Below are 56765 nucleotides of genomic sequence, written 5' to 3'. Positions count from 1 at the left end.
TGGATATCGCGATAGGGCCGAACGCTCATGGGTTTCTTCGCTCACAACTGGCTAAGGGGCGGCTATTGGGTCAAGCGCCACTACCGGCCCCGCTCTCTCAAGGTTTGCCGGGCTTTCCTGGCGGCGTATTTCGTTCAGAACATGCGCTGCCTGGGGCAAAAGATCAAGCCCCGGCCGCTCGCCTGCCGCGATCTGTCACACAGGAATAATGTGCCAGTTCAGAGGGTTATTGACCAGCCGACTATTGGCCCCCGAGGGAGACCGGGTCGAGTTTGACGCCGCGCTTCACGACACCGACCGACCCCAGGCTGGGGCGGGCCTTCCCATCGAGCTCGATCACGACGCCACCGGCATTGCCGGTATTCATGGTCAACCCGGCCTGGTCCGGCACGGCAAAGGTTTCGCCCGCACGCAGGATGCGCTGCAGGACAACCTCTTCCTTGGCATCGAAAATCTCGACCCAGGAATCCTTGGTGGCGCGCAAGACGATGCGCTTGCCGGGTGTCGCCACCGGTGCCGCGGCGACCTGCGCCGCCGGCAATTCAGCATCGGCCGTCGCTTCGGCCTGCGGATCAGCAGGCACCGTCTGGGCCTGGGTACCGGCCTGGTCGAGCGGCTGCGGTTCCGGTGTTGCGTCCGCGGCTTCCTCTTCCACTGCAGGCTGGTCAGCCGCCGGTGCCGCCGGCACGGCAGCCGGAACCTCGGCCGTGGTCGAACCGGTCGCGGCAGGCGTCGCCGGCTGTTCAACAGCACCGGCAATAGCCGCCGTCGCGGGGGCAAGCGCCGGCGCCGGAACTGGTGCCTGCGAAGCCTGGGCGCTCGCCGGTGTCGACCCACTATTGTCGCCAGCATTGTCAGGCGCCGCTGGTTGCGTCGCGGCACCTGATTGCCCGCTGCTTTCCTCGACCGGCGCCGCGGTTCCTTCCGGAGCATCGCCGCTGGTCTGTTTCTTCATGAATTCAGGCACTTGATCGATCAGATCGATCCCGGTGCCACCGGGCTGCGAGGCGAAATACCAGCCGCCATAAAGGGCGCCAGCCACCAGCAGACAGACCACCAGGACGATACCACCCGGGAAATGCTTGTGTTCGACCTGGTCGACCGGCCAGATCAGCTGGTTCTGGCGCGACCGCCGGGCCAGTTCGTCCCGGTAATCGCCGACGATGCTGTTGCCATCAAGGCCCAGATAATCGGCATAGGCGCGCACAAAGCCCACGGCATAGGCAGTCCCCGGCAGGTCCTGCAGGCGCCCGTCTTCGATCGCATTGATATAGACGGCGCGGATCCGGAGTTGCCGGGCGACGGTGGTTACGTCCCGGCCTAGCTCTTCACGGCGGCGGCGCAACAGGGCGGCAACGCCATCCTCATTGCGATCATCAATAAACTCGTTCGGTTCGACCCCGAACATTCCCACTTTTCGACTGGCCATAAAGCGATCCTGGTTACCGCCATCAACACCGTGGCCGATGCAAAAGGCCACGCCGAGTCAACTAGTTATATATCTTCGTCGATCCTTAATCGCAATCGCCTTTAACGCTTGCGGCGCCATCAGATCGCCCGAAACACACACTGAGGTACGATTGCACCCGCCGGACCCCCAATCGAACCCTTATCTGAAGGCTCAAAGGGCTACCCCGTGATCGCGGGCGAAAGCGCGCAAGGAGCTGCGCATGTCCTGCCCGCGTTGCGAACCCAGGGCCGCCACATAGGCCTCCAACTGCCCCAGATCGAGGCTGCGGACCATGGCGCGGAGTGGACCGATGGCCGGCGGCGCCATGGAAAATGACCTGAGGCCAAGTGCCAGCAGCGCCATCGCATCGATGGGATCACCCGCCATCTCACCACACAGGCCGACCGGCTTGCTGCGTCGTTTGCCAGCCTGGATGATGGCGCCGATCAGCCGCAAGAAGGCCGGCGAGAGCGTGTCGTAACGACCCTGCAATTGCGTGTTGCCGCGATCGGCTGCAAACACGAACTGCGCCAGATCGTTGCTGCCGATGGAGAGGAAGTCGACACGGTCCAGCACCTCTTCCATCTGCCAATAGAGTGCGGGCACTTCGAACATGGCGCCGACGCGGACCGATGTCGGCAGTTCGCTGCCCTTCTCTTCCGCACGTTGCAATTCGAGATCGAGGATTTCCTTCGCATCGTCGAATTCTTCGACCTGCGCCACCATCGGAAACATGACGTGAAGGGCACGACCGGCAGCGGCCAGGATCATCGCGCGCAATTGCTGGCGCAGCATGGCGGGCCGGTCGAGGGAGATGCGCAGCGCCCGCCAGCCCATGGCCGGATTTTCTTCGGCATCGCGGTGCCAATAGGGCAGCACCTTGTCCGAGCCGATGTCGAGCGTGCGGAAGATCACCGGCTTGCCTTCAGCACCATCCATCACACGGCGATAGACGTCATGCTGCCGCGCGACGTCAGGAAAGGTGTGCGCCACCATGAAGGTGACTTCGGTGCGATAGAGGCCGATGCCGCTGGCGCCGGTCGCCGCCAGCTGTGGGACATCGATCAGCAGGCCGGCATTCATCATCAGATTGATATCGACGCCATCCTTGGTAATGGCCGGCAGGTCGCGATTGGCAGCGTAACTGATCTGGCGCGCCTGCAGCGCGTTCATGCTGATGGCAAAGGCCTGCAGGATATCTTCCGATGGGCGCAGGAAAATCTGCTCGTTCTCGCCATCGAGCACCAGCGAATCACCGGCCTGGACCTTGGTCATCAGGCCCGTGCAATGTCCGAGCAGCGGAATGTCGAGCGCGCGCGCCACGATGGCGACATGCGAACTCGCCGTGCCCTCCTCCAGCACCACGCCCTTCAGGCGGCGGCGATCGTAATCAAGGAGTTCCGCTGGCCCCATGTTGCGCGCAACCAGGATAGCATTCTCCGGCAGCTCACGCGCTTCAGGCAATTCCTGGATGCCGAGCAGATGGCGCAGCAAACGATTGTTGAGATCGTCGAGATCAGAGAGGCGCTCGCGCAGATAAGGATCCTGAATGTCGCGCATGCGGGCGCGCATATCGTTCTGGACCTTCTGCACGGCAGCTTCCGCGGTCAAGCCCGTTTCAATGGCCTCGATGATGCGGTTGGCCCAGCCACGGTCTTCCGCCAGCATGCGATAGGTTTCGAGCACTTCGCGATGCTCGCCGGCATTGCCTTCATGCTCGGTCAGCAATTCATCGAGCGCCAGTTTCATCGAACTGAAGGCATCGTCGAGCCGGTCGATCTCGCGCAACGGGTCTTCAGCAACCAATTGCGTCAGCGTGATGTCGGGCTGGTGCAGCACTGCGGTGCCCAGCGCCAGGCCGGGGGCCAGCGCCAGCGCTTCAAGACGCTCCGGCAGAACACCGATGCCCGTGACCGGCGACAATTCCTCGCGCCCGACCAGCTCGCCGCCAGCGACCAGTTCCGCCACCACCATGGCGACAGTCTCAAGTGTCTCGACCTCTTCCTCGGTATAATGCCGCCGGGTCTTGTTCTGAACGACAAGAACGCCCAGCACACGCCCGGAGCGAAGCACCGGAACGCCCATGAAGGATTGATAGAGCTCTTCACCAGTTTCCGGGCGATAGGCGAATTGCGGATGGTGCTGCGCGTCGGCCAGGGCCAGCGGCCGCGCGTGGCTGGCAATGTCACCCACCAGGCCTTCGCCGACCCGCAGGCGCGTCAAATGCACGGCTTCTGCTTTGAGCCCTTCGGTCGCGAACAGTTCCAGGACTTCACCGGCGCGGAGCACATAGGCCGAGCAGACTTCGGCCACCATGGCGCCGGCGATGGTGCGCACGACCTCGTCCAGCCGGCGCTGCGCCGGCAGGTTGCGCGCCATCGTCGTCCGGATGCGTTTCAGCAACAGCCGAGCGCCCGTCAGATCACCACCGGGGCCACCCTGCTGGCTCATCGGGTCATCCCTGCTGCGTAAGAGGTCTGTCGGCCGGCGCCTGAGCCTGCGCCGACGGGTGACGCCGGTCGCCCAAGGCCGCCAGGGCACCATCGATGAAGTCGCGGATGATCTCGGCAGTGGGCTCTTCTTTCGTCACCATGCCGACCGACTGGCCGGCCATGACCGACCCGGTCTCGACATCGCCGTCGATCACCGCGCGCCGCAGCGCACCGGCCCAGAAATGCTCAATCTCCAGCTGCGCCGCCTTCTGGTCGAGCTCGCCGGCATTGAACCGGTCGATGACCTGACGCTGCATCTCCATGAACTTGCGCGTACCGTCATTGGCGAGCGCGCGCACTGGAATAACCGGAAACCTGGGATCGATCTGAGTCGAAGGAATCGCATCGCGCGCATTGCCGCGCAGGAAGGCGCGCTTGAAATTGGGGTGCGCGATGGATTCCGTGGCGCAGACGAACCGCGTGCCAAGCTGCACGCCCGATGCGCCCATCTCGAGATAGCCCAGCATCGCCTGGCCGCGGCCGATGCCGCCCGCCACGAAGACCGGGACATCGGTGATGACCGGCAGAATTTCCTGCGCCAGCACGCTGGTCGAGACCGGACCGATATGGCCGCCCGCTTCCATGCCTTCAATGACGATGGCATCGCAGCCGGATTTGACCAGCTTCTTGGCGATCGCCACGGCCGGGGCAAAGCACACCGCCTTGGCGCCGCCTTCCTTGATGCGCTTCAAGGCGCCGCCCGGCGGCAGGCCGCCGGCCAGCACGATGTGCGACATTTTGAGATCGAGACAGACATCGATCAGCTGATCGAGCTGCGGATGAAGCGTGATGAGGTTGACGCCGAAAGGCGCATCGGTCATCCCGCGCGTTGCCTTCAGCTCCGCTTCCAGGATGTGCGGTGGCATCGAGCCCGACGCAATGACGCCGAACCCACCGGCATTGGAGATGGCGGAGACCAGATGGCGTTCCGAGACCCAGGTCATCGCGCCACCCATGATGGCATAGCGCGTGCCGAGGAACTCGCGGCCACGCTGCCACAGCTCATCGAGGTGAGCAGACGCGTGGGCACGGTCCATGTGGAAACTCCTGCGTTAGGTAACGTTACTCGGCCGTCGTTTAATCAGCATCGAGACCATAGGCCGTGTGCAAGGCGCGCACAGCCAGTTCAGTATATTCTTCAGCCACCAGGACGCTGATCTTGATCTCGGAGGTCGAGATCACCTGGATATTGATGCCCTTCTCGGCCAAGGCCTTGAACATGCGCTGGGCGATACCGGCATGAGAGCGCATGCCGACGCCGATCACCGAGACCTTCACGACATTCTTGTCGGAGATCAGTTCCTTGTAGCTCAGCGTGTTACGGCTGCCTTCCAGCACCTGCTTGGCGCGGTCGAAATCGCCCTTCGAGACGGTGAAGGTCATGTCGGTGGTCTGGCCGTCCTCGGAAATGTTCTGGACGATCATGTCGACATTGATGTTGGCATCGGTCAGCGGGCCGAAAATGCCGGCCGCGATACCCGGTTTGTCGGCCACGCGGATGAGCGTGATCTTCGCCTCGTCCCGGCTATAGGCGATACCGCTTACCAATTCTTTTTCCATGATCTCTTCCTCATCCACCACCATCGTGCCGGGCTTGTCCTCGAAACTGGAGAGAACCTGGAGCCGCACGCGATGCTTCATCGCCATCTCAACCGATCGGGTCTGCAGGACCTTGGCGCCCAATGACGCCATCTCCAGCATTTCCTCATAGGTAATCTTATCGAGCTTTTGCGCCTTGGCGACGATTCGCGGGTCGGTCGTATAGACGCCGTCGACATCCGTGAAAATATCGCAACGGTCGGCATTGATCGCCGCCGCCAGCGCCACAGCCGACGTGTCCGACCCGCCACGGCCCAGTGTCGTCACCCGGTTGTCGGAACCGACACCCTGGAAGCCCGCGAACACCGGCACCTGGCCCTGGGCAAAGCGCTTCTCCAGATCTTCATTGGCGATCGAGACGATGCGCGCCTTGCCATGGGCATCATCCGTCGCGATCGGCACCTGCCAGCCGAGCCAGGAGCGCGCATTGACGCCAAGCTCCTGCAGCGCAATCGCGGTGAGGCCGCTGGTCACCTGCTCGCCCGATGCCACAACGACGTCGTATTCCCGCGCATCATGCAGCGGCGCCAGTTCCTTGCACCAATCGACCAGCTGGTTGGTGACCCCGGACATGGCGGAAACCACCACGGCCACGTCATTGCCAGCGTCGACTTCGCGTTTTACGCGCAAAGCAACGGCTTTAATACGCTCGATATTGGCGACCGAGGTGCCGCCGAATTTCATCACGATCCGGGCCTTCTTGGACCCAATCTGCCGGACTGCTGCGTTCATCGGGAATTGCCCCTAAACCTTCGAATAACCGGTAAAATACGACATCACCCGCTAAACCTGGGCCTGTGAAATAGAGGCGGGTGAAATCTTGTTTTACCGGGCGCGCGTATCCATACTTAACCGGGACGGCAGACGCAAGCGTTCCGGCCCGATTCTCGGCCTGTTTTTCAATCGTTTGAAGGGTTTTTCTCATGGTCCCCGGACCGGCTAGCAGCGGCGCGCTCAAAACCACCATCGACCGGTCGGAGATCGAGAAGTTCGCCGCCATGGCGGAAGCATGGTGGGATCCTGCGGGCAAATTCCGGCCGCTGCACCGGCTCAATCCGGTGCGGGTGAGTTTCATTCGCGACCGAGTTTCGGCCCATTTCGGCCGCAACACCGACGATCCGGCCCCCCTCGCCGGCCTCACCCTGATCGACATCGGCAGTGGCGGCGGCCTGCTGACCGAGCCCATGGCGCGACTCGGCGCCGAGGCTACAGGGGTGGATGCGACACCGCGAAACGTCGAGGTCGCCCGCCTCCATGCCGAGCAAGGCGACGTGAAGGCCACCTATCTCAACTGCGCCGCCGAGGATCTGGTGGCCCAGGGACAGCAGTTTGACGTCGTGCTGGCCATGGAAATCATCGAGCATGTGGCCGATGTCGACGCCTTCCTGGAAGCCTGCGGCCGCCTCCTCAAGCCAGGCGGGATCATGTTCATCGCCACCATGTCGCGCACGATCAAGAGCTATGCCGTGGCCATTATTGGCGCCGAATATGTCATGCGCTGGCTGCCCAAGGGCACCCATGAATGGAACCGCTTTATCCGCCCCTCGGAAATGGCCCGCGGCCTGCGCCGTCATGGCTTAGGGATCGCCGAACTGACCGGCGTCTCCTACAGCCCCTTCAAAGACACCTTCCATCTCAGCCGCGATCTCGACGTCAATTACATGGCCGTCGTCAAACCCCAGTAGCTGTCTCGCCCACGGCGCTCTCAAACCTGCGTGACCGGCCATGACGCCGCATTGCGCCCCACAAGGCGCAGCGTTATTTCTGACGGAGCCTCGCCCCCCGAGTCGGGTGGCGCCACAGGATCTCGTTAATATTCGACGGGAACCAAGGCGGGCACCCCGGGTTAAGGCCGGGCTTCATTGAGATTGTTCGCCCGGTAGCGGCGAGAACGGGAGATATAAGATGAGCTTCTTGCGGAAATTGACGGCTTTGACCGCGTTCGCCGTAAGTTTGATGGTCAGTCAAATCGTTCCCAGCCAAGCGCTGACGCCACAACAGGAGCTGATCGACAAGGCCCGCATCTCCTTCGAAAAGCTGATCGGCTCCTATGAATTCGGCGAGCTGCCGGGATACCTCAAGCGCGCCAAGGCGGTCATGATCTTCCCGGACCTCTTCAAGGCCGGCTTCGTCATCGGCGGCGAAGGCGGCAACGGCGTCCTCATGGTGCGCGATCCAGGCAAGGGTTGGAGCCAACCGGCTTTCTATACATTGGCAGCCGGCTCGGTCGGCCTGCAGGTCGGCGGCCAGACGTCCGAGACCATCTTCACCATCATGAGCGACAAGGCCCTGCAATCGGTCCTCAATGACCAGATGAAGTTTGGCGGCGACATGTCGGTGGCGGCAGGCCCGGTCGGCAAGGGTGTGGGTGCCAACACGACGACCAATCTTGAGGCCGACGTCTACACCTTCTCCAAGACTGCGGGCCTCTTCGGTGGCGTGAGTTTCAACGGCGCCGGCATCCTGCGCAAGAACGATTGGAACGCCGCCTATTACGGTCCGGGCGTCCTGCCGCAGCAGATCGTCATCGACCGCAAGGTCTCCAATCCGAACACCAAGGATCTGGTGAACGCCCTGTCACCTTATTGATCCTTGGCTCATGCGATAATGACAAGCGGCCGGGACAACATCCCGGCCGTTTTCATATGCGAACCGCGCCGTCAGCTGCGCTGCGCGCCGGGCGCATCGAGGCAGCGCTGAACGAAGACAAGATCGAGCCAGCGCCCGAATTTGTGACCGACCTCGCGAAAATGGCCGGCAGGTGTGAAACCCAGTTTCTCATGAAAGCGCCGTGATCCCGCGTTCTCGGCATCAATGCCACCGACCATGACATGCTTGCCCTGCGCCAACGCCAGCGGGAACAATGCCTCCACCAACTGACGGCCGATACCATGGCCGCGCCGGTCCCCACGTACATGAACGGAATGTTCGACCGTGTAGCGATAGCCCGGCCAAGAACCGCGCCAATCGCCGAAAGAGGCGAAGCCGATGACCTCGTTATTGTCGATCGCGACGAGGACCGGATAGCCCAGGGCCTTTCGGCCGTCGAACCAGGTGCGCCGCTCATCCAGACCTACAGGCTCCAAGGCATAGACCGCCGTCGAATGTGCGATCACATCATTGTAGATCGCCAGAATATCAGCGAGGTCGGTCTCGGTTGCCGCGCGTATGAGCATGTCTCTCTCCTTGCCATCAACCCCATCATCCTATAAAGTAGACAAATGTCAACTATAGTAGACGATGGCATCGAACAACTGGCGGATTGCATCCGCAGTGAACGCGAAGCGCGCGGCTGGTCGCTGGCGCAAATGGCCGAGCGCTCAGGCGTTTCGAAAGCGATGTTGAGCAAGATCGAGCGCGCGGAGGCCAGCCCCACCGCCTCCCTGCTCGGACGCATTTCAGGGGCGCTGGGCCTCACTTTGTCGACCCTTCTCCAGCGCGCTGAGGGCAACAAAAGCGGTCTGGTGAAAGTAGCCGATCAGCCTGTGTGGCAAGATCCGGCGACGCATTACACGCGCCGGCAGGTGTTCGCCTCGGCGGATCTCCCGCTTGAGCTCACCGATGTCGAATTGCCGCCAGGTGCGTCCGTGACCTTTCCCGCGTCATCATTTGCCTTCGTGCGACAGGTGATCTGGATGCTGGACGGCCATCTCAGTTTCACCGAAGGCAGCAAGGTCCATGACCTCAGCACCGGCGACTGCCTGCATCTCGGCCCGCCCAGCGACTGCACTTTCGAAAATACCGGCCGCAAACCATGCCGCTATCTCGTCGCCTTGTTGCGGCGTTGATGAACTACGGCACCGGCCCCCACCCCAACCCTCCCCCTGAAGGGAGAGGGGGTTGGAGCGCAGTATTCATTGCGAACTTGGTCAGAAAGCCCTCTCCCTTCAGGGGGAAGGTTGGGTGGGGGCGCAACACGCTCGACCCATCAATCAAATAGCTAATAACGTCCCGATGCGACGCGTGCAAAGGCATCAAGCTTCAGCCAAATCCAGCCAATGGGCCACTGCCCTATTGAGTCTGCAGAGCTGCGGTCAGAAAACTCGCCAAGAATCGCAGTGCCACGGTCAGTGCTGAAACGGCGGTGGCAAGTGCCGCGCGCGAGTTCAGGATTTGTGTGCGGTTGATCGAGACGATAATGCGGTTGATGTCGTGGGCATCCAGCACCTCGTTGTGCTTCACCCGGCGTAATTTGTGGCGGCTGGCAAGATACCAAAGCCACGCGGCGTAAAGCGCCGTGCCGATCGCCAGGACATCCAGGACCGCGATCAATGCGCCTCGGCCCAGTTGAGGGCAGTCCCCGCATCGGCGATCAAAGGCACGGAGATCTGGCGGGCCGGCAGATGCGCCTGCTCCATGATCTGGCGCGCAACGCGGGACGATTCTTCGGCCTCGGCCACCGGCACTTCGAACAGCAATTCGTCATGCACCTGGAGGAGCATGCGGCCCTTGAGGCCGGCAGCCGCGAAGGCTCCCGGCATGCGGATCATCGCGCGCTTGATAATGTCGGCTGCGGTCCCTTGGAGCGGCGCATTGATGGCGGCACGTTCCATGAAACTCTTCCTGGCCGGGTTCTTGTCGTTGATGCCCGGCACATGGCAGCGCCGGCCGAACAGGGTTTCGACATAGCCCTTCTCATGGGCGAATTTCTTCATCCGGTCCATATAGTCGCGGATGCCGGGATAGCGTTTGAAATAGGCCTCGATATAGGCCTTGGCCTCGCTTTGCGGAATGCTGAGCTGCTGCGCCAGGCCGAAAGCCGAAATACCGTAGATGATGCCGAAATTGATCGCCTTCGCCTGCCGGCGCACCATCGGGTCCATGCCTTCGATGGGGACGCCGAAGACCTGGCTTGCAGTCATCGCATGAATGTCGGCGCCTTCGCGGAAAGCCTGTTTCAACGGTTCGATGTTGGCCATCTCGGCAGCCAAGCGCAGTTCGATCTGGCTATAGTCGACCGAAAGCAGGATGTGTCCCGCTTCCGCCACGAAAGCGCGGCGGATCTTGCGACCTTCTTCGGTGCGAATGGGAATGTTCTGCAGATTGGGATCGGTTGAGGCGAGGCGTCCGGTGGAGGTCGCCGCCAGTGCGAACGAGGTATGGACACGGCCGGTTTCCGGATTGATGGCAAGCGGCAACGCATCGGTATAAGTGCTTTTGAGCTTGGAAAGCTGGCGCCAGTCGAGCACCTTCTGCGGCAGCGGATGACCGGAGGTCAGGGCCAGTTCATCCAGCACATCGGCGCCGGTCGAATAGGCGCCGGTCTTGCCCTTCTTGCCGCCCGGCAGCTTCAGTTGGTCGAACAGGATCTCGCCCAATTGCTTGGGTGAGCCGACATTGAATTCGGTCCCGGCGATGGTATGGATCTCGCGCTCGATCTCGCCCATGCGCTTGGCGAAATCCTGGCTGAGGCGGCTGAGTTCGGCCGCGTCGATCTTGACGCCGGCGCGTTCCATCTCGGCCACGATCGGAATGAGCGGCCGTTCGATGGTTTCATAGATCGTGTTGAGGCGTTCCGCCACCAGGCGCGGCTTCAGCAATTGATGGAGGCGCCAGGTGACGTCGRCATCTTCCGCCGCATAGGCCAATGCCTTGTCGAGCGGCACATGATCGAAGGTGACTTGCGCCTTGCCGCTGCCAGCGACGTCGTTGAATTTGATCGTGCTGTGGCCGAGATGAAGTTCGGAAAGCTCGTCCATGCCATGGCCGTGGGCACCGCCTTCCAGCACATAGGAAATCAGCATGGAATCGTCGATCGGCGCCACCTTGATCCCGTAGCGCGCCATCACCGCCATGTCATATTTGATGTTGTGCCCGATCTTGAGCACTGACGGATCTTCCAGCAGCGGCTTCAGCAGCGCAATGGCACGATCGATGGGAATCTGGCGCGGCGCTTCGGCACCGCCACCCAGCAGATCACCGGTCGTGCCCACATGACCCACAGGCACATAGCAGGCAAGGCCGGCTTCGGTGGCCAAGGACATGCCGACCAGCTTTGCTTCATTGACGTTGAGCGAGGTGGTTTCGATGTCGAAGGCAAGCTCGCCCGTCTTTGTGGCGCGCGCGATCCAAGCCTGAAGAGCGGCTTCGTCCTGCACCAGTTCATAGCCGCTGCCGATCTTGGCAGCTGGCGCTGGCGCCGGATTTGCCGACCCGAGCGCTGTGGCGTCCGCAGCAGAAGCAGGCGTGGGCAAACCCGCCGCGCGCGCCGATTTGATACCAGCTTCCGTCAGACGCGAATGCACCTTGGAAGCCAGCGCGCGGAATTCATTCACCTGCAGGAAGGCCATCGCCGTCGGCCCATCGATTGCGCGCTTGCCGAACTCAGAGAGCGGCACCTCGACCGGCACATCGCGTTTCAAGGTCACCAAATCGCGGCTGATGCGCGCAAGATCGGCATTGTTGACCAGGTTTTCGCGACGCTTGGGCTGCTTGATCTCGCCGGCCTTGGCCAGCAGCGTGTCGAGATCGCCATAGGTCGTGATCAGTTCCGCCGCCGTCTTGATGCCGATGCCGGGCACGCCAGGGACATTGTCCGAGGAATCGCCGGCCAGGGCCTGGATATCGATCACCTTTTCCGGCCCCACGCCGAATTTTTCCACCACTTCCTGATGGCCGATCCGGCGGTTCTTCATCGGATCAAAGAGCGAGATGCGGTCGCTCACCAGCTGCATCAGATCCTTGTCCGACGAAACGATGGTGACGTTCGAACCCATCGCCGCCGCCTGCGTGGCATAGGTGGCCAGCAAATCGTCGGCTTCAAAGCCCTTCATCTCGATCGCTGGCACATTGAAGGCGCGTGTCGCTTCGCGGATGAGGGCGAATTGTGGAATGAGCTCCGGCGGTGCTTCCGGCCGGTGCGCCTTATAGTCGGGATAGATGTCGTTGCGGAACGTGCGGCGCCCGGCATCGAAGATGACGGCGATATATTCGGCGTCCGAATCCTCGATGAGCTTCAGGAGCATATTGGTGAAGCCGAGCACGGCATTGACAGGCGTGCCATCGCTGCGGCTGAGCGGCGGCAATCCGTGGAATGCCCGGAAGATATAGCCCGACCCGTCGATGAGATAGACGTGGTCCGGTTTCTTGGAATCAGCCTTCGCGGAATCTGGGGACATCAGGGTGCCAGTCGCTCAATGGGACCGCTCAATGTGCGCCGGCGGACGCGCCTTCCTTGAGAACGAAATGCTTGCCGCAATAGGGGCAATCGACATGGCCATCCTTTCCCAGGTTGAGAAACACCCTGGGATGACCGGACGGGTCGCCACCACCATCACAGGCAATGCGGGTTTTGGTGACGATTTCGGTTTCGATCGGTTCCATTTGGCTACTCGGCTCGACGTTGACGCTTCACATGTCTCAATGATAGGCAGGCGGGATAGGCGAAGCAACCGCCGATCCCTCATATTTGGTCGCAAATCCCATCATGGCCCCCAACAATAGTGTTTCTTTGCCGGAGCTTGCCGTCTCGATCAAGGGATTGGTGAAGATTTATGCCGGCAGCAATGGTCAAAAGACCCCGAAACTGGCCCTCGACCATGTCGATCTGGCGATTCCACGGGGCAGGATTTTCGGCCTGCTGGGGCCTAATGGCGCCGGAAAATCGACCCTCATCAATATTCTGGCGCAGCTGGTCCGCAAGACGGAAGGCCACGTAAAGGTCTGGGATATCGACCTCGATGCTGACCCGCGCCATGCCGCCGCGGCCATCGGCGTGGTGCCGCAGGAGCTCAACATCGACCCGTTCTTCACCCCGCGCGATCTCCTGGATTTGCAGGCCGGCATGTATGGCGTGCCCAAGGCCGAGCGCCGCACCATGGAATTGCTGGAGGCGCTCTCGCTCGGTGACAAGGCAAATTCCTATGCACGGACGCTGTCAGGTGGCATGCGCCGGCGCCTGATGGTGGCCAAGGCCATGGTCCATAATCCGCCCGTCCTGGTGCTCGACGAGCCCACGGCCGGCGTCGATGTCGAACTCCGCCAGCAGCTCTGGGCCTATGTGCGGGAGCTGAACAAGGCCGGCGTCACCGTCCTGCTCACCACCCATTATCTTGAGGAAGCCGAGGAGCTTTGTGACCAGATCGCCATCATCAACCATGGCAAGGTGATCGCCTGCGAGCCGACCTCAACCCTGGTCAGCCGCCTCGACCGCAAGGAAGTGGTTATCACGGTTGGCGCGGATTTGACCGAGGCACCTGCAGCGCTTGCCAATTTCGATCCCGTCCTCGCTGGGCCGCGGCGCCTGAAGCTCCATTACCGGCCGAGCCAGACCAAAGTCGGTGCCGTGCTGGATGCCATCCGCGCGACACATCTTGAAATCGTCGATCTCTCGACGGTCGAAACCGATCTCGAAGATATTTTCCTCGAGCTGACGCGCCGTCAGCCACAATCGGCTTGATCCGGCCATGAACATGGGCCGCCTCGTCGCCTTGTTGGCGGTTGGCTTGCTGGCAGCGGCCTGCACCCCGCAATGGCAGGAGATCGGGCCACCCACCGATAGACCGGCCTTCACGGCAAAGGCGTTCCATACTGCCGACGGCGTCGACCTGCCGATGAAAACATGGCTGCCCTGGGATCGGCCGATCGAGGCCTCGATCATCGGGCTCCACGGGTTCAACGATTACAACCGCGCCTTCGACCCACCCGGCAAGGGCATGGCCCGGCGCGGCTTTGCCCTCTACGCCTTCGACCAGCGTGGTTTTGGCGGATCTCCGCAGCACGGTATCTGGGCAGGATCCGACCAGATGATCAGCGACCTTGCAGCAGCAGCGCGGCTCGCCAAGGCGGCGCACCCGGACAAGCCCGTCTATCTGCTGGGCGAAAGCATGGGAGCCGCCGTTATTCTTGCTGCAGTCGCAGAGCAGGTGGACATGCCGGTTGACGGCATCATCCTTGCGGCACCCGCGATCTGGGGCTGGCAAACGCAGAGTTCACTCAACCGCAAGATCTTCGATTTTGCCATGGCCATCATGCCGCGAGTGGCCGTGCAGCCGAACGGCGTCTATCGCGAACCTTCGGATAATTATCAGATGCTGCGCCAGATGGGGCGCGATCCCAAGGTGATCAAGGCGACCCGCGTTGACACGGCCTATGGCTTGGTCGAGCTGATGACCCGCGCCTTTGACGCCGGCGCCAAGCTCGGCCCCACGCCGCGCTGGCTGATCATGTTCGGCAACCGGGAAGACATCCTGACATCGGACTCGGTTGGCCGCTTCCTCGCCACGCTGCCGAAACTGCCGCCCGCCGAGGGCCGTGTGGCCCTCTATCCGCATGGTTATCACATGATGCTGCGCGATCTCGATGCACAGACGATCTATGACGATATGGCCGCCTGGATTCGCGATCCGGCGGCGCCCCTGCCAAGCGGCGCCGATAAGCAGCCGGAGTGAATTCGGCGCTCGGCCAGCCCGATTCTCAGCTAGCCCTGTGCTCAGCTAGGGAGACGGTGGCGCTGGCTGGCGATGACCGCGGGGTCGATTCCGATCTCGGCCGCGAACTCCAGCAGCAACGGCTCAAACCCCAACAGATAGTCGAGGACGGCACCCAATCCATGGGGATCGTGGGCGATGCGGCGCAAGGCGCTGCCGTCCAACCCGGTGAGGCCCATAAACCGCGACAGCCGATCATCGTCGGCGGTGAGAAAGGCCAGCGCTTGCAGCGCCAGGGCTTCCGGATCGGGCGGTGGCGCTTTGGGTGATTTCAGGAGCATCGCTGCGGACTCCGGGCAGGTTGGAATGGGTTCCGGCCCTATTGTAGCGCGGCCGGGGCGGCGGTCACTAAGGCTTGCGAAGCTTGGAGTCCCGGCCTTGCCAAGCTTGGGGCCCCCGGTTATGTTCCGGCCGATTGCGCAAGGCATGCACCCGTAGCTCAGCTGGATAGAGCGTTGCCCTCCGAAGGCAAAGGTCGTACGTTCGAATCGTATCGGGTGCGCCAATCTTTTCAAATACTTAGCATGCATTCAGACGCAGAAATTGCGCGCATTGGCGAGGGGCTGCTCGATCGCAGCCTGCCCAAGGCGCACTGGACGCATGCGGCCCATTGCATCGCCTGCCTCTATCTGCTGCGGCAGCGGCCGGACATCGATGTGTCGCTGGAATTGCCCAGAATCATCTGGCGCTATAACAAGGCGACCGGCACGCCCAACAGCGATGACGATGGTTATCACGAGACCATTACCCGCTTTTACATCGCCCTTATCCGCGCCTATTTGGGCCGCGTCGAGGCCGGTCGCGCCCTTAGCGAGATCGTCGCTGATTTCCTGGCCAGCCCACTGGCGCGGCGTAACCTGCCGCTCGATTATTGGAGCAAAACGCGCTTGATGTCGCTTGAAGCGCGGCGGGTCTGGGTTGCCCCGGACCTCGCCCCGCTCGACGTCAACGCGCTGCTGGACTGACGCTTATTAGGGCCGGCTCGGTCCCTTGCGATGCTTCTTCTTCGCCTTGCCAGCCGGATCAAATTTGGGCCCATCGAATTTGGGCTTATCAAACTTCGGCTTATCGAATTTTGGCCGGTCCGATTTGAAACCCTCTGATTTTGCTTCGGCAAATTTCGGGTTGTTCGAGCGCTTGCCCTCGAAGCCGCGGCCTTCCTTCTTGAAGGGCGCCTTGTCGTCGCGCGGCCGGGCGAAACCTTCGGTGCGCTTGGCGGCGAAGGGACGCCGCTCGCCATCGCGGGGACGATCTCCCTGGCCGGCAAACTTGCGTGGCATCCGCTCCGCGGGCGCACCTTCCTTGGTCAGCCTGTCGGCATTCGAGCGGCCGCCATCCTTGTTGAACGGTGTGGTTGGCTTGATGCTGATTTCCTGATCGCCCGATTTCTCGACGGCGCTCATGAACCGGCCGGCGGCATCGGCGGCGATCTCGAACTTGGTTTCCTTGTCGAAGATCTTGATGAAGCCGATTTCCTTCTTGGTCACATGACCGCGCCGGCAGATGAGCGGAATGAGCCATTTCGGGTCGGCATTGTTTTCGCGGCCGACATTCATGTGGAACCAGGAGACCGGACCATCGCTGTGGCTGTCGCGCGGACCCTCGTCGCGGCGCTTGCGCTCGAAGCGGCCCTCGCTGCGTTCGCCGCGGTCATCGCTGCGATAGTCGCGGCGGTTCTCGGTAAAATCCGCCTGGCCGCTGTCGAACATGTCTTCAGGCGCCGGCAAGCGCGAGCGATAGAGGCGGATGAGCGCCGCTGCGATCTCTTCCGCCGTGCGGCCGGCGAGCAGGGCCTGCGCCAGCACCAGATCCTCCGGCGTCATCTCTTCCTTCAGCAACGGATCTTCCAGCATCCGCTCCTGGTCGCGGGCGCGAATTTCTTCGGCCTTGGGCGCGTCCTGCCAGGTCACCTTGATGTTGGCCGTGGCGAGCAGCTGTTCCAGGCGCCGGCGGCGCTGGAACGGCACCATAAGGGCGCAGATGCCCTTGCGCCCAGCACGGCCGGTGCGGCCGGACCGATGGAGCAATGTCGCCTTCTCGCGCGGCAGATCGGCATGGATGACCAGGCTGAGATCGGGAAGATCGAGGCCGCGTGCGGCAACGTCAGTGGCGACGCAGACGCGGGCGCGGCCATCGCGCAAGGCCTGCAGCGCATGGGTGCGCTCTGTCTGGCTGAGCTCGCCGGACAGCGCCACGGCGGCAAAGCCACGCTCCTGGAGGCTGGCATGCAGATGACGGACGGCTTCGCGGGTGTGGCAGAAAACGAGGGCAGCGCGCGCTTCATAGAAGCGCAGCACATTGACGATGGCATGATCGACATCGGTGGGTGCTACGCGAATGGCCCGGTAGTCGATATCGCCATGGGCCTGGTTGCGGACCTGGGTGTCGATGCGCAGGGCATCCTGCTGATAGTCGCGCGCAAGGGCAGCGATTTCCTTGGCGATGGTGGCCGAGAATAACAGCGTGCGGCGGGCCTTCGGCGTGGCATCGAGGATGAATTCGAGATCTTCGCGGAAACCGAGATCGAGCATCTCGTCGGCCTCATCCAGCACCACAGCCTTCAGGGCCGAAATGTCGAGGCGGCCACGCTCAAGATGATCGCGCAGACGGCCAGGCGTGCCGACGACGATATGGCAGCCGCCGGACAACAGGCGCTGCTCGGCACGGGCATCCATGCCACCGACGCAGGAAATCACCTTGGCGCCGGTCTCGCCATAGAGCCAGCTGAGTTCGGTATGAACCTGGATCGCCAGTTCGCGCGTCGGCGCGATGATGAGGGCCAGGGGTTCCGCGGCACGCTCGAAGCGTTCGGAATCACCCAACAGCGTGCTGGCCATGGCAAGGCCGAAGGCGACAGTCTTGCCGGAACCGGTCTGGGCGGAGACCAGCAGGTCGCGTTCGGCAGCTTCGGGGGCCAGGACCGCTGACTGCACGGAAGTCGGTTCAAGATAGGCGCGCGCCTGCAAAGCACGTTCGAGCGCCGCATTGGTCGATGGAAAAGGCATGATTGTCCGATCTGGAAAGAGGTGTAGGGGCACCTTTTTCCGGCCCACCCGACGATCCTGGCCCCTATCGGCCTCTGGATCGATTTACTGGATTTCTGGCCCGTCGGCGGCGCGCCTGTGGGTATATGCCGCGCTAAATACCCCAAAGGGCGGCAAAGCGCCAATTATCTTCGTGCGGCTTAACCCCGCATGGCCGAACCCAGGAAAGTGCGGGATCGGGTCCTATTCTTGTCGGCAGGGCCCGATTCTGGGCAAAGTGCGGCAGCCAGATCGCCAAAATCAGGACAGCCATGCCGCGTGAGCCCCGTTTCGACCCGCTTTTCCAGCCCCTTCGGATCGGGCCGGTGACCGCACCGAACCGCTTCTACCAGGTCCCCCATTGCACCGGCATGGGCTTTGCGATGCCGGAAACCCTGGCCGCCATGCGGGCGATCAAGGCCGAGGGCGGCTGGGGGGTGGTCTGCACCGAATATTGCTCGATCGACCCATCCGCCGACGATCTGCCCTCGCCCTACGCGACGCTGTGGGACCAGGGCGATGTCCGGAACATGTCCAAGATGGCGGCAGGCGTTCATGCCCATGGTGCACTGGCCGGGGTTGAGCTGTGGCATGGCGGTTTCCGTGCCGCCAATCTGCTCTCCCGCGCCACCCCCATAGGCCCCATAAGCCAGATGGCTGGCAAAGCACCGGTGCAGAGCCGGCGCATGGACAAGGCCGACATCCGCGATTATCGCCGCGCCCATAAAGCGGCAGCCTTACGCGCCAGGGAAGCCGGCTTCGACATCGTCTATGTCTATGCATCGCACGGCTATCTCATCGCGCAGTTTCTTCACAGCCAGATGAACCAACGCGACGATGAATATGGTGGCTCGCTGGAGAATCGCGCGCGCATCCTCCGCGAACTGCTGGAAGAAACCAAGGAGGCGATTGGCGATCGTTGCGCCGTCGCCACCCGCATCGAGCTTGATGATGAGGCGCATCCCGGTGCCGATCCCACCGGCGAGAAGCGTGCCTTGTTCGAAATGATCCGCGACTTGCCGGACCTTTTTGATGTCACCATCAGCGATTATGGCCAGGAGATGGGCGTTTCGCGCTTTCACGCCCAAGGCTCGCTGGAGCCGTTCCTGAAGGATGTCCGGCAATTGGTTGGGAAGCCCGTGGTGAGTGTCGGCCGCTATACCTCGCCGGAAGCGATGCTGCAGCTGGTAAAATTCGGCACGGTGGATTTGATCGGCGCGGCCCGACCCTCCATTGCCGATCCCTTCCTGCCACGAAAGATCAGCGAAGGGCGGGAAGACGATATCCGCGAATGCATCGGCTGCAACATCTGTTACGCCAGCGACATCCAGGGGGTGCCGTTGCGCTGTACCCAGAACCCCACCATGGGCGAGGAATGGCGACGTGGCTGGCATCCGGAGATCATCACCAGGACGGCACAGTCGCAGAAGGTGCTGGTGGTCGGTGCCGGTCCGGCTGGCCTCGAGGCAGCACTGACGCTTGGCCGCCAAGGCCATGAGGTAATGCTGGCCGAAGCCAGCCGGGACTTGGGTGGCCGAGTGCTCGCAGAATCGAGACTGCCCGGCCTGCGCGAGTGGATCCGCGTGCGTGACTATCGCGCCCATCAGATCAGCAAGCTCGACAACATCGCCGTCTATCTGGAAAGCCGCATGACCGCCGAGGACGTCCGCGCGACCGGCGTCGACCACGCGCTCATCGCCACGGGCAGCCACTGGCGCAAGACGGGCATCGGCCGCTATCACGCCGCATCCGTGGCGAGCTTCGCCGATGCCCGGACGGTGAGCCCTGACGAGATCATGGCTGGCAGGCGACCCGAAGGGCCCATCGTCATCTTCGACGACGAAGGCTACATGATGGCCAGCGCCCTGGCCGAATTGCTGGCAGGGCAAGGTCATGACGTCACCTATGTCACGACTGCCGGACTCGTCTCAGCTTGGTCGTACTACACCCATGAACAGCATCTGGTGCAGGCGCGGCTCATCGAGGCCGGTGTCAAGATCATCGTCAGCCAGGCAGTGACGGCATTGCAAACCGACAGTGCATTGCTGACCTGCGTCTTTACGGGAAGGACGAAAGAGATCGCCTGCGGCGGCTTCATTCCTGTGACATCGCGCGAACCTAGCGACCAGCTGTGGCGTGATCTCTCAGGCGACGCTGGCTCCACTTCCATACAGCGCATCGGTGATTGCAAGGCACCGGGCTTTATCGCGACTGCCGTCCATGACGGCCACCGGGCAGCGCATGATCTGCTTGGGCCGCAGCCGTTCTTGCGCGACCGCGCACTGGTGGCATCGTGACCGAAATCTATGTCGATGCGGATGCCTGCCCGGTCAAGGCCGAGATCGAGCGCGTGGCCCTGCGTCACGAGATCGTCATGCACCTCGTCAGCAACAGCGGCTTCCGCTCGAGCCACAACCCGCTCATCCGCAACGTCCTGGTGAGCGACAAGTTCGACGCCGCCGATGACTGGATCGTCGAACGCGCCAAGCTGGGCGACATCGTCATCACCACCGACATCCAATTGGCCGATCGTTGCCTGAAAGCGGGCGCCCAGGTCATTGGCCCAACCGGCAAGCCTTTCACCTTGAACAGCATCGGGACAGCGCTGGCCATGCGTGAACTGAGCAGCCAGCTCCGGGACATGGGCGAGATTCGCGGTACCGGCCCCAGCTTCAATGCGCAGGACCGCTCACGCTTCCTGAATGCGTTGGAACTGGCGGTTCAGAAAGCCAAGAAAATCTAGCGGCGGACATTGCACCGGCCACGGTCGGCGCCAACTCATGAGATGTTCTCGGCTATCGGGCCGATGACTTGTTCTGAGCAGCCGCGGCACGTATCAGCTTCTTGAAAGCATCCTCATCTATTTTATCCCCCTCATGGAGATCGATGGCGCGCCTGGTGTTGCCTTCAAGGCTGGAGTTGAACAGCCCCGAAGGGTCCTTGAGTGAAGCGCCCTTGGCGAATGTCAGCTTCACGGCGCTCTTATACGTCTCACCGGTGCAGATAATGCCGTCGTGAGACCAGACCGGAACGCTCCACTTCCACTCCTCAGTCACCTCGGGATCAGCCTGCTTGATGAGAGCACGGACATGGGAGAGCGTTTTGCCTTTCCAGCCGTCCAGTTCCTTGATCCTCGCGTCGATCAACTGAGAAGGGGATTCGCCCTTGGTTGCTGTGCTTTTTTTCATGCTGATGCACCTCATCCGACCGTTTTTTCTCGCGAGGTTACCGATCACCCATCAATCGCGTCGTCACTACACCACATGACAAGGTCGCGCACCTTCCTCGACATGTTTCAATTTTTGCTATCCGCAGATGTCGATGCGACGCAGCTTTGTAAACAGGACCTAGTGTGACTCGCCAGCCATCAACTCGCCAGCCATCAACTCGCCAGTCATTAACTCGACGGGCGCGCCGTGCGGCGTGTGCTCATAGGCACGTATCCATTGCGCCTTGCGGGTGGTCAATTGGTCATTGGTCACCATCGCCATCTCCTTGGCCAACGCCTCAACAGCCGCCAGCACGGATTGATAATAGGTCGCCGCCGTATCGGGAGCGCCGGCTGCCAGCGCGATGCGAATCTCCGCACCCAGGGCGTCAGACCATTGCCCCGCCGTAAACCGGCCTTGGGCAACCATGGCCGCGGCAACGGCAACTATCTCAGCCTGCCACGGCTCGGCAAAGAGTGGTTCGCCATCGCGGGCCCGCAGCGGGCCTGGCTGCGCGATCAGGGACTGCGCAATCTGGCCCAGCAGGTCAACGCCGCTCAAGATAGCTCTCCCACAGATCGATGAAGACGCGGTCGCGTTTGCCCTTGCCCTCCGGCCACAGATCGGCGGCGGCGAAGACAATGCTGTAAAGCGGCTCTGCCTGCTCGCGGCCCAAAGCACCAGCGTCCGGCAACAGATGATTGCCGTGATAGGCCTGCACAATGCCGGGCTTGCCCATGGCGTAACCCGGCAGGCGCGTATGCGCGTTGCCACCGATGGTCTTGGTCAGCACTTTGTCGCCGACCGCAAAGGCCGCTGGCTTGGCGGCAGGCCGGCGGAAATCCTTGGTATGACGGGAAATCTTTGCGACATCGGCAGCACCCATCGGCTTGCCGAAGGCAGGATTCGGCCCCTCGGCCTTGCCGCGCGCAATCTCGGCGACACTGGCGACGCCGGAATCGACCATCATGGCGGCATAGACTTGCATCCACTGATCGAAATAGGGCCGCGTCAGGTAATCTTCCGCTGGAATCAGCTCGCGGATATGGCGCCACCAATCGAGCGTCCAGCCGGGATGACCTTCCAACGCTTCATTGATGCCCCAGGCGCGACCTTCCCACGCAGCCTTGAAGGGTGCCTCGTCTTCCTGCACGTCGATGGGCTTCGTCGTCGACTTGCCGCCTACGTCATGCGTGCGCATCGTACCTATCTCCCCCGCGCGATGGCGGGCAACACGTCGGTACCGATCATTGAATTGCGCGTCACCAGTTGCGCCAAGGCCGCTGCGTCCAGCCCCTCCGTGCCGGCAGGCCGTTGCGGCAGAACCAGATAGCGAAGCTCGGCCGTGCTGTCCCAGATGCGGATTTCGACATCGTCACCGATGCCGACACCGAATTCTCGGAGGACACCGCGCGGATCGCGCACGGCACGCGCGCGGTATTCCTGCAGGCGATACCAGCCCGGCGAAATGCCAAGCAACGTGAAGGGATAGCAGGAACACAAGGTGCAGACGACGAGGTTGTGCACCTCCGGCGTGTTCTCGACCGCGATCAGATGGCCGGTGGCATGGCCCTGATATCCAAGCTCGCTGATCGCAGCGGTCCCATCGGCGAGCAATCGCGCCTTGAAGGCTGGATCCGTCCAGGCCTTGGCCACCACATGGGCACCGCGCTTGGGGCCGATCTCTTCGGCATAGAGATCGATCCAGGCATCGATGGCGGCACTGTCGATCATGCCCTTTTCCACCAGCAGGCTTTCCAGCGTCTTCACACGCAGGGCTGGGTCGCTAGGCAGGTCGCTGTGCAGATGTTCGTGGATCTCGACGATCTTCTTGGAATCGTAGCTGGTCATGATGCGAAGGATACCTGGCTGAGATCAAAAAAGGTCAGCCAGTGTGGCCGCGCAGCTTCAAGAGATCAATCAGGAAACGATCACGTTCCGCTTCCAGGTCGGCAATTGACCGACCGGCGGCTTCCTGCTCGACGCCTGCGATAAGGGCGCGCTTGATGTCAGGCGTCAGACGCACGCGGCCCAATGTTTCCCAGCTCTTCTCCTGGCTGGGGCCGAGATGGTCGAGATAGTGACGGATGCCGCCCTGCCCGCCACCCAGATGATAGGTGAGATGCGTGCCCTGCACCGCCCAGCGCATGGCGGGGCCGTGGATGAGCGCCAAATCGATATCCGCAACGTCGGCCACACCCTCCGCCACCAGATGGACTGCTTCCTGCCACAGGGCAGCACCCAGGCGGTTGGCGATATGCCCCGGCATCTCGCGCTTCAGGCGAATCGTCTGTTTGCCAAGCGCACGAAACAGGGTCTCGGCGCGGTCGATGACGGCATTGTCCGTGCCGAACAGCTCGATCAACGGCATCAGATGTGGCGGATTGAAAGGATGGGCGACGATGATGCGCGCCTTGTGAACGCAGGCAGTGTTCATGTCGCTGAGCAGCAGCGACGACGTGCTGGTAGCGATGATGGCATCCGGCCGGCTCAGGCGATCAATCTCGGCCAGCAGCTCGATCTTCAAGTCCAACCGTTCCGGTGCGGATTCCAGCACAATATCCGCCGCGGCAACGGCATCGCCAACGCTCTCCACCACCGACAGAATGCCCCCGGCATCCGGGCGCAAAGCCAGCAATTGTGTGCGCAGGCGCGCAACGGAATCAGGCAATTCAGCGCGCCGGGTGGATGATGGATCATAGGCTCTGACGGCAAAGCCATGGCTGCTGGCAAGGGCTGCCCAACTGGCACCAATGAGGCCGCAGCCAATCACGGCGATTGTGCCGCTCTGTCGAGGCTCTGTCATATGATCTGCTGGCTTATGGGGTTGGCGATCTGATGCGCCAAGATGGCTTAATTGATTGGCTGCTGTCCATAGCGCCGCTGGATCGCGTCAAAAGCGCCATCCTTGCGCATGGCAGCGATCGCCTCGTTGATTTTTCCCATCATTTCCTCCGTGCCTGGCACTTTCTTGCTGAGGCAGACGAAATAGGGCGAATTGCGCAGTTCAGTATAACCAACATCTTGCCCGTTGCCGTGGCGCAGGATGAAATCGATCGGCGCCTTGAAGGAAAACAGATGATTGAAGCGATGATTGCGCAGCATGTCCAAAGCCTGTTGATCGCCGCTCACCGGCAGATGTGCGATCTTGGCATCAGCTAGCTCGGCCTCGAGATTGTATCCCTTGACCACCCCTATCGTGCCCATGCCAGGTTTGCCGAGATCGGCAAGGCTGGTGATGGTTTCGGGCGTTTCACCCGGCGGATGAAAAACACCGATGGAGGTTTCTCCGATCGGGTCCGAAAAATAAAACAGTTCGACACGGTCAGCACGATAGGAACAGCTGCAGATGCCATCGATGGTGCCATCGGAGGCTTCGGCGTAGCCGCGCTTCCATGGCATGAAGCTTGGTTCGAGATTGAGGCCGGATCGCTTGGCGATTTCGGCGATCGCCTCGACATCCGTGCCGCGCAAACCATCGCTGCCGGGATGTTCGATTTTCAACGGGGGGAAGTCGTTGCAGGCAAGCACAATGGCGCGGTCTTCCGCGGCGCTATCACTGCAGAACCCGGTCAAGGCTGCTACCGCGATTGCGGCGCAGACCAGCGCTGGCACCGTCTTTCGCATCCGACCAACTCCGCCTGCCGGGCAAGCCCGAAAGGTGCGTTCGAGAAACCGTCAATCTACGCCAGGAGTGGTTAAGGAAGCGGTAAGCCGCACACAGCTCCTACTTGTTCTTTGGCACGCAGGGCAAATCAGCTCGCAAACGACTGTCAGCCCAGGGTTTTGTGCAGGAACTCAATCGACCGTCCCCACGCCAGATCGGCCGCCTTTTTGTCATAGCGGGCAGCATTGGTGTCGTTGTTGAAGGCGTGATTGACACCGTCATAGACGAACAGCTGATAGGTCTTGCCTTCCGCCTTCAACGCTGCCTCATAGGCCGGAATGCCGGCATTGATGCGGTCATCCAGCCCGGCATATTGCAGCAGCAGCGGGGCCTTGATCTTGGTGACATCCGTGGCCGCCGGCTGCATGCCGTAATAGGCAACGGCAGCGTCCAGAGTGGAATCCGTCACGGCCAGTCGATTGACCATGCCACCACCCCAGCAGAAGCCGATAATGCCGACCTTGCCATTGCTGTCCGGGCGCGCTCTTAAGGCTGCGATGATGTCGCGGCCGGCAGCCTCGATGGCCGCATTGTCGAGAGTCCCGATGAGTTCGCGCGCCTTGTCCTCGTCGCTGGGCGTTCCACCCAGGGGGCTGAGGAAATCGACACCGGCCGCGAGGAACCCTTCGGCAGCGATCCGACGCGTCACGTCCTTGATATGTGGATTGAGGCCGCGGTTTTCATGAATGACCAGCACGGAAGGCCATTTTTCGCCCGAGCTGGGTCTCGCCAAATAGATGCTGTAATCCTTGCCGCCAGAAGGAACTGTGATCGTTTCCGTCTTGATGCGCGGATCGCCTTCAGGCAGCAACTCGGCCCTGGCGTAATTGTTCTCCAGCGTCGGCAACAGGGCTAGGGCCGCAGCACTGCTGCCAGCCAGAATCGTCAGTTTTTCGAGGCATTTGCGGCGATCCATTTCGCCATGGGTGTAGCGATCGAAAAGGTCGATGGCGCGCTGATTCATAATCCGGCCTCCCTGCCTGCGATTGCGGATGAATGGCGTACCCGAATCGATATAGGCGGCGGGGCCACGATATCCAGCCTGGATTGCCCGCTTTTCAAGCTCGACGCCCCACGGATGCCACGGCTGGCAATGGCCAGCCGGGTGCACCGCAGGATGAGGTTACTTCGTCAGAATGAGGCGATGATTGCGGGTGATCCGCAGGCGGTAGGCGGCGCCGTCAAAATCGATGATCGCCTCCCGCGCGCCTTTGAGGATCGACTGGATGGTCACCGTTTGAACGTTCCGGCTCTGGTGGCCAGCATCGCGCGGTGCCGTGGTAGCCGTGGCATGAGCCTGCCCGCCCAGGCGATCCCGGCCATAAAGCCGCTCGCGCATTTGAATGGGCCTGCCTGCCGGGCCGGTGGACGAGGTATCGGTCGGTCCGGTTTGCTCTGTGCGCGGCGCTGCCATAACGGCAGAACCGCGAAAATCGAGGGCTTCTCTGTCCATGTCCACTCCTGCGACCTGTTTTCCTGGGGTTGGAACGAATGGCCGCATCGCTGTGCCAGCGGCACCTCAGTTGCGACTCATTCTCAACAACCAAAGAAATAGCAAACTCGATCGCCTGGGACAAGTGATAATTATTCTCATTTGCAGCTGACTCCATCAAGCCAGCGTGATGCGACAAGTATGACATTGACAATCATTCGCAAACTCCAGAAGATCGGCATGTCGAGTGGATGCCTTGGCCTGAGAGTGTCGCCAAAGATGTATGTCTGCGTGTGCAATGGCTATCGCGAGAGCGAAATCGAGCAAACGGCCCGCGCCAGCGGGTTGAGCTGCCCGGTTGCCGTCTATCAGGCCTTGGGCAGCGGCCCCTGCTGCGGGACCTGCCTGCCGATGGCGCAGGACGTCATCAACGATGCACTGAAGGGCCCGGCCCGCCTGAACCTAAAGGCCGATCTGGACCTGCTGCCGATGGCGGCGGAATAGGCCTTAGGAGCCCTCGCCCGGCTCGTATTGCGACTGGATATAGTTCTGCAGGCCCATTTTCTCGAGGATCTCGAGATTGGTCTCCAGGAAGTCGATATGCTCTTCCTCTGATTCCAGAATGTCCTTGAGCAGTTCGCGGGTCACATAATCGCCCGCCTGCTCGCACAGCACGATTCCGGCCTTGAGGTCGGGATGGGCCATCATTTCGAGCTTCAGATCGCAGCTCAGAATTTCCTTCACATTCTCGCCGATCAGCAGCTTGCCGAGATCCTGGAGATTGGGCAGGCCTTCCAGGAACAGGATGCGCTCGATCAGCTTGTCGGCATGTTTCATCTCGTCGATGGATTCGTGATAGGTGACCTCGCCGAGCTTCTTCATGCCCCAGTTCTTCAACATGCGGGCATGGAGGAAATACTGATTGATGGCGGTCAGTTCGTTCTTCAGCACCTTGTTGAGGATCTGGATGACTTTTTTGTCGCCCTTCATCGTCAGCTCTCCCGCTCTTGGATTCGTCAGTTTGCTGTCGGGCAAGATACATTCATCTAACCCATTATAAAAGAACGATTATCCTGAGATTGCGACGCATAGTCAGTTGCGTTTGGGGAATAAATGCCGCCTGCTGAACAAGAAAAAAGGCCGGGTTTGCACCCGGCCTTTTCCAATAATCCAGCAACAACGCCTTATTTCGGCGGGGTCGCGGGCCAGCTCTTGATCAAGGTGTCGTAGTCGATGGTCTCGCCCTGCGGCTTCTCATTGGCGAGTTTCGGATACGGTGCACCCGGCGCGTCGAACCATTCCTGCGCCGTCTTCTTCTTGTTCATCTTCGGTCCGCATTCCTTCTGGACGCCGGACTTCTCGAGACGCTCGAGGACCTTGTCCTGAGCGGCAGCGAGCGAATCCATGGCTTCCTGGGCGGTCTTGGCACCCGAGGACGCGTCGCCGATATTCTGCCACCAAAGCTGAGCCAGCTTCGGATAGTCAGGAATATTGGTGCCGGTCGGGGTCCACTGCACGCGGGCCGGCGAGCGGTAGAACTCGATCAGACCACCGAGCTGCGGCGCCCGTTCCGTGAAGCTCTTGTCCCAGATATCGCTTTCGCGAATGAAGGTGAGACCAACATGGCTCTTCTTCAAGCTGACCGTCTTCGAGGTGACGAACTGGGCATAGAGCCAGGCGGCCTTACGACGATCGACTGGGGTCGACTTCAAGAGCGTCCAGGAACCAGCGTCCTGGTAACCCAGCTTCATGCCTTCCTGCCAATAGGCACCGTGCGGTGACGGGGCCATACGCCATTTCGGCGTACCATCGGCATTCATAACCGGCAGACCCGGCTTCACCATGTCGGCGGTGAAGGCGGTGTACCAGAACATCTGCTGGGCAATGGCACCCTGGGCCGGCACCGGGCCGGATTCGGAGAAGGTCATGCCGGCCGCATTGGCAGGCGCGTACTTCTTCAGCCATTCAACATATTTTTCAATCGAATAGACAGCGGCCGGACCGTTGGTGTCGCCACCACGTTCGACCGTCGAACCGGCCGGGCTGCAGCCTTCGACGCGCACACCCCATTCATCGACCGGCAGGCCGTTCGGGATGCCCTTGTCGCCGGACCCAGCCATCGAAAGCCAGGCGTCGGTGAAACGCCAGCCGAGCGACGGATCTTTCTTGCCGTAGTCCATGTGGCCATAGACCTTAACGCCATCGATTTCCTTCACATCATTGGTGAAGAAATCGGCGATGTCTTCATAGGCCGACCAGTTAACCGGCACGCCCAGCTCGTAGCCGTATTTGGCTTTGAACTTGGCCTTGAGGTCCGGGTTGGTGAACCAGTCGTAGCGGAACCAATAGAGGTTCGCGAACTGCTGGTCAGGCAGCTGATAGAGCTTGCCGTCCGGCGCCGTCGTGAAGGATGTACCGATGAAGTCCTTCAGATCGAGATAGGGATCGGTGACGTCCTTGCCCTCACCCGTCATCCAATCGCTGAGCGGCACGGCCTGCTTGTAGCGGAAGTGCGTACCGATGAGATCGGAATCGTTGACCCAGGCGTCGTAGATGTTCTTGCCAGACTGCATCTGCGTCTGGATCTTTTCGACCACGTCACCTTCCTGGATGAGATCATGCTTCAGCTTGATCCCAGTGATTTCAGTGAAGGCCTTGGCCAAAGTCTCCGACTCATAGGCATGAGTCGTGATGGTTTCGGAGACAACGTTGATCTCCATGCCCTTGAAGGGTTCGGCGGCCTTAATGAACCACTCCATCTCCTTCAACTGATCTTCTTTGGACAGGGTCGAAGGCTGGAACTCGGAATCGATCCACTTCTTGGCTGCTGCTTCATCAGCCAGGGCGGGGACCGGACCGAGGACCAGCAGCAGGACCGCTGCCGACACCCCTGAACGGATTTTCATGCCAGTTCCTCCATGCGTGCGATTGACTTTACGATCGTCCCGAGATGCACGCCCACTCGGATCGATCTTCTCGTAGCCCGTCACACCCAGCGGAAAATCGCGCCGGACAGAACGAGCGAAATCAACGTGGCAAACCAGACGCTGGATACCTCTATGCCCTCTTCACCGACCGGCAAGGTGGTGACCGGGTCGGCACCCATGAGGTAGATCCAGATAAGATGGATGAACGCTGCACAGAGCAGCGAAATGAACAGCCGGTCGCCGCGCGTGGTGGGAATGCGCAAGACACCCACCCGTTCGGTCTCCGGCCGGAACACGGCGAGCAAGGTCATGACGGTGAGCACGCTGGCCAGCAGCGCAAAGAACAGACCCGTCTGCCAGGTCCAAGCCATCCAGGCGATTTCCATAATTTCGCCCTCCCTTAAACGCGGCCCAGGGCAAAGCCCTTGGCGATATAGTTGCGCACGAACCAGATGACCAAGGCGCCCGGGATCAAGGTCAGGACACCGGCCGCCGCGAGCAGGCCCCAATCGACGCCGGAGGCCGACACCGTGCGGGTCATGATCGACGAGATCGCCTGATTGTTGGTCAGCGTGCGGGCCAGCAACAGCTCGACCCACGAGAACATGAAGCAGAAGAAGGCAGCAACACCGATGCCCGAGGCGATCAGCGGCACGAAGATGCGGGCGAAGAAGCGCGGGAAGGAGTAGCCGTCGAGATAGGCCGTCTCGTCGATCTCGCGCGGCACACCGGACATGAAGCCTTCCAGAATCCAGACCGCCAGCGGCACGTTGAAGATGCAATGCGCCAGCGCCACGGCCCAGGCAGAGTCGAACAAGCCCACCGCGGAGTAGAGGTTGAAGAACGGCAGCGCGAACACGGCAGGTGGCGCCATGCGATTGGTCAGCAGCCAGAAGAACAGGTGCTTGTCACCCATGAAACGGTAGCGGGAGAAGGCATAGGCCGCCGGCAGCGCCACCAGAATCGAGATGATCGTGTTGAGCGCCACATAGGTCAGCGAGAAGACGAACCCATCGAACCAGGCCGGGTTGGTGAAGATCTCGTGATAGTTCTGCAAGGTCGGCGAGGTCGGGAACAAGGTCATCGTGTTCGTGATCTCGGTCGTCGTCTTGAAGCTCATATTGATGAGCCAATAGATCGGCAGCATCAGGAAGACGAGATAGAGGGTGAGGGTGATATGGCGGCTTTTCATGGCTCAGGCCCCCTTTCCTGCGGCATCGGCACTGTCGGCTGCGTCCACATTGGTCATGACCGTGTAGAACAGCCAGCAGGCGGCAAGAATGATGAGGTTGTAAACGATCGACATGGCGGCAGCGGAGCCGAGGTCGAACTGGCCCAGCGCCAGCTTGACGAGGTCGATGGAGAGGATCGTGGTCGAATTGCCCGGGCCACCGCCGGTGACAACGAAGGGCTCGGTATAGATCATGAAGCTGTCCATGAAGCGCAGCAGGACACCGATCAGCAGCACGCGGCGCAGTTTCGGGAGCTCGATCGTCATGAACACGGCGAGGCGCGACGCACCGTCGATCTTGGCGGCCTGGTAATAGGCATCCGGGATCGAGCGCAGACCGGCATAGGAAAGAAGCGCGATGAGCGAGGTCCAATGCCAGACGTCCATCACAACGATGGTGATCCAGGCGGCAAGCGGTCCGGCTGTGTAATTATATTCGATGCCGAGATGGTTCACGATCCAGCCGAGGAGACCGATATCTTCGCGGGCGAAGATCTGCCAGATCGTGCCGACCACGTTCCATGGCACCAGCAGCGGCAGTGCCATGACCACCAGACAGAACGCGACACCCCAGCCCTTCTTGGGCATGCACAGGCCCACGAGGACACCGAGCGGCACTTCGATGATCAGAATGATCGCCGAGAAGAGGGCATTGCGGCCGAGGGAGTCGAARAAGCGGCCACCCAGATCCGTGCTGGGATCGAGCAGTTCCTGAAACCAGCCGATGCCGTTCCAGAAGAACTCGTTATTGCCGAACGTGTCCTGGACCGAATAGTTGACCACGGTCATCAACGGCACGATGGCATTGAACGCGACGATCAGGACCACCGGCAGGGCCAGGAACCAGGCGCGATTGTCGATTGGCTTATCCATGATCCTTAACCTTCCACCAGATGGCCGTCGGCATAGACATGGAGACGGCTCATATCAATGCTGAGCCGCGCCATGTCGCCATCGAGGCGCGCATCTTCCGGCATAAGGACAGCGAGCGGCTGTCCGTCGAGTTCCACCCGCGCGATCTGGAAGCGGCCGGTATCTTCGACGCGCTTCACCTTCACCGGCAGTCCGTCCGAATTGCCGCTGGCAAGCGTCAGGAATTCCGGGCGGATACCCAATTCGATCCTCTTGGCACCGGCGGGCGGGGTGACACCCCGGCCCAAGGCCACGCGATGCTGGCCGACCATGGCGACATCGCCGGTGACGTTGGCGGCAATTACATTCATGCCCGGCGAGCCGATGAAATAGCCAACGAAGGTATGGGCCGGCCGCTCGAACAGCTCCTGCGGCGTACCGATCTGCACAACTTCACCTTCGAACATGACGATCACCTTGTCGGCGATGGTGAGCGCCTCGGTCTGGTCGTGGGTCACATAGACCATGGTGACGTTGGACTGCTCATGCACCCGCTTCAGCTGGGCGCGCAGCATCCATTTCATATGCGGATCGATGACGGTGAGTGGTTCGTCGAACAGGATGGCACCGACATCGGCGCGCACCAGGCCACGGCCCAGCGAAATCTTCTGCTTCATGTCGGCGGTGAGGCCGCGTGCCTTGCGGTTAAGGTCGCGCTCGAGATCGAGCATCGTCGCCACTTCGCGCACCCGCGCATCGATCGCCTTGGGATCGACCCGGCGATTCTTGAGCGGAAAGGCGAGGTTCTCATAGACGGTCATGGTGTCGTAGATGACCGGGAACTGGAACACCTGGGCGATATTGAGTTTCTCGGTCGGCAGAGCTGTCACATCCTTGCCGTCGAAAAAGATCTGGCCTTGGCTCGGCTTCACCAGGCCGGAGACGATGTTGAGGAGTGTCGTCTTGCCGCAACCCGACGGGCCCAGCAGCGCATAGGCACCGCCCTGCTCCCAGGTCATGTTCATGGGTTTCAGCGCATAGTCCGACGGCGCGCTCGGATTTGGCTTGTAGGAGTGGGCGAGGTTCTTCAGTTCAATTTTGGCCATGTCCGTCCCCTATCGCCCAGCCGAGTTTGACGCGGCTATGTTCGACGCGGCCAACAGTTCAGGTGCCCTGACCAGCTTTCCATCGCCTGCGAAGACGAAGAAGCGCGCTGGGTCGAGGAAGATGGTGAGATCGGCACCAGGATTGAGTTCGTAGACGCCGGGCTCCAGCGCGATCCAGCGGCTGCCCGCGGCATCGACATGGATGAAGCTTTCCGACCCGGTGATTTCGCTGACCGCGATCTTGGCCGAAACCGGCACCAGCCCGGCACGGCGATCCGTGAGCAGGACGTGATTCGGCCGGAAGCCGATGACATAGGTGCCGGAGCCGAGGCCCTGCAGCATGCCGATCTGCGGGATGGTCTGGCCATTGGGCAGTCGTGCGACACTGCCGTCCACCACCAGCTCGACGAAATTCATCGGCGGATCCGAGAAGACTTCCGCCGTTACCCGGTCTTTCGGCTGGCGATAAACATCGACCGTGCGGCCATATTGCGTGACCCGGCCTTCATGCAAGGTCGCGGTATTGCCGCCCAGCAGCAAGGCTTCCGAGGGTTCCGTCGTCGCATAGACAAAGACCGCGCCGGATTCGCTGAAGATGCGTGGCAGTTCCGCGCGCAGTTCTTCGCGCAATTTGTAATCGAGATTGGCGAGCGGTTCGTCGAGCAGAACCAGATCGGCTCCCTTCACCAGAGCGCGGGCGATCGCAGTGCGCTGCTGCTGGCCCCCTGAGAGTTCAAGGGGGGTCCGCTTCAAATAAGGTTCGAGACGCAGGAGCGACGCGGCGCGGGCCACCTTGGCCTCGATCTCGGCCTTGGGGATGCCCTGCACGCGCAGCGGCGATGCGATGTTCTCATAGACGCTGAGCGCCGGATAATTGATGAACTGCTGATAGACCATGGCGACATTGCGCTTGCGCACCGGCACCCGGGTCATGTCGCGGCCGTCATAGGTGACGCGGCCGCTGCTGGGTGCGTCGAGCCCCGCCAAGAGACGCATCAGCGTCGTCTTGCCCGACAAGGTCGCCCCCAGCAGCACGTTGATCGTCCCCCGCTCCAACCGCAACGAGGTTGGATGGATATGGACGGTACCACGCACCGTCAGGCCGACTTGTTCCAGTTCCACAGCCACAGAGTCACCTACCCGTTAGTGCCGACGGGACCGCTGCAGCGGTCCGGCCGGAAATATATGTCTGCAAGGCGTCGATTTCAGTCGCCGCCATGTGCAAACCAAGTTTGGAGCGGCGCCAGACAATGTCCTCGGCAGTGCTCACCCATTCCTGGTCCATGAGATAATTTACCTCGGCCTCGGTCAAGCTCGGACCAAAGCGACGGCCGAGATCGGCAGCACTGCCGGCCGATCCCAGGATGCGCATCGCACGCGTACCATAGGCCCGCACCAGGCGGCGCGCCTCGCGCAGTTCCAGGAACGGAAAGCGCTTGGCGAGGGTACCGACCTGGCTTGCAAATTCATTCACGGGGAAATCGCCACCCGGCAGCGTACCTTGCGCGGTCCAGGGCGCCTTCATATTCGGGAAGGTCGGTTGCAATTTCTCCAGCGCCGCCTCGGCCAGACGGCGATAGGTCGTGATCTTGCCACCGAATACCGAGAGCAACGGCGCCTCGCCGGCCTTCTGGTCGAGCCTCAGCACATAGTCGCGGGTCGCATCCTGCGCCTTGCTGGCACCATCGTCGTAAAGCGGGCGGATGCCGGCATAGGTCCAGCGGATATTGGCGCGCGTGACCGGCGCCTGGAAATATTCGCTGGCAGCCGACAATAGGTAATCGGTTTCAGCGTCCGAGATCGCCACCTTGCCGGGTTCGCCCTGATAATCGGCATCGGTCGTGCCGATGAGGGTGAAGTCTTGCTCGTAAGGAATGGCAAAGCAGATGCGGCCATCGGCGTTCTGGAAGATATAAGCGCGGTCATGGTCGAACAGCTTCTCGACCACGATATGGCTGCCCTTGACGGTGCGGATCTTGTCGGGCGCATTCATGCCGACGGCACCTCCTAAGAAGCTCGAGACCCAGGGACCGGTCGCGTTGACCAGCGCCCGTGCCTTGGCTTCCGTGACGACGCCGCCCGGCCCTTCCAGGCGCAGATGCCACAGATCGCCTTCGCGCCTGGCCGAGGTGCAACGTGTGCGCACATGAATTTGCGCGCCGCGTTCAGCGGCATCCCGGGCGTTGAGCACGACCAGGCGTGCGTCTTCGACCCAGCAATCCGAATATTCGAAGGCATGGGTGAAACCGGGCTTCAGCGGCGCACCGGCCGCGTCGTGGCGGAGATCGATGCTGCGGGTGCCGGGCAGGATCTTGCGGCCGCCCAGATTGTCGTAAAGAAAGAGACCAATACGCACGAACCAGCGCGGCCGCAGCCCCTTGTGATGCGGCAGGATGAATCGCAGCGGCCAGATGATGTGCGGTGCCGCCCGCAGCAGCACTTCGCGCTCGATCAAGGCCTCGCGCACCAGGCGGAATTCGTAATGCTCGAGATAGCGGAGGCCACCATGAATGAGCTTCGTGGAGGCCGAAGATGTGCCGCTGGCCAGGTCGTTCTGCTCGGTGAGCAGGACCTTCAGGCCACGGCCGACGGCATCCCGGGCGATACCGCACCCGTTGACGCCACCACCGATCACGGCGATGTCGAATGTTTGGCCCTCATTGGGCATGATCTGGCGCACCCTCCGCATCCGATCGCGGTCGACCCCTCTGCTCGTCCTTTTGGGCGCGAGATTCGGGCTTTGGCTGGCCTGCGGAACCTCAAGTCCCACCGGCCGCGTCGTGACCAACCATCGGGTTTCGTTACTTTCGTTGTTGATCGTTAAACGAAACAAAACGAAAGACAAGAGAAAATTTTCGCGTGGATGTGGTTCGGATTCAGCATCAAACGCTATCCAAACGCATGAAATGAACCTATGGATTTGCGCTTTTCGCAGTTGCGAAAGAAACCTAACCCGTTAGCTGGGCTCGGATTCTTCCACTGGTTCGTCCACCAGGGGGGCACCGGGGGCGATGGCGATGGTGGTGCCGCTATGTCGGCAGATCTCGCCGATCGTCTCGGGCGGCGTGCGATCGGTGACGAAAATATTGATCTCCGACAGATGCCCGATGCGCACCGGGGCGGTGCGCGTGAACTTCATCGAATCGGCGACCAGGATGACATTGCGGGCGTTGGCGATGATGGCCTGCGCCACGCGCACTTCGCGGTAGTCGAAATCAAGGAGCGACCCGTCATCGTCAATCGCCGACACGCCGATGACGGCGTAATCGACCTTGAACTGCGACATGAAATCGACCGCCTGCTCGCCGACGATACCGCCATCCGCGCGCCGCAGCATGCCGCCTGCCACGATCACGTCGATGCGCTGCGAGGGCAGCAGAATGCCGGCCACATGAATATTGTTGGTGATGACCAGCAGCCCTTCATGAGCGCGCAGTGCCCGCGCCACTTCCTCCGTCGTCGTGCCGATATTGATGAACAAGGACGAACCGTTGGAGATGAGGCTTGCCGCATGTTCACCGATGCGCCGCTTCTCGTCGTCGGCCAGGTGCCGGCGCGCTTCATAAGCCACGTTCTCGACGCCCGAGGCCAGAATGGCACCGCCATGCGTGCGCGTGAGCAGCCGCTGGCCGCAGAGGTCGTTGAGATCCTTGCGAATGGTCTGCGGCGTCACATCGAATTTGGCGGCCAATTCTTCGACATTGACCCGGCCGTTGAGGCGGGCCATGCCGAGGATATCATTCTGGCGCGGTGTGGGCGTGAACATGGCTCGGTCCGGTTGGCGGTTTCACTGCTGGCCAGAGATTAGGCACGTCACAGCGTCTCTGCCAATCCGGTTTTGTTGCCCGTCGGCTTAGCGCTTGCGGCGAAGATTGCGAAGATCGCTCATGCTGCTGATGCGAAGCAGCAGGACGAGGGCTGCAAAGACGACACCACCTGCAGCGATGATGGCGCAGAGGGCGATCGCCTGTTGCAAGGTGGCGGCGGCAGGACCTGGCCACAGCCAGATGCTGGCGGCCCACACTGTTGCACCAAGGCCGAGACAGGCGGCAAAGAGGCGCGGCAATGTCCGGCGCAGGCGCGCATCGAAGGTCAGGAAGCCGCGGCGCACAAGGATGATGGCCAGCAACAGGGAATTCACCCAAGCCGACGCCATGGCGCCGATCGCCACGCCGACATAGCCATAGGTCGGGGTCAAGGCGAAGCTGATGGTGATGTTGACACCCACCGCGATCGCCGCCTGCTTGAACGGTGTCGCGGTATCCTCGCGTGCAAGAAAGGCCGCGGTCAGCGCCTTGTTCGCAACATAGGCCGGCAGGCCCGCCGACATGATGATGAGCGCCAGGGCGACCGAGCTAGCATCCTCATGGCTGAAGGCGCCGCGCTGATAGACGGTGGTGACGATCGGCAGTGCAGCGACCATGAGACCCACCGTGGCCGGCAGCGACAGCAGCAGCCCAAGCTCGAGGGCGCGGTTCTGCATGTGGAGTGCCGCGGCCGGCTCGTCGCTGCGCAGCGAGCGCGTCAGCGCCGGCAGCAGCACCACGCCGATGGCCGAACCGATCAGCGCCAGGGGCAGCTGATAGAGCCGGTCGGCATAATAGATGTAAGAGACCGAGCCCGGATGGAGCGAGGCCAGGATCGTCGAGACGGCAAGATTGATTTGATTGACGCTCGACCCGATGAGACCCGGCACCATCAATTTGCAAAGGCGCATGACCTCCGGCGTGAAGCGCGGCCAGGGCAAGCGCAGCTTCAGGCCGGCGCGGTGGCAGGCGATGGTCAGCCACAGGAACTGGGCAAGGCCAGCGAGCGTCACCGACCAGGACAAGGCTTCGCCGACAAAAAAATCATCGCCGTGAATGAACCACATGGTGGCGACCAGGATCGCGTTGAGGATCACCGGCGTCACGGCATTCTGGCCGAATTTATGGAGACCGTTGAGCATGCCGCCTTGCAGCGCGCAGAGCGACATGAAGACGATGTAGGGAAAGGTGATGCCCGTGAAGAGGACCGTCGCCTTGAACTTTTCCGGGAACGCATCAAAGCCGGGCGCGAAGATATGAATGAGCCATGGCATGGCGAGTTCTGCCCCGATCGTCGTTGCGAGCAGCACGACAAGCAGGACGGACAGCACCTGTTCGGCAAAGAGGCGCGCACCGTTGAGGCCCTCATCAGCGACATGGCGGGTAAAGACCGGCACGAAGGCCGCGCTGAAGGCGCCTTCGGCAAACATCTGGCGTAGAAGATTGGGCAGCCGCATGGCGACGATGAAGGCTTCCGCCATCGGGCCGGCGCCGAGAATGCCGGCGATCATCACTTCGCGGACGAACCCTAGGATCCGGCTGAGCAGGGTCATACCGCCGACGGTAGCTATGGCACGCAGGGAGAACATGGATGTCCGTAAATTGGCTTGGAATATGAGGTCTTTAGCATAACGACGCGGGAGCACACCCGTTTTCCATGCTGTCGTCCATCCTGCGAGGCAATCATGGCCGACATAAGAAAAACTTGCGGCGCCTTTAAGTTAGCCTCGTTTGTCTACTACATCGATAGAGATTTAGTCTTTCACTCAAGCCAGCACCGGCGTAAGGTTCAAAAGCGAGATCGTGCTGGCGAGGTGGAAACCCGCGCCGAGAAGCGCCCACAGGAGGCTAAGATGTTGATTTCAAGACGTTCTCTTTCGGTTGCCGTGGTTCTGGCAGCCCTCGCCGGCAGCGCCCTACCGCAACCGGCCCAGGCCGAAACCAAGCTCCTCAACGTGTCCTATGACCCGACGCGCGAGCTCTATAAGGAATTCAATGCCGCCTTCGCCGCCCATTGGAAGAAGGAAACCGGCGAGGATCTCAGCATCGAGGCCTCCCATGGCGGCTCCGGCAAGCAGGCCCGCTCGGTGATCGACGGGCTTGAGGCCGATGTCGTCACGCTCGCCTTGGCCTATGACATCGATGAAATCGCCGCCAAGGGCAAACTGCTCGATGCCGGTTGGCAGAAGAAGCTGCCGCATAATTCCTCGCCCTATACCTCGACCATCGTGTTCCTGGTGCGCAAGGGCAACCCCAAGGGCATCCAGGATTGGGGTGACCTGGTGAAGGACGGCGTCGAAGTGATCACGCCAAATCCGAAGACCTCGGGCGGTGCCCGCTGGAACTATCTTGCAGCCTGGGGCTGGGCGCTGAAGCAGCCGGGTGGCAGTGCCGAAACCGCGCAGGCCTTCGTGAAGGATCTCTATAAGCATGTGCCGGTGCTGGATAGCGGCGCCCGTGGCTCGACCACGACCTTCGTGCAGCGCGGCATCGGCGATGTGCTGCTCGCCTGGGAAAACGAGGCCTTCCTCGCAGTGAAGGAATTGGGCCCGGATCAGTTCGACATCGTGGTGCCTAGTGTCAGCATCCTCGCCGAACCGCCGGTCGCGGTCGTTGACAAGGTCGTCGATGCCCATGGCACGCGCAAAGTGGCCGAAGCCTATCTCAACTATCTCTACACGCCGGAAGGCCAGGAGATTGCCGCGAAGAATTTCTACCGCCCGACCGACCCCAAGGTGGCGGCCGAGCATGAGAAGGACTTCCCCAAGGTCAATCTCATCACCATCGACGACACGTTCGGTGGCTGGGCCAAGGCACAGCCGGAGCATTTCGGCGATGGCGGGACGTTCGACCAGATCTACCAGCCAAGCAATTGATCGATCCGATCAATAGAAATGCGAAACGGGGTCCCAAAAGGGCCCCGTTTCTGTTTCTAACTGCGTTTTATTTCTAGACGGCATCTGCGCGGCCCCAGCCGTCGCGGGTGACCTTGCCGGCGATTATCGGCGCAGCGCCGACGCTCTGGGCAATTCGTCAGCGGCGTCAAACAGCTTCATGGCCAGATTGGCGCAGGCAAGACGCAGGTCCGGCACCGCAATGATTTCCCAGAAGGTGCCTTTCGTGATCGGCCCGACGGCATGGATATCGCGTGCAGGACAACCAAAGGCATCGATCACGGCGCCGTCGGTCGTGACATCGATGCCGAGGCCCAGCGGATCCGGATGCACCTGTCCGCTGGTCAGTAGCTGCTGAATCAGCGGCTGGTCGATCATGGTTGCATCAGAGCGCGGGCCGGAACAATCGATGATGCGATCGACCTTGACCCTTTGCCGGCCCGTCTCGCCACGCAAATTGATCTCGACTTCCGTGACGTTGTCGGTGCGCGCCGTCGAGCCCATACGACCCTTGATAATCTCCAACTGTCCGCGCGCGATCGCCGCCTGTAGTCGGTTTGAGACCTGCGGCGCGCTGCGATGGCGATGAACATCCCACCAGGGCCGCAGATGCCGCAGAAAGCGCGAGCGTTCGTGCCGCGGCATTTCCTGCCACAGGCGCTGCGTATGCGGACGCAAGCCGTCAATCGCCGCCCGCCAACCCACGCCGACATTTTCGGCAGCAGCACAGGCTGCGCGCACCTGGCGCAGCAAACTGACCAGGCGCTGCCCACTGGGAGGCGGATCATATTTCCACGGTGTCGGCACGACGGCGTGGACACGCGGCAGCAAGCCGCGGCGCGACAAGGCGTAGATCTTTCCCCGATGGCCCCGGTCCAGCAGCGAGAGGACCGTATCGATGAAGGTGAGGCCGGTCCCGAGAATGAGGACGGCCGCATCGCTGGGCAGGCCAGCAAGACAGGCAGGGTTCCACGGATCGCCGAAATAGCCGGCCGCCGATTGTGCCGGCGGGAAATTGCCGACCGCCAGGACAGCATGGTCGATGTCGTAGCGCCGCCCGACGGCGAGTTCCAGGGTCAGGCCCTGCGGTCCGCGATGCAGGGCCACCGCCTCGTCGGTCACCAGGAAGAGATTATGTCCTTGGCCTTCTCGCCAGAGTTTGTCGCCCAGCAATTGCTGAATGTAATTGCCGAAGACACGGCGCGGCACGAAGGTCGACGCGCTCGGCTCGCCCGCGATTTCCACCTTCTCCTCCGGCGGCAAAGCCTGAAGCCAGCGCACGAAATGATCGGGCTCATCCGGGAAGGCGCTCATATTGCCGGCGCGCACATTCAACAGGTGATGAGGATTGCCGGTCGCATAGGCAAGGCCGCGACCAAAATTCTGATTCCGCTCGATGAGATAGATGCGGTCCTCCGCCTGGCAGCGCCGCAGCAGATGGAGCGCCAGCAACGAGCCACTGAAACCAGCGCCGACGATGGCAATGCGCCGCCCGCGCCGCTCATTGAAAGCTGCCATGATCCGGATCCGATTTGTTAGAAGGGACGATCGCCGAGAATGGTTGCGCGGTGCATCACACGCCGGTGCGGCAGGTAGTCGGCAACAGCATAATGCTGTGTCGCCCGGTTATCCCACATAGCGACACTGTTCAGCTTCCAACGGTAGCGCACCTGGAAATCCGGCTTGGCGATATGGGCGAACAGCAAATCGAGTACCGAGCGACTTTCCGTTGCAGACAATTCGTTGATGCGCGCCGTGAAACCTTCATTGACGAAAAGGCCCTTGGCGCCGGTGACCGGATGCGTGCGAATGACCGGGTGCTTCACCGGCTTGTTCTTGGCCCGCGCCGCCAGCCATTTCTTCTCTTCCGAGGGCGTCGTCGCATAACGCTCGCGCGGAAAGGATTTTTCGAAATCATGGGTTGCGGTGAGGCGTTCCAGGAAGGCGCGATAGGCCGGCGACAAGCCAGCAAAGGCCGCCTCGTTATTGACCCAGAGCGTGTCCCCGCCACTCGGTGGCAAATGCTTGGCATAAAGGACGGCACCCAAAGGCGGCGTCTCGATGAAGGTGACGTCAGTGTGCCAAGTATCATTGTCTGGCAGATTGTCGACATGAGTGTCGAGGATCAGGATCTCCGGCACGTCTTCGACCTGAGGATAGATCGGGTGCACATGGAGCTTGCCGAAGCTGGCCGCAAAGTTGCGCTGTTGCTGTGGCGTAATGATCTGGTTTTCGAAGAACAGGACCTTGTGGTCGAGCAAAGCCTGACCGAGGCGCGCCCGGCTCGCCGCATCCAGCGGTCGCGCGAGATCGATCCCCTCGACCAATCCGCCGATAACGGGACCAAGCGGTTCGACTTTGATGCGGTCGGCAACGACACGATTGCTCATCTCAACCTTCCTGCCTTGGCTTCCAAAAGAACGGTCGGTGGGGCAGTCTTTTCTTGGCCCACCCGGGATCTCATTGTGGGACAAAGCATAATCTCTACTAGATTAGTAGACAAATAAGCCTTTCTTGTCACCACGCAAGTTTTTCTTAACCAAGAATCGCCACCAGCCAAAAAGCACAAAGGAATCCAAATGGTTATCAAGAAAGACGCGCCATCCCTGGCGATTGTCGCCCACGACAAGATGAAGGATGACATGCGGGATTGGGCCGTGCGGCACGAGCGCCTGCTGGGGCGCTATCAACTCTTCGCCACAGGCACGACCGGCGGCATCGTGGCAGCCGCCTGCCACTCGCTGAAAATTAAGCGGCTGAAGAGCGGTCCATTGGGCGGCGACCAGCAGATCGGCGCTCTCATCGCCGAGCGGAAAGTGCAGGCGCTGATCTTCTTCATCGACCCGATGACGGCCCTGCCCCACGATGTCGATGTGAAGGCGCTCATTCGCCTGAGCATCCTTTACGACATCCCCTTCGCCTGCAACGCCGCAACCGCGAATCTGCTGATCGAGGGCATGGCGAGGAAATAGGCGGCCCCGGCAGAACCGGGACCGCTCATCACTTAGCTATAGGCGATCTCGGTCATCATGCCGGTCGCCATGTGCAGCAGGTTGTGGCAGTGGAACGGCCACCGCCCGCGATTGTCGGCATCAAAGGCAATGCTGACCGACCCACCAATCGGCACCAGGACGGTATCGCGCATGGCACCGTTGACCGCGCGGCCCTGCAGTTCCACCACCTGAAAATGATGGCCATGGAGATGCATCGGATGCGCCATCGGGCTGTTGTTCACCATCTCAACAATCACGCGCTGACCTTCGGTGACCTCAAGCGGTTTGTGCTGCCCGAACACCTGATCGTTGATCGACCAGACATAGGGCATCATCGATCCGGTGAGTGCCGCCCGCAGTTTCACCGCCGCAGGCTTGGACGCCAGCGGCGTCAGGGCCTTGAGTTGCATTTCGAAATCGAGGTTGAGCACAGCACTTGCCGCCTCCCCCTGCGACGCGATCTTGGCAATCGCGGCATCCGGGCTCGCAAGGATGATGCCGGTGCGCTCAGCGGCACCTTCGCGCAGCGCCAGGATCGGGAAGGCACCGCCTTCCTTGGGCAGATCCAAGAGGATATCGAGGCGCTGTCCCATGGTCATCGGAAAGCGCTGCCCCATCATCGGTTGGATGGAATTGCCATCGACCGCAAGCACCGTCCCGGTCAGCGCACCGAGATCAATGTGGAAGGCCGTCGTCGTCGCACCATTGATGAGGCGGAGAAGCACCCGCCCTCGCCGCTCGGTCCGCACGACCAGCGGATCCGAGAGGGTGCGGTCGTTGGCGAGATAGGCATCGTAATTGACGTCATTGATGTCCATCGCCGTGCTGCCATGGTCCATCGTGCCCATATCCATATCGCCCATATCCATTCCACTCATATCCATATTGGACATGTCATGGCCGGCATGGGCCATGCCAGTGCCACCGGTGAGGTCGGCCAGAATCTCCGCCGGATCGCGGAAGGTGAAATCGTGCAGCAGCACGACCACTTCCTGGACGTCCGCACTCATGTCTGCCACGCTGTGCACGATCAGGGGGGCCGCCATCAGGCGCTGTTCCTGCAGTCCGTGATGCGAATGCATCCAATGGGTGCCAGTCCGTGGCGAAAAATCGTAAGCAGCAGACGCACCGGCCTTGATCATCGGCCGGTCCTTGTCGGCAACGCCGTCCTGAGCGAAAGGCGGCGTCATGCCATGCCAGTGGATGATGGCGTCTTCCCCGGCATCGTTCTGGAGGTTGAGCTGAAAACGCTGTCCAGGATCGAGCGTCAGACCCGGCACACCATTTGGCTGCTGGATACCGAAGACAGTGGCGGCCTTGCCATTCACCTCGAGCGTACGCTGGATGATGGCCAGGTTGATGGGGGTCGCCGCGTTGGCAAAGTGCGGGACGGCGGCGAAGGTTACGAGAGAGGCGCTGCCGGCCATGAACCGACGGCGCGAGATATGCTGAAACATGTGTCGTTCCCATTCTGCGAGAGCTGAAAAGGACGCGGTTCGAGCTGTTGCCCGGCGCGTCGTTACGCGTTCACGTCAGATGAAGGATCGAGGCGGTCGCAGGGTCGGAGCGCTGGCAAGACCCGGCTGGATGGCAAGTTTCCGAGCCGACGGCAGGGACTTGGTCAATGTCGCCAGAGGCAGGCCGTTGCTCGGCAGCAGGCCCAGCGCCAGCATCGGGCAATAGCCGCCGGCGCAGCAATCCATCTTGCCATGGCCATGATTGGGCGCCTTCGGCGCGTGATGATCGCAATCCTTGGCTGGATCGCTCGCCAGATCACCCTTGGCAATGGCTTGGTCCAGCGCTTGCACCACGGGCATCGCCATGAAGCCAGCCAAAGCGAGGCCGCTCAGAAAGCAGAGAGCCATGCAGGTAAGAAGAAGCTTGCGCAAATCCCGGAACCTTACAATCGCAGCACCCGAACAATTGCCGCCTTGGCCAGATGAGATGGACAGCCCACAGGATATAGAACGCCGGTCGGCCGGGGCAAGCCTGTGCCCCGGCCAAAGCGGCATTAACCCTCGATCGTGGCCGGATGGACCTGGCCATGGTGGGAAGCTTCCGCCGTCGCGATATCGCTGGCCCTCACCTTGCGATGGTCGGAAGCGAGGAAGGTGTAGATCACCGGTAGCACGAACAGGGTGAACAAGGTGCCGATGGTCATGCCAGCGACGATGACGACCGCGATCGAGAAGCGGCTGGCAGCACCGGCGCCGCTTGCGAACATCAGCGGGATGAGGCCAGCCACCATGGCGGCAGTTGTCATGAGGATCGGCCGCAGACGCAGACCGGCAGCGATCTCCACCGCCTCCAGCTTGCTCTTGCCGTGTTTCTCCTGCTGCTCCTTCGCCACTTCGCAGATCAGGATACCGTGCTTCGTGATGAGACCGATGAGCGTTACCAGACCCACCTGGGCGTAGATGTTCATGGTGGTGACACCCAGCGCCAGGGGAATGAGGGCACCGCACATCGACAAGGGTACGCTGATCAGGATCACCAGCGGATCGCGCAGGCTTTCGAACTGTGCCGCCAGGACCAGGAAGATGATCGCCAGCGCAAAGGCAAACGTGCCATAGAGGGCACTGCCTTCTTCGATATACTGGCGCGACTGGCCGGCATATTCGACGCTGAACCCTTCCGGCAACGTTTCGTCGGCCGTCTTCTCGAGGAAGTTAAGCGCCGTTCCAAGGGAGACACCCGGCATCGGGACACCATTGATGGTGGCGGCGTTCTGCTGGTTGAACTGGTTAAGGGCGATCGGCTGCACCTCAGGCGTCATCGTCACCAGACTGGCCAGCGGGATGATGCCGCCGCTGGTCGTGCGCACGTAGAACTCACCGAGTTTCTCGGGGTCGAGCCGATCAACGCGCGCCACCTGCGGAATGACCTGGTAGCTCTTGTTATAGAGATTGAGCAGGTTGACATAGTTGCCGCCGGTCATGACCGCCAGCGTCTCAGCGATCGATGCCATGGTGACACCATAGGCCGCGGCCTTGTCGCGATCGACCTCGACCAGCGTCTGCGGTTTCTTGAACTTGAGATCGACGTCGGTATAGATGAAGAGGCCGCTCTGGCCGACCTTTTCCATGAAGCGGCTCATGACATCGTCAAGCGAGCGATAATCGGACGTCGTGTTGACCACAAACTGCACTGGGGTTCCATCGCTGCCCGGCAAGGACGGAACACCGAACACCGACGCTTTGATGCCCGGGATCGACCCCATAAGGCCCGTCAGTTCCGGGACAATTTCCTGCTGCTTCCTGGTGCGATCGGCCCACGGCTTCAGCACGGCGACACCAAAGCCATTGCTGGGGCCGTCGGTACCGTTGATCGTGAAGAAGCCGGTGATTTCCGGAATCTGGCCGACCACGCCTTTCATCTGCTCGGCGAAGCGGTTCATGTAATCAATATTGGCGCTCGTCGGACCCTGATAGGCCATGAGTGCCGCACCCTGATCTTCTTCCGGCGCCAATTCAGTCGATGTCGCTGCGAACAGGAAGTAGAGCGAGGTGACCACGATGAGCGCAAACACCACGGTCGCGGCGCGGTCATGCAGCGAACCGGTCAGCAGGCGCAAATAGACCCGCTGAACCCGATCGAACACCCGGTCAATGAGATGGGCCAGGCCCTTCTTATTGTCGTCATGCTTCAGGATCTTCGAGCACATCATCGGGCTGAGTGTCAGCGCGATGATGCCAGAGACAATAACCGCACCTGCCAGGGTCAAGGCGAATTCCTTGAACAGGGCGCCCGTAACGCCGCTCTGGAAGGCGATCGGCGCATAGACCGCAGCCAACGTGATGGTCATGGAGACGACCGGGCCAGCGATTTCGCGGGTACCGACCAGAGCTGCCTGGAACGGACTGAGCCCTTCTTCGATGTGCCGGTGAATGTTCTCTACCACCACGATGGCGTCATCGACCACCAGGCCGATCGCCAGCACCATGGCGAGCAAGGTCAGCAGGTTGATCGAGAAACCGAGCATCAGCAGGAACAGGCAGACGCCGATCATTGAAAGAGGCATGGTTACCAGCGGAATGAAGACCGACCGCAATGAGCCCATGAACAAGAAGATCACCACCATGACGATGACCGCCGCCTCGGCGATGGTCTTCACGACTTCTTCGATCGAGGCGCTGATGAAGATGGTCGAATCATAGGCGATCTGCAGCTTGACGCTTGGCGGCAGCTCCTTTTCCAGCTTCGGCAACATGTCGCGCACGTCGGAGATCACCGTCAGCACGTTGGCATCCGGCGTGGTCTTGATGCCGATGAAGACAGCCTTGTCGCCGTTCACATAGACGGAAGAATCCGTATCCTGTGGGCCAAGAGCGATACGGGCAATATCGGAAAGGCGCACCAACTGAGCACCTTCATGGCGCACCACGAGGTCGCGGAACTCCTGCTCGCTGCGAAGATCGGTGCGTGCCGTCGTGCCGACCACGTCGAACAGGCCCTTGGTGCTGCCGGCAGCAGCCTGATAATTGTTGGCAGCCAGCGCCGTATTCACTTCGCCAGCCGAGATGTTGTAGAACGCCATGCGGCTGGGATCGAGCCAGATGCGCATCGCAAATTTCTGACCGCCCAGCAATTCCGGATCGGCAACGCCCGGCACGGTCGAAAGCTTCGGCTGAATGACTCGCGTCACATAATCGGTGAGCTGGCCGGGATTCATCTCCGTGCTGGAGAAGGCTAGATACATCGCGGCGAATGTGTCGCCGGTCGATTTCACGATCACCGGGTCATTGATATCACGCGGGAGAACGGAGCGCGTCTGATTGACCTTCGCGGTGACAGCGGTCATCGCAGCGTCGGGATCTTCATTAAGGCGCACATGGACCGACACCACGCTGGAGCCGGCGGAGCTGCTGGAGGTCAGGTAATCGATGCCATCAGCGGTTGCCACCGCCTTCTGCACCGGATCGGTTACGAAGCCCTGCATCAGATCGGCATCGGCGCCGGGATAGGTGGTCGTCACGGTGATGACCGTGTTGAACAGTTCCGGATATTGCCGGACCTGCAGGGATGAGAGCGCCTTAGCCCCCAGCAGCAGAATGAGCAGGCTGATGACCGTGGCCAGAACTGGCCGCTTGATGAATATGTCGAACATCGCTGGCGTTACTCCGTCGGAATCTCGGCCGGTGTGGCCAGCGGGTTGACATCAGAAATCGCTACCTTGGAACCGTTGTCGAGCTTCAGCTGGCCGGACGTCACGATCTTGTCGCCGGCAGCGATCCCTTCCTCGATGATGATGAAGCCGTTGCGCCGCTCGCCGGTCTTGACGATCTTGCGCTCGACCAGATTCGTTTCCTGGCCCTTGTCATCCTTGGTCGTCTTGATGATGTAGATATTGTCACCATAGAGGCTGTAGCTGATGGCGGTCTGCGGCACGACGATCACTTGCTTGCGTGCCGGCAGCAGCACGTTGAGCTTGGCGAACATGCCGGGGCGCAACTGGCCATGGCTGTTGTCGAAGCGACCCTGGACCTCGACCATGCCGGTTTCCTGGTTGACCAGTGGCGCGATGGTCGAGATTTCGCCCTTGAACGTCGCCAGCGGATAGGCGTCCGTCGTCATATCGATTTCCTGGCCGACCTTCAGGCTCGACAATTCGCGCTGCGACACGCTGAAATTGATGAGCATAACGGAGAGATCCTGGATGTTGACAATTGCCTTGCCGACATCGAGATAGCCGCCGACATTGACTTTGCGGATGCCGAGCACACCGTCGAAGGGTGCGCTGATGACCTTCTTCTCGATCTGCGCCACCAGCGCCGAGACTTCAGCCGACGCCACTTCATATTCCGACTGGCGCTGCTCCAGTGTGGCCTTTGAGATGTTGTCGCTGGTGCGGAGCGATTCACCACGCGCCAGATTGGCCTTGGCAAGTTTCAGCGACGCCTGGGCGCTCTGCAGATTGCTCCGCWCCACATCGGCATCAAGGCGCAGCAGGGTCTGGCCCTGCTTCACGGTTTCGCCGGATTCGAACAGGATCTGCTGAATGAGACCCGTGACCGAGGAATTGATATCGACACCGCGGTTGGCTTCCAGCACGCCGATGGCCGGGACCTGAACCGCCCAATCCTGCTGTTCAGCCGCCGCCGCCGTGACATTGACCGCAGGCTGTGACGCAAACATGTTGGCCAGATATTCGGCGATCGCCTTGTTCTTGAAATTGATCGCCCCGAACACACCACCAAACACGATCGTGCTGCCGATGAGCATGAACAGCATTTTCCAGCGGAAAACGCCGCGAACCATCGATCTTGCAACTGTACCGGCGGACATGTGGGTCTCCTGAATCTCTGAAATCTTGTCTTAAAAAATCGATCTGCGAGGCGCCCGGTCCTTATGCGGTCCGGGCAATCTTTGGATCGGTGGCATCGGTCATCGTTGGTCCGTCGCCCAGCAGGGAAAGGGCCTTCTCGCGGATGGCCAGGCGTCGTGTTTCGTCCATCACCGGCGACCCGACCAGGCGGTGCAGCCACAGCCCATCCATGGCGAGCGCCACGAGGAGAGCCATGCTGGGATCTTCGGAATCCGCGGTGAGGCGGCGGAACGCCGTGTCGATGGTGCCTTCGAGGGGTTCCAGCAGGCTGGGATTGGTGGCAATCGCTGCCAGCAGCGCGCAGCCGGCCGGGTCCATGGTCGGCGCCGCCGGATCGAACGAGGTCGCGACCAAGGCGCGCGCCCAGCGATTGGGTCCGGGCGCCAACTGGTCGTAATGCGCCTGCTGCAACGTCTCGCATTGGCCGGCGAGACGCGCGACCATGCCCTGGATCAGCGCTTCCTTGCTCTTGAAATGATAGAGGACGCCGCCCTTGCTGATGCCAGCAATGCGCGCTGCTTCGTCCAAGGTGAGGGCCGCCACGCCTTGGGCGCGGACGACACTCAGCGCGGCATCGATAATCTGTTCGCGGGTGCTCATAGAAAATACGGCCCGATCTGGACAAAGACTATATTGCAGCGCGGGAAACTATACCGTCCAGACGGTACAGTAAAGTCACATTTAAGAGAATATTAACCCAGATCCGGCCCGGATCAGATATCGGCCGGGGCTGTTTCCTGCCGATTTTCGCCCAAAACGCCAGTGGCTGGCCGAACAGGGGCACCCGTGGCAGCCGGGATGATAATGCGGGCGACCGTCCCCTCTTCCGGCCGGCTGGTGAGCGTCACCGCGACGTGCAGGCGGTCGCACAGCATTTTGGTGATCGGCAGCCCCAATCCGACACCAGAGTTGGCGGCGACATAGGGGTTCCGCAGGGAACGGGAGAAGGGCACGAAGGCGTTGCGCAGTTCCTCCTCGCTCATGCCGATTCCGCTGTCGGCGATGGTGATGTGCGTCGTGCCGTCCTTTTCGCGCATGGCGGCGACGGCAACCCGGCCCTGGGGCTTGGTATATTTCACCGCGTTGGTCAGTAGATTGGTCAGTATCTGCCGCAAGGGCGTCTCGTCGACGCGGACTTCCAACTCGCGCGGAATATCGCTCATCCAGGTGATGCGTTTCTCGGCCCATTGCCGTTCCAACATGCGCTTGATGCCGTCGGCGATATCGGCCAGGCGCAGGGGCGGTGACACGATCCCCTCGGTGCTGCCTTCGAGCCGCGCAAATTCAAGTACCTGCTCGATGAGATGTTGCAAATGGCGGCCAAGGCCAATGATGTCGGCCACATAGCTGCGTTCCCGCTCATTGAGTTTCGCCGCCGCGGTCATTTCCAGCAATTCGGAAAAACCGATGATGCCATTGAGCGGCGTCCTCAATTCGTGGCTCATATGCGCCAGGAATTCGGATTTGATTTGACCGGCCCGGATGGCCTCGTCGAGGGCCAGTTGCGTCGCATGCATCTGCGACTGCAGATTATGCGCCATGTCGAGCAGAGCCTCCTCGGTCTGGCGAATTTCCTTGAAACCACCTTCAGGCAGTGTGAGACCGGCGAATTCGCCACTCCGCACTTTCTGTGCATTGCGCTCAAGCCGCTTGAGACCGGCGACAATCGGCTGAGAGAGCGCCATGCCGGAGAGCACGGTCACCAGGGCAATGCAGATCACCAGCCACACCACCGAATCGCGCACACCAGCAAACCAGCCCAACGGGCCCGTGCGCGGCACAGCCACGCCGACCAGCCAGGACAGACCGTGGAAATCGATCGGCGCGATTTCGGTGAGATAGCCGGCACCCTGCCAATCGAGCGCACGGTAGCCGATCGGGTGCGAACCGGCTGGCGACATGGCCGCCTGCCACACGGCCTGCAGGAGCGATGCACCGATATCGGCCATTTCCGGCAAGGTATGAGTGTGGTTGCGCGCAAGAGCACGGGCGACGGCCCCACCCGTCAGTTCCGAAGCGGCGATGACTTTGCCGGCATCGGTCAGCAGAAAGGCGCGGCCGCCGATTTCATGCTCCAGATTGCCAAAGAATTGCGACAGGTCAGCCAGCGTGATGTCGGCGCCGACCACGCAATCGCCAACGTCGCATTTGGCCGGCCGTGCCACGCTGATACCGGGCTGACGTGTGGTCCAGAAGATATAGGGTTCGGTCCAGCCGCTGTTGAGACCACGCGTGGCCGCCGCGTACCAGGGACGCAGGCGCGGATCAAAGCCATCGACCATACCCTCTTCGACCGAGATATCCTCGTAATAGGCATTGCGCCAGGTGACCCTGACATCGCGCGTCCGACGCTGCGTGTCGATCGACTTGAACATGAACTGATCGCCGGCCACGGTGTTGATGCGCATCGCATAATCGAACCCACCATCCTCGTAGCCGACATACATGCCGGAGAGATTGGGATGTGCCATCAATTGCTGCCACAGATAGCGCTGCAAAGTGGGGCGGTCATGCGCAGCCAAGGTACGGTCGGTGATCATGCGCGACGTTGCATCAGCAGCGCGCTCCGCTTCCTCCAGGAAACTGGTGGTGCGTGAAATGATATGTCCATTGGCGCTTTGCATCAGCGCCCGCGCTGCGGCATCGGTACCGCGTTGGGCAATGACGATGCCGCCGCCAATGACGGCCAGCGCCGCAAAACCCACCAGCAAAGGCAAGGCAATCAGCAGAGCCGTACGAACGGACCAGAAAGGACGCATATTGAGGACAATGCTCCTCAAATTCGAACAACACGAGACAGACTCTCGTGCTGGCGACCTTACATGACTGAGGCTGGATCGCAAGTAGGCGTTAAGCGCATCCGCCTATCTGCCGATGATGTCCGGCCGCTGCCTGACACCCAGGCCAGCCGTCGTGCTCGCGGACATGCTCTCTTGCTTCCGTTTCGGCCCACCCTCCGCGATCGAGCGCGCAACGTAGGAATTGAAGTCGGTGGCGTCGAATATGCCAGATAGGCAATGGCAGGGGTGGTGATGTCGCCACCCCCAGGTCTCCGCTATCGGCATCTGCAATCACCACATCGCTCGGCTCCGGCTCCATCGCACACGCTTCGATCGGGATCATCCTTCATCGTCTTCGATATCGATATCGTCCGCCGCACCCAGCACGCGCTTGGCGAGTGCGAAGCTGAACCCCGCTCTGGCCATGGCGGAAAGATCGCGTTTGGCCTGCACCAGCCGCTGCTCGCCGGCAATGTGCCGGGCACGGTAGCGGCCGAGCCGGCGGCGTTTGGCATAGGCAACCGCCGCCGCTTCCTCGGTATCGCCGAACTCTTCGACGAGGCCCTCCATCGCCGTACCGTGCATGTCCTGAGAAATGCCCAATTGCGCAAGTTTGGCGCCGATCTGCCGTCGGGACGTGCCGCGCCGGGTGAGGCTCGCTGCCTTCATGCCGGCAAAGGCCTGGTCATCGAGAAAGCGATTGCGCTCCAGCTTTTCGATCACTGCCGGGATCGCCGCCAGCATTTCTGCCGGATCGTCACCATGAAAATGCGCCGATTTCCGAATGCGGCGCGTCAGCATCTCCTGGACGCGCTTCTTGGTCGTCGCAAAACGCGCGAGATAATCGAGGGCGATCTGATCGAGATCAGTGATCGCAACGCGGCGGGGTCGGCGGTCGGCCATGATATGAAGATTCCTTCACCACAGCTTTGCAGATTCCTACCTCAGAGACAAATATCTGCGGCACCGTCTGGAAACTGCCCGAAATCCGGTCTATCAATTCCGCGCCCTGTTTCGCGGGTTTTGGGGGAGCGCCGTCGAGATGTCCGAGTCGATTTTCGCCGCCGACTACAAGAATGAAGCCTATTGGTGGGAGGCAGCGCCCCGGCCGGATCGACGTGCAACCACCTTGCCGGCCAGGGTCGATGTGCTGGTGATCGGTTCCGGCTATACCGGCCTGATGGCAGCGCGCGAAACCGCCAAGGGCGGCCGTTCCACCCTGGTGCTGGATGCGGAAGCAGCCGGCTTCGGCTGCTCCAGCCGCAACGGTGGCCAGGTTTCGACCAGCATCAAGCCCAGCTACGGCGAACTCTCGGGTCGACTCAACCAGGACGTGGCCTATGGCATCCGGCGCGAAGGTATCAACGCGCTCGCCTATATCGGTGACCTGATCAAGGGCGAGACTCTGAATTGCGATTGGGAAATAAGTGGCCGCTTCCATGCCGCTCACAATCCCAAACAATATGAGACGCTCGCCAAAAGCCTCGCCGACCAGCCCAAGGATCTTGCCAGCCCCTATTTCATGGTGCCAAAAGCAGAGCAGGCGACGGAGATCGACAGTCCGTTCTATCATGGTGGCGCTGTGTATTCGAACCATGGCGCCCTCCATCCCGGCAAGTTCCATCTGGAATTGCTGCGTCTCGCGGAAAGTGCCGGCGCGGAGGTCGTGGGCTATTGTCCGGTTATGGCGCTGGCAAAGGATGCGGCCGGCTTCACCGTCACGACGCCGCTCGGCAAGGTTTCCGCGCGCGACGTGATCGTCGCCACCAACGGCTATACCGGACCGCTCACCCCCTGGCACCGCCGGCGCGTCATCCCGATCGGCAGCTATATCATCGCGACCGAGGAATTGCCGCTGGAACTGACCAGCCGCCTGTTGCCGACCAACCGCATGATTTCCGATACCAGGAAGCTGGTCTTCTATTACCGCCTGTCGCCGGACAAACGCCGCATCCTGTTCGGTGGTCGCGTCGCCTACAAGGAGAACGACCCCAAGGTCAGCGCACCAAAGCTGCACAATTGGATGTCGCTGATCTTCCCGGACGTGAAATCAACGAAGGTCACCCATAGCTGGATGGGCTATGTCGCCTATACCTTCGACACGCTGCCGCATATCGGGCGTCAGGATGGCCTGTGGTACGCGATGGGCTATTGCGGCTCCGGCGTCTCGCTCGCCACCTATTTCGGCATGAAGATCGGCCAGCAGGTCCTGGGCAAGGCCGATGGTAAATCGGCCCTCGATAACGTTCCCTTCCAGACACGCCCGCTTTATGAGGGCAATCCCTGGTTCCTCGCACCCTCGATCCTCTACTACCGGATCAAGGATTCGCTGCCGATTTGAGGTTGGCTTTCTCATTTTAAATCGTCATCCCCGGGCGAAGACCCGGAGATCCACTGCGGCAGTTGATGGCGTGGATGCCCGGGTCAAGCCCGGGCATGGCGGTGAGAGTGGCGCAGTATTATCTTCTCGCCCGGAAGAAGCTCCTCAGCAACTCAGCACTACGCGCTTCGCCGACACCGCCAACAACCTCCGGCCGGTGGTGGCAGGTAGGCAGGGTGTAGATCTTGGGGCCGCTTTCCACCCCACCGCCTTTGGGGTCGGGGGCGGCATAGATCACTCGCCGCAGCCGCGCAAACGAGATCGCGGTGGCGCACATCGGGCAGGGTTCCAGGGTCACATAGAGATCGGCGAAAGGCAGGCGTTTTTCCTTCCGTCCCATGGCGACCGCCCGAATGACCAGCATTTCGGCATGCGCCGTGGGGTCATGCAGCTCCTCGACCCGATTGTGGTCGGCCGCCAGGACCTCCCCGCTCATAGGATCGACCAGGACGGCACCGATCGGCACTTCGTCGCGCTGGAAGGCCGCTTCCGCCTGCCGGAAGGCCAAATCCATGAAATTGACCGGCGGATGGGGGGGTAAGTCAGTCATTTCAGCATGTTCGCTACCGCCGAAGGTCCGGTCAAGCACCCCTCTAACCCATGTGTCACACTTGTATCAGGGTGAGCGATATGAAATAGCTTGCCCAGAAATCCTGCCAGCGCCGCCAATCCTCGACAATTCAGGGTATTTCCGGTCCGGCGCGCGGGTAAATTTGGAGCCAAACCATGACCAATCCTCTCATCGGCCTCACTTTGGATGTCGATGCGCCGCGAGGCCTTTCCAAGGCACCGCATTATTCACTGCGCGCCACCTATACCCAGGCGGTGTCGTATGCCGGCGGCCTGCCGATGTGCCTGCCCCATGAGCCTGACATGGTCGAGGCCTATGCCGACACCATCGCCGGCCTGGTCGTGACCGGTGGCGGCTTCGACGTCAACCCGGCCCTGTTCGGCGAAAACACCAAGCACGCGACGGTGCGCACCAAGGAAGGCCGTACCTCGTTCGAGCTCGGTATCGTGAAGGCGATGCTGAAGCGCAACAAGCCGGTGCTGGGCATTTGCGGCGGCGAGCAACTGATCAACGTCATCTTGGGCGGCACCCTCATTCAGCATATCGAGGACGAGGTCGCGGATTCACTGCTCCACGAACAACCCAACCCGCGCAACGAGGCCGGCCACAAGGTCAAGCTCACGCCGGGTTCGCTCCTGCAGCGGATCGTGGGCGGCACGGAATTGCCGGTGAACAGCGCGCATCATCAGGCGGTGAAATCAGTCGGCACCGGCGTGGTCGTGAATGCGACGGCGCCCGATGGGGTCATCGAGGGGATCGAGGATCCACGCTATAAATTCTGCCTCGGCGTGCAATGGCATCCAGAGCTCAACGTCACGGCGGGCGACGCCAAGATCCTCACGGCCTTCGTTGACGCGGCCAAAGCAGCATGAGCAAGGATCAGAAGCGTATCAAAAGCGCCCATGCCGGCGAACGCATCGCCAAGCTCATGGCGCGCGTCGGCCTCTGTTCGCGCCGCGATGCCGAAGTCTGGATCGCCAATGGCCGGGTCAGCGTCAATGGCACGGTGCTGACCTCCGCCGCCATGAATGTCGGCACCAAGGATGTGATTCTTGTTGATGGCCAGCCGCTGCCGGAAAAACAGCTCTCCCGGGTCTGGCTCTATTATAAGCCCAAGGGCTTGATGACGACGGCCTATGACCCGGAAGGCCGCGCCACCGTGTTCGACAATCTGCCGTCCGACATGCCGCGCGTGATTTCGATCGGCCGACTGGATTTGAATTCCGAAGGCCTGCTGCTGCTCACCAATGATGGCGAACTTGCCCGCAGGCTGGAACTGCCGACCACCGCCTGGATCCGCCGCTACCGTGTGCGCGTCAACGGCCGCTTCGATCCGAAACTGCTCGACGGGCTCAAGGACGGCATCGAGATCGACGGTGTGCGTTATGGCCCAATCATCGCCTCCTTCGATCGCCAACAGGGTGCCAACGCCTGGCTCAACATGGCGCTGACCGAGGGCAAGAACCGCGAAATCCGCCGCATCTGCCAGCATTTCGGCTGGCCGGTGAGCCGCCTCATCCGCGTCGGCTATGGCCCCTTCCGCCTGGAGGAGATGGAACCGGGCCAGGTCCATGAAGTCAAAGGCAAGTTGCTGAAAGAACAACTGCAGTTTGGTAACGACTATCGGCACGAGGAAAAGGCCGATCCAGACAAAGCGGCTCAGGAATCCGACAATCGCCGCGCCCGCCGCGAGCGCCCGGTTTTCGACAAGGGGCCTGACAAGCGCACGCGCGAAAAGAACATGCCGCGCGGCGAGCGCCCCGAGCGAGGGGCTCGATCGGAACGTGATGCAAGGGCCGGCAGCACCGAACGGCCAACCCGTGACGAAGCGCCGGTACGCAATCAACGGCCGGGGCGCAACGAACGCATGGCCCGCGCCGATGGCGCACCACCGCGCTTCGAACGGCCGGCGCGCAGTGATAAACCAAACCGGGACAAGCCGAGCTGGGGCAACAAGCCGGAACGTGGTGACCGCCCAGGCAACCGGCCGGAACGCTTCGAACGGCCAGCACGTGCAGATCAAGCCAGCCGCACTGAGCGCCCCCTCCGCGATGACCGCGCACCGCGAACCGAGCGGCCGTCCCGCAGCGACGCTCCCCCACGCGGCGACAAGCCAAGCTGGGCCGATAAGCCGCGGCGAAACGATACCGCCGGCCGCAATGATCGGCCCGATCGGAGCGAACGGCCTGCCTATGTGAAGCGACCTACCCGAGACGAAAGGCCCTCGCGTGACGAACGGCCGGCCCGCAGCGAAAAGCCGAGCTGGTCGAGGCAGCCTGATCGTGATGATCAGCCAGTGCGCCAGGAGCGTGCGCGCCGCAATGATCGCGGCGCACGCAATGAACAGATGGCACGCAGCGATACCCCGACCCGTGCGCCCAAGGCTGGATTGAAACCCGGCTGGGCGAAGAACAAGCCGTCGAAGCCGCAGCCCGGTACCGGCCGCAAGCCCGATCGCGACCGCGCCATCAAGGACGAGCGCTACGCAAGGAGCGAACGGCCGGCACAGGAAGAACGGCCGCGCAAGACTTTTGCGAAACCGGCAAGCGACAAACCACGCGGCGACAAACCACGCGGCGATAGACCACGGGGCGAGAAGC

General features: G+C 61.4%; 53 protein-coding genes and 1 tRNA gene (2 of these 54 running past the window's edge). 15 read left to right on the top strand and 39 right to left on the bottom strand.

The features are described from left to right. The 5 genes from ispG to AC1DWZ_RS10770 form a co-directional block, all read right to left on the bottom strand. Nucleotides 1–29, bottom strand: the 5' portion of a protein-coding gene (ispG, locus tag AC1DWZ_RS10790; RefSeq protein ID WP_477168892.1) for a flavodoxin-dependent (E)-4-hydroxy-3-methylbut-2-enyl-diphosphate synthase. It extends 1087 nt beyond the left edge of the window; 29 of the gene's 1116 nt are visible here — the first part of the coding sequence; its start codon is at nt 27–29; its stop codon lies beyond the left edge, outside the window. A 212-nt stretch (nt 30–241) separates the two neighbouring features. Further along, nucleotides 242–1429 carry a RodZ domain-containing protein gene (locus AC1DWZ_RS10785; RefSeq protein ID WP_477168891.1) on the bottom strand — a complete coding sequence of 396 codons (1188 nt, stop codon included), beginning with the start codon at nt 1427–1429 and terminating at the stop codon, nt 242–244. 192 nt (nt 1430–1621) lie between these two features. Continuing rightward, on the bottom strand, nt 1622–3901 hold the full coding sequence (gene ptsP, locus AC1DWZ_RS10780; RefSeq protein WP_477168890.1) for a phosphoenolpyruvate--protein phosphotransferase: 2280 nt from the start codon (nt 3899–3901) through the stop codon (nt 1622–1624). A gap of 4 nt (nt 3902–3905) precedes the next feature. Then, the gene (locus AC1DWZ_RS10775) at nt 3906–4979 is read right to left on the bottom strand and encodes an NAD(P)H-dependent flavin oxidoreductase (RefSeq protein WP_477168889.1); all 1074 of its coding nucleotides are present in this window, start codon (nt 4977–4979) and stop codon (nt 3906–3908) included. A 40-nt stretch (nt 4980–5019) separates the two neighbouring features. After that, the gene (locus AC1DWZ_RS10770; RefSeq protein WP_477168888.1) at nt 5020–6273 is read right to left on the bottom strand and encodes an aspartate kinase; all 1254 of its coding nucleotides are present in this window, start codon (nt 6271–6273) and stop codon (nt 5020–5022) included. Between the two features lie 191 nt (nt 6274–6464). Between AC1DWZ_RS10770 and ubiG the strand changes: the two genes are divergently transcribed. Both ubiG and AC1DWZ_RS10760 read left to right on the top strand, forming a co-directional pair. Further along, on the top strand, nt 6465–7226 hold the full coding sequence (gene ubiG, locus AC1DWZ_RS10765) for a bifunctional 2-polyprenyl-6-hydroxyphenol methylase/3-demethylubiquinol 3-O-methyltransferase UbiG (protein WP_477168887.1): 762 nt from the start codon (nt 6465–6467) through the stop codon (nt 7224–7226). 220 nt (nt 7227–7446) lie between these two features. Beyond that, the gene (locus AC1DWZ_RS10760; RefSeq protein WP_477168886.1) at nt 7447–8130 is read left to right on the top strand and encodes a lipid-binding SYLF domain-containing protein; all 684 of its coding nucleotides are present in this window, start codon (nt 7447–7449) and stop codon (nt 8128–8130) included. 71 nt (nt 8131–8201) lie between these two features. Here the strand turns inward: AC1DWZ_RS10760 and AC1DWZ_RS10755 are convergent, their stop codons facing one another. Beyond that, nucleotides 8202–8717 carry an N-acetyltransferase family protein gene (locus AC1DWZ_RS10755; RefSeq protein ID WP_477168885.1) on the bottom strand — a complete coding sequence of 172 codons (516 nt, stop codon included), beginning with the start codon at nt 8715–8717 and terminating at the stop codon, nt 8202–8204. Nucleotides 8718–8762: 45 nt separating this feature from the next. Between AC1DWZ_RS10755 and AC1DWZ_RS10750 the strand changes: the two genes are divergently transcribed. Next, nucleotides 8763–9329 (top strand): helix-turn-helix domain-containing protein, encoded by a 567-nt coding sequence (locus tag AC1DWZ_RS10750; protein ID WP_477168884.1) that lies wholly within the window; start codon nt 8763–8765, stop codon nt 9327–9329. Between the two features lie 223 nt (nt 9330–9552). Here AC1DWZ_RS10750 and AC1DWZ_RS10745 read toward each other — a convergent pair whose 3' ends face one another. Genes AC1DWZ_RS10745 through AC1DWZ_RS10735 form a run of 3 tightly spaced genes read right to left on the bottom strand, consistent with a single transcriptional unit; the run spans nt 9553 to nt 12864 of the window. Then, nucleotides 9553–9813, bottom strand: a complete 261-nt coding sequence (locus AC1DWZ_RS10745) for a hypothetical protein (RefSeq protein WP_477168883.1) — start codon at nt 9811–9813, stop codon at nt 9553–9555. Continuing rightward, on the bottom strand, nt 9810–12659 hold the full coding sequence (polA, locus tag AC1DWZ_RS10740; RefSeq protein ID WP_477168882.1) for a DNA polymerase I: 2850 nt from the start codon (nt 12657–12659) through the stop codon (nt 9810–9812). The genes AC1DWZ_RS10745 and polA overlap by 4 nt, the downstream gene beginning before the upstream one ends. Nucleotides 12660–12687: 28 nt before the next feature. After that, nucleotides 12688–12864: a zinc-finger domain-containing protein gene (locus AC1DWZ_RS10735; protein WP_477168881.1), complete on the bottom strand. Its 177-nt coding sequence runs from the start codon at nt 12862–12864 to the stop codon at nt 12688–12690. A 103-nt stretch (nt 12865–12967) separates the two neighbouring features. On the opposite strand from AC1DWZ_RS10735, the gene AC1DWZ_RS10730 reads away from it, so the two are divergent. Beyond that, nucleotides 12968–13939: an ABC transporter ATP-binding protein gene (locus AC1DWZ_RS10730; protein WP_477168880.1), complete on the top strand. Its 972-nt coding sequence runs from the start codon at nt 12968–12970 to the stop codon at nt 13937–13939. A 7-nt stretch (nt 13940–13946) separates the two neighbouring features. Next, complete coding sequence (locus tag AC1DWZ_RS10725) at nt 13947–14930, top strand: alpha/beta fold hydrolase (protein WP_477168879.1); 984 nt, start codon at nt 13947–13949, stop codon at nt 14928–14930. A gap of 41 nt (nt 14931–14971) precedes the next feature. Here AC1DWZ_RS10725 and AC1DWZ_RS10720 read toward each other — a convergent pair whose 3' ends face one another. After that, nucleotides 14972–15250 (bottom strand): DUF3572 family protein, encoded by a 279-nt coding sequence (locus AC1DWZ_RS10720; protein ID WP_477168878.1) that lies wholly within the window; start codon nt 15248–15250, stop codon nt 14972–14974. A gap of 147 nt (nt 15251–15397) precedes the next feature. Here AC1DWZ_RS10720 and AC1DWZ_RS10715 point away from each other — a divergent pair. Beyond that, nucleotides 15398–15474 (top strand) — tRNA-Arg (locus tag AC1DWZ_RS10715). 19 nt (nt 15475–15493) lie between these two features. Next, nucleotides 15494–15934, top strand: coding sequence for a hypothetical protein (locus tag AC1DWZ_RS10710; RefSeq protein ID WP_477168877.1), 441 nt, complete (start codon nt 15494–15496; stop codon nt 15932–15934). A gap of 6 nt (nt 15935–15940) precedes the next feature. On the opposite strand, the gene AC1DWZ_RS10705 is transcribed toward AC1DWZ_RS10710, so the two are convergent. Next, nucleotides 15941–17974 carry a DEAD/DEAH box helicase gene (locus AC1DWZ_RS10705; protein ID WP_477168876.1) on the bottom strand — a complete coding sequence of 678 codons (2034 nt, stop codon included), beginning with the start codon at nt 17972–17974 and terminating at the stop codon, nt 15941–15943. A 290-nt stretch (nt 17975–18264) separates the two neighbouring features. Here AC1DWZ_RS10705 and AC1DWZ_RS10700 point away from each other — a divergent pair, with 290 nt between their 5' ends. Beyond that, complete coding sequence (locus AC1DWZ_RS10700; protein ID WP_477168875.1) at nt 18265–20289, top strand: oxidoreductase; 2025 nt, start codon at nt 18265–18267, stop codon at nt 20287–20289. After that, nucleotides 20286–20735, top strand: a complete 450-nt coding sequence (locus tag AC1DWZ_RS10695) for a YaiI/YqxD family protein (RefSeq protein ID WP_477168874.1) — start codon at nt 20286–20288, stop codon at nt 20733–20735. Before AC1DWZ_RS10700 ends, AC1DWZ_RS10695 begins: the two co-directional genes overlap by 4 nt. Before the next feature lie 52 nt (nt 20736–20787). Here the strand turns inward: AC1DWZ_RS10695 and AC1DWZ_RS10690 are convergent, their stop codons facing one another. The 8 genes from AC1DWZ_RS10690 to hemP all read right to left on the bottom strand — a co-directional run bounded on the left by AC1DWZ_RS10690 (nt 20788) and on the right by hemP (nt 26321). Then, a complete protein-coding gene (locus tag AC1DWZ_RS10690) occupies nt 20788–21180 on the bottom strand; it encodes a DUF1801 domain-containing protein (protein ID WP_477168873.1) in 393 nt (130 codons plus the stop codon). A 159-nt stretch (nt 21181–21339) separates the two neighbouring features. Then, nucleotides 21340–21762 carry a hypothetical protein gene (locus tag AC1DWZ_RS10685; RefSeq protein ID WP_477168872.1) on the bottom strand — a complete coding sequence of 141 codons (423 nt, stop codon included), beginning with the start codon at nt 21760–21762 and terminating at the stop codon, nt 21340–21342. Then, nucleotides 21749–22402 (bottom strand): nitrile hydratase subunit beta, encoded by a 654-nt coding sequence (gene nthB, locus AC1DWZ_RS10680; protein ID WP_477168871.1) that lies wholly within the window; start codon nt 22400–22402, stop codon nt 21749–21751. The genes AC1DWZ_RS10685 and nthB overlap by 14 nt, the downstream gene beginning before the upstream one ends. A gap of 5 nt (nt 22403–22407) precedes the next feature. Next, a complete protein-coding gene (gene nthA, locus AC1DWZ_RS10675) occupies nt 22408–23052 on the bottom strand; it encodes a nitrile hydratase subunit alpha (protein WP_477168870.1) in 645 nt (214 codons plus the stop codon). 34 nt (nt 23053–23086) lie between these two features. Then, nucleotides 23087–24007, bottom strand: a complete 921-nt coding sequence (locus AC1DWZ_RS10670; protein ID WP_477168869.1) for a 3-hydroxyacyl-CoA dehydrogenase NAD-binding domain-containing protein — start codon at nt 24005–24007, stop codon at nt 23087–23089. Between the two features lie 47 nt (nt 24008–24054). Continuing rightward, nucleotides 24055–24828: a substrate-binding periplasmic protein gene (locus AC1DWZ_RS10665; RefSeq protein WP_477168868.1), complete on the bottom strand. Its 774-nt coding sequence runs from the start codon at nt 24826–24828 to the stop codon at nt 24055–24057. Between the two features lie 146 nt (nt 24829–24974). Then, a complete protein-coding gene (locus AC1DWZ_RS10660) occupies nt 24975–25832 on the bottom strand; it encodes a dienelactone hydrolase family protein (RefSeq protein WP_477168867.1) in 858 nt (285 codons plus the stop codon). 159 nt (nt 25833–25991) lie between these two features. Continuing rightward, nucleotides 25992–26321 (bottom strand): hemin uptake protein HemP, encoded by a 330-nt coding sequence (gene hemP, locus AC1DWZ_RS10655; protein ID WP_477168866.1) that lies wholly within the window; start codon nt 26319–26321, stop codon nt 25992–25994. Between the two features lie 180 nt (nt 26322–26501). Here hemP and AC1DWZ_RS10650 point away from each other — a divergent pair, with 180 nt between their 5' ends. Further along, nucleotides 26502–26804 (top strand): (2Fe-2S)-binding protein, encoded by a 303-nt coding sequence (locus AC1DWZ_RS10650; protein WP_477168865.1) that lies wholly within the window; start codon nt 26502–26504, stop codon nt 26802–26804. A 3-nt stretch (nt 26805–26807) separates the two neighbouring features. On the opposite strand, the gene bfr is transcribed toward AC1DWZ_RS10650, so the two are convergent. From bfr to murJ, 10 genes are all read right to left on the bottom strand, one after another. Beyond that, nucleotides 26808–27290, bottom strand: coding sequence for a bacterioferritin (gene bfr / locus AC1DWZ_RS10645; protein WP_477168864.1), 483 nt, complete (start codon nt 27288–27290; stop codon nt 26808–26810). A 194-nt stretch (nt 27291–27484) separates the two neighbouring features. Beyond that, on the bottom strand, nt 27485–29206 hold the full coding sequence (locus AC1DWZ_RS10640) for an ABC transporter substrate-binding protein (RefSeq protein ID WP_477168863.1): 1722 nt from the start codon (nt 29204–29206) through the stop codon (nt 27485–27487). A gap of 80 nt (nt 29207–29286) precedes the next feature. Then, the gene (locus AC1DWZ_RS10635; RefSeq protein ID WP_477168862.1) at nt 29287–29613 is read right to left on the bottom strand and encodes a DUF2160 domain-containing protein; all 327 of its coding nucleotides are present in this window, start codon (nt 29611–29613) and stop codon (nt 29287–29289) included. Nucleotides 29614–29627: 14 nt separating this feature from the next. Then, entirely contained in the window at nt 29628–30419 is a 792-nt protein-coding gene (locus AC1DWZ_RS10630) for a carbohydrate ABC transporter permease (protein WP_477168861.1), read from the bottom strand. Nucleotides 30420–30422: 3 nt separating this feature from the next. Next, complete coding sequence (locus AC1DWZ_RS10625; RefSeq protein ID WP_477168860.1) at nt 30423–31331, bottom strand: carbohydrate ABC transporter permease; 909 nt, start codon at nt 31329–31331, stop codon at nt 30423–30425. Between the two features lie 5 nt (nt 31332–31336). Beyond that, nucleotides 31337–32416 carry an ABC transporter ATP-binding protein gene (locus AC1DWZ_RS10620; RefSeq protein ID WP_477168859.1) on the bottom strand — a complete coding sequence of 360 codons (1080 nt, stop codon included), beginning with the start codon at nt 32414–32416 and terminating at the stop codon, nt 31337–31339. 9 nt (nt 32417–32425) lie between these two features. After that, on the bottom strand, nt 32426–33544 hold the full coding sequence (locus AC1DWZ_RS10615; RefSeq protein WP_477168858.1) for an ABC transporter ATP-binding protein: 1119 nt from the start codon (nt 33542–33544) through the stop codon (nt 32426–32428). A 4-nt stretch (nt 33545–33548) separates the two neighbouring features. After that, a complete protein-coding gene (gene glpD, locus AC1DWZ_RS10610; protein ID WP_477168857.1) occupies nt 33549–35096 on the bottom strand; it encodes a glycerol-3-phosphate dehydrogenase in 1548 nt (515 codons plus the stop codon). Between the two features lie 276 nt (nt 35097–35372). Beyond that, a complete protein-coding gene (locus AC1DWZ_RS10605; protein WP_477168856.1) occupies nt 35373–36182 on the bottom strand; it encodes a DeoR/GlpR family DNA-binding transcription regulator in 810 nt (269 codons plus the stop codon). Between the two features lie 87 nt (nt 36183–36269). After that, nucleotides 36270–37811, bottom strand: a complete 1542-nt coding sequence (gene murJ, locus AC1DWZ_RS10600) for a murein biosynthesis integral membrane protein MurJ (RefSeq protein WP_477168855.1) — start codon at nt 37809–37811, stop codon at nt 36270–36272. A gap of 264 nt (nt 37812–38075) precedes the next feature. On the opposite strand from murJ, the gene AC1DWZ_RS10595 reads away from it, so the two are divergent. Further along, a complete protein-coding gene (locus AC1DWZ_RS10595; protein WP_477168854.1) occupies nt 38076–39098 on the top strand; it encodes a sulfate ABC transporter substrate-binding protein in 1023 nt (340 codons plus the stop codon). 123 nt (nt 39099–39221) lie between these two features. On the opposite strand, the gene AC1DWZ_RS10590 is transcribed toward AC1DWZ_RS10595, so the two are convergent. Both AC1DWZ_RS10590 and tauD read right to left on the bottom strand, forming a co-directional pair. Next, nucleotides 39222–40634, bottom strand: coding sequence for an FAD/NAD(P)-binding protein (locus AC1DWZ_RS10590; protein ID WP_477168853.1), 1413 nt, complete (start codon nt 40632–40634; stop codon nt 39222–39224). Nucleotides 40635–40651: 17 nt separating this feature from the next. Beyond that, nucleotides 40652–41506, bottom strand: coding sequence for a taurine dioxygenase (gene tauD, locus AC1DWZ_RS10585; protein ID WP_477168852.1), 855 nt, complete (start codon nt 41504–41506; stop codon nt 40652–40654). 189 nt (nt 41507–41695) lie between these two features. On the opposite strand from tauD, the gene AC1DWZ_RS10580 reads away from it, so the two are divergent. Next, nucleotides 41696–42088, top strand: a complete 393-nt coding sequence (locus AC1DWZ_RS10580) for a methylglyoxal synthase (RefSeq protein WP_477168851.1) — start codon at nt 41696–41698, stop codon at nt 42086–42088. Between the two features lie 32 nt (nt 42089–42120). Here AC1DWZ_RS10580 and AC1DWZ_RS10575 read toward each other — a convergent pair whose 3' ends face one another. The 7 genes from AC1DWZ_RS10575 to AC1DWZ_RS10545 all read right to left on the bottom strand — a co-directional run bounded on the left by AC1DWZ_RS10575 (nt 42121) and on the right by AC1DWZ_RS10545 (nt 52117). Further along, on the bottom strand, nt 42121–43566 hold the full coding sequence (locus tag AC1DWZ_RS10575; protein ID WP_477168850.1) for a multicopper oxidase family protein: 1446 nt from the start codon (nt 43564–43566) through the stop codon (nt 42121–42123). A 75-nt stretch (nt 43567–43641) separates the two neighbouring features. Beyond that, entirely contained in the window at nt 43642–43998 is a 357-nt protein-coding gene (locus AC1DWZ_RS10570) for a hypothetical protein (RefSeq protein ID WP_477168849.1), read from the bottom strand. Nucleotides 43999–44120: 122 nt separating this feature from the next. After that, nucleotides 44121–47216 carry an efflux RND transporter permease subunit gene (locus tag AC1DWZ_RS10565; protein ID WP_477168848.1) on the bottom strand — a complete coding sequence of 1032 codons (3096 nt, stop codon included), beginning with the start codon at nt 47214–47216 and terminating at the stop codon, nt 44121–44123. Nucleotides 47217–47224: 8 nt separating this feature from the next. After that, nucleotides 47225–48394, bottom strand: a complete 1170-nt coding sequence (locus AC1DWZ_RS10560; RefSeq protein ID WP_477168847.1) for an efflux RND transporter periplasmic adaptor subunit — start codon at nt 48392–48394, stop codon at nt 47225–47227. Nucleotides 48395–48455: 61 nt separating this feature from the next. Next, nucleotides 48456–49034: a TetR/AcrR family transcriptional regulator gene (locus tag AC1DWZ_RS10555; protein ID WP_477168846.1), complete on the bottom strand. Its 579-nt coding sequence runs from the start codon at nt 49032–49034 to the stop codon at nt 48456–48458. 113 nt (nt 49035–49147) lie between these two features. Beyond that, nucleotides 49148–51193: a sensor histidine kinase gene (locus tag AC1DWZ_RS10550; protein WP_477168845.1), complete on the bottom strand. Its 2046-nt coding sequence runs from the start codon at nt 51191–51193 to the stop codon at nt 49148–49150. Nucleotides 51194–51553: 360 nt separating this feature from the next. Continuing rightward, nucleotides 51554–52117: a regulatory protein RecX gene (locus tag AC1DWZ_RS10545; RefSeq protein ID WP_477168844.1), complete on the bottom strand. Its 564-nt coding sequence runs from the start codon at nt 52115–52117 to the stop codon at nt 51554–51556. Nucleotides 52118–52256: 139 nt separating this feature from the next. Here AC1DWZ_RS10545 and AC1DWZ_RS10540 point away from each other — a divergent pair, with 139 nt between their 5' ends. Then, nucleotides 52257–53555: an NAD(P)/FAD-dependent oxidoreductase gene (locus AC1DWZ_RS10540; RefSeq protein WP_477168843.1), complete on the top strand. Its 1299-nt coding sequence runs from the start codon at nt 52257–52259 to the stop codon at nt 53553–53555. A gap of 118 nt (nt 53556–53673) precedes the next feature. Here AC1DWZ_RS10540 and AC1DWZ_RS10535 read toward each other — a convergent pair whose 3' ends face one another. Next, nucleotides 53674–54144: a nucleoside deaminase gene (locus tag AC1DWZ_RS10535; RefSeq protein WP_477168842.1), complete on the bottom strand. Its 471-nt coding sequence runs from the start codon at nt 54142–54144 to the stop codon at nt 53674–53676. Nucleotides 54145–54320: 176 nt separating this feature from the next. Between AC1DWZ_RS10535 and AC1DWZ_RS10530 the strand changes: the two genes are divergently transcribed. Together AC1DWZ_RS10530 and AC1DWZ_RS10525 are read left to right on the top strand one after the other, a co-directional pair. Continuing rightward, complete coding sequence (locus AC1DWZ_RS10530; RefSeq protein WP_477168841.1) at nt 54321–55037, top strand: gamma-glutamyl-gamma-aminobutyrate hydrolase family protein; 717 nt, start codon at nt 54321–54323, stop codon at nt 55035–55037. Then, on the top strand, nt 55034–56765 hold the 5' portion of the coding sequence (locus tag AC1DWZ_RS10525) for a pseudouridine synthase (RefSeq protein WP_477168840.1). 59 nt of this gene lie beyond the right edge of the window; only the first 1732 of its 1791 coding nucleotides appear in the window; the start codon lies at nt 55034–55036; its stop codon lies off the right edge, out of view. Before AC1DWZ_RS10530 ends, AC1DWZ_RS10525 begins: the two co-directional genes overlap by 4 nt.

It is taken from the genome of Dongia sp. P2_B8 (assembly GCF_056404715.1).
The sequence above is the reverse complement of the archived record's forward strand: the minus strand, read 5'-3'. Positions and strand labels throughout refer to the sequence as shown.

What these genes read in the sequence shown, in the direction of transcription:
- AC1DWZ_RS10605 (WP_477168856.1), bottom strand. Translation starts at nt 36,182, where the DNA reads ATGTTCACGCCCACACCGCGCCAGAATGATATCCTCGGCATGGCCCGC.
- AC1DWZ_RS10725 (WP_477168879.1), top strand. Translation starts at nt 13,947, where the DNA reads ATGAACATGGGCCGCCTCGTCGCCTTGTTGGCGGTTGGCTTGCTGGCA.
- AC1DWZ_RS10650 (WP_477168865.1), top strand. Translation starts at nt 26,502, where the DNA reads ATGACATTGACAATCATTCGCAAACTCCAGAAGATCGGCATGTCGAGT.
- nthA (WP_477168870.1), bottom strand. Translation starts at nt 23,052, where the DNA reads ATGACCAGCTACGATTCCAAGAAGATCGTCGAGATCCACGAACATCTG.
- AC1DWZ_RS10575 (WP_477168850.1), bottom strand. Translation starts at nt 43,566, where the DNA reads ATGTTTCAGCATATCTCGCGCCGTCGGTTCATGGCCGGCAGCGCCTCT.
- AC1DWZ_RS10660 (WP_477168867.1), bottom strand. Translation starts at nt 25,832, where the DNA reads ATGAATCAGCGCGCCATCGACCTTTTCGATCGCTACACCCATGGCGAA.
- bfr (WP_477168864.1), bottom strand. Translation starts at nt 27,290, where the DNA reads ATGAAGGGCGACAAAAAAGTCATCCAGATCCTCAACAAGGTGCTGAAG.
- AC1DWZ_RS10545 (WP_477168844.1), bottom strand. Translation starts at nt 52,117, where the DNA reads ATGGCCGACCGCCGACCCCGCCGCGTTGCGATCACTGATCTCGATCAG.
- AC1DWZ_RS10640 (WP_477168863.1), bottom strand. Translation starts at nt 29,206, where the DNA reads ATGAAAATCCGTTCAGGGGTGTCGGCAGCGGTCCTGCTGCTGGTCCTC.
- AC1DWZ_RS10595 (WP_477168854.1), top strand. Translation starts at nt 38,076, where the DNA reads ATGTTGATTTCAAGACGTTCTCTTTCGGTTGCCGTGGTTCTGGCAGCC.
- AC1DWZ_RS10750 (WP_477168884.1), top strand. Translation starts at nt 8,763, where the DNA reads ATGTCAACTATAGTAGACGATGGCATCGAACAACTGGCGGATTGCATC.
- AC1DWZ_RS10540 (WP_477168843.1), top strand. Translation starts at nt 52,257, where the DNA reads ATGTCCGAGTCGATTTTCGCCGCCGACTACAAGAATGAAGCCTATTGG.
- AC1DWZ_RS10785 (WP_477168891.1), bottom strand. Translation starts at nt 1,429, where the DNA reads ATGGCCAGTCGAAAAGTGGGAATGTTCGGGGTCGAACCGAACGAGTTT.
- AC1DWZ_RS10550 (WP_477168845.1), bottom strand. Translation starts at nt 51,193, where the DNA reads ATGCGTCCTTTCTGGTCCGTTCGTACGGCTCTGCTGATTGCCTTGCCT.
- AC1DWZ_RS10710 (WP_477168877.1), top strand. Translation starts at nt 15,494, where the DNA reads ATGCATTCAGACGCAGAAATTGCGCGCATTGGCGAGGGGCTGCTCGAT.
- nthB (WP_477168871.1), bottom strand. Translation starts at nt 22,402, where the DNA reads ATGCGCACGCATGACGTAGGCGGCAAGTCGACGACGAAGCCCATCGAC.
- AC1DWZ_RS10690 (WP_477168873.1), bottom strand. Translation starts at nt 21,180, where the DNA reads ATGAAAAAAAGCACAGCAACCAAGGGCGAATCCCCTTCTCAGTTGATC.
- AC1DWZ_RS10535 (WP_477168842.1), bottom strand. Translation starts at nt 54,144, where the DNA reads ATGACTGACTTACCCCCCCATCCGCCGGTCAATTTCATGGATTTGGCC.
- ubiG (WP_477168887.1), top strand. Translation starts at nt 6,465, where the DNA reads ATGGTCCCCGGACCGGCTAGCAGCGGCGCGCTCAAAACCACCATCGAC.
- AC1DWZ_RS10555 (WP_477168846.1), bottom strand. Translation starts at nt 49,034, where the DNA reads ATGAGCACCCGCGAACAGATTATCGATGCCGCGCTGAGTGTCGTCCGC.
- AC1DWZ_RS10770 (WP_477168888.1), bottom strand. Translation starts at nt 6,273, where the DNA reads ATGAACGCAGCAGTCCGGCAGATTGGGTCCAAGAAGGCCCGGATCGTG.
- murJ (WP_477168855.1), bottom strand. Translation starts at nt 37,811, where the DNA reads ATGTTCTCCCTGCGTGCCATAGCTACCGTCGGCGGTATGACCCTGCTC.
- AC1DWZ_RS10705 (WP_477168876.1), bottom strand. Translation starts at nt 17,974, where the DNA reads ATGCCTTTTCCATCGACCAATGCGGCGCTCGAACGTGCTTTGCAGGCG.
- AC1DWZ_RS10635 (WP_477168862.1), bottom strand. Translation starts at nt 29,613, where the DNA reads ATGGAAATCGCCTGGATGGCTTGGACCTGGCAGACGGGTCTGTTCTTT.
- tauD (WP_477168852.1), bottom strand. Translation starts at nt 41,506, where the DNA reads ATGAGCAATCGTGTCGTTGCCGACCGCATCAAAGTCGAACCGCTTGGT.
- AC1DWZ_RS10565 (WP_477168848.1), bottom strand. Translation starts at nt 47,216, where the DNA reads ATGTTCGACATATTCATCAAGCGGCCAGTTCTGGCCACGGTCATCAGC.
- AC1DWZ_RS10630 (WP_477168861.1), bottom strand. Translation starts at nt 30,419, where the DNA reads ATGAAAAGCCGCCATATCACCCTCACCCTCTATCTCGTCTTCCTGATG.
- hemP (WP_477168866.1), bottom strand. Translation starts at nt 26,321, where the DNA reads ATGGACAGAGAAGCCCTCGATTTTCGCGGTTCTGCCGTTATGGCAGCG.
- AC1DWZ_RS10735 (WP_477168881.1), bottom strand. Translation starts at nt 12,864, where the DNA reads ATGGAACCGATCGAAACCGAAATCGTCACCAAAACCCGCATTGCCTGT.
- AC1DWZ_RS10665 (WP_477168868.1), bottom strand. Translation starts at nt 24,828, where the DNA reads ATGCGAAAGACGGTGCCAGCGCTGGTCTGCGCCGCAATCGCGGTAGCA.
- AC1DWZ_RS10775 (WP_477168889.1), bottom strand. Translation starts at nt 4,979, where the DNA reads ATGGACCGTGCCCACGCGTCTGCTCACCTCGATGAGCTGTGGCAGCGT.
- AC1DWZ_RS10530 (WP_477168841.1), top strand. Translation starts at nt 54,321, where the DNA reads ATGACCAATCCTCTCATCGGCCTCACTTTGGATGTCGATGCGCCGCGA.
- AC1DWZ_RS10760 (WP_477168886.1), top strand. Translation starts at nt 7,447, where the DNA reads ATGAGCTTCTTGCGGAAATTGACGGCTTTGACCGCGTTCGCCGTAAGT.
- AC1DWZ_RS10720 (WP_477168878.1), bottom strand. Translation starts at nt 15,250, where the DNA reads ATGCTCCTGAAATCACCCAAAGCGCCACCGCCCGATCCGGAAGCCCTG.
- AC1DWZ_RS10620 (WP_477168859.1), bottom strand. Translation starts at nt 32,416, where the DNA reads ATGGCCAAAATTGAACTGAAGAACCTCGCCCACTCCTACAAGCCAAAT.
- ptsP (WP_477168890.1), bottom strand. Translation starts at nt 3,901, where the DNA reads ATGAGCCAGCAGGGTGGCCCCGGTGGTGATCTGACGGGCGCTCGGCTG.
- AC1DWZ_RS10670 (WP_477168869.1), bottom strand. Translation starts at nt 24,007, where the DNA reads ATGACAGAGCCTCGACAGAGCGGCACAATCGCCGTGATTGGCTGCGGC.
- AC1DWZ_RS10590 (WP_477168853.1), bottom strand. Translation starts at nt 40,634, where the DNA reads ATGGCAGCTTTCAATGAGCGGCGCGGGCGGCGCATTGCCATCGTCGGC.
- AC1DWZ_RS10580 (WP_477168851.1), top strand. Translation starts at nt 41,696, where the DNA reads ATGGTTATCAAGAAAGACGCGCCATCCCTGGCGATTGTCGCCCACGAC.
- AC1DWZ_RS10755 (WP_477168885.1), bottom strand. Translation starts at nt 8,717, where the DNA reads ATGCTCATACGCGCGGCAACCGAGACCGACCTCGCTGATATTCTGGCG.
- AC1DWZ_RS10700 (WP_477168875.1), top strand. Translation starts at nt 18,265, where the DNA reads ATGCCGCGTGAGCCCCGTTTCGACCCGCTTTTCCAGCCCCTTCGGATC.
- AC1DWZ_RS10730 (WP_477168880.1), top strand. Translation starts at nt 12,968, where the DNA reads ATGGCCCCCAACAATAGTGTTTCTTTGCCGGAGCTTGCCGTCTCGATC.